Consider the following 57671-nt stretch of genomic DNA (forward strand, 5'->3'; position numbering starts at 1 on the left):
CGGCCGCTCGCCGGCCCTCCCGACACCTGGCTCAACCTGATCCATGTCGCCGACGCGACGGCGATCGTGGCGCTCGTCGCCGACCATCCTGCTCCCGGTCCGTTGTATGTCGTCAGCGACGGCCATCCCGTGCGGCGTGCCGAGTGGTATGCGGAACTGGCCCGCACGATCACCGCCCCGGAACCTGCCTGGGAGCCGACGGCTCGCCGCGTCCGCGGCGGCGACAAGCGCGTCGATCCGACCCGAGTGCTCCGTGAAATCGCCCCACCGCTTCGCTATCCAGACCCGTTTGCAGGGTTGCGGGACTGCCTCGCGGATCCCTGATCTCCCGGCTCCCGCGGCTCACTGCAGGGCCGGCGCCGGCACGGGATCCTGCTTGCCGAGATCGAGTTGGGCGAGGCTCGCGATTCCGCCGGCGAGGGCCTGCAGGTAATCGACGGTGACCGCCATCGCTTCGTCGAAATAGAAGTCCTTCTTGACGACCGGACGCCCCGCACCGGGCGCCTCTTCGGCGGCCTTTTCCTCGACCTCTGCGGCCTTCCCCTCGTTCCACTGCCGCTCGAACTCGGTCTCGACCAGCGAGATCGTCTTCTCGCTCTTCCGCTTCGAGTACCGGGCGATGTCGTCGGCGACCTTGCGGAAGTCGGCGCTGGCCGCGACGCGGGCCGACGAGCGCTCGCGCAGCGTCCGCACGATGTCTTCCGTCACCCGGCCGCTGTCGGCGAACTCGGCTGGTTTGACCTTGTCGACGGTGATCGCGTAGTCGAGATCGGATTCACCGACCGGCAGATGATTGCTGATGCTGGGCAATTCGATGTCGCTCTTCACGCCCTCGAGCTGGGTGCTCACCCCACCCGGCCGGTAGAACTGCTGCTGGGTGATCTTGATCGCCCCCAGGGACGGGGCGTTGGGCATCCGCTGGAACAATTCGCGACCGATGTCGAGAAGCCCCTGGACGGTCCCCTTGCCATGGGTCGACTCGTCACCGATGACGAGCCCCCGGTGGTAGTCCTGGATGGCACCGGCGACGATCTCGCTGGCGCTGGCGCTGAACTTGCTGGCGAGCACCACGAGCGGCCCGTCCCAGACGACGCCGGGATCGGGATCATCGAACTGCTGGACGACCTTGTTGGCATCCTTGATCTGGACGACGGTGCCGGTGTTGATGAACAGTCCGGTGAGGGAGATCGCCTCGGGGAGCGAACCACCCCCGTTGTTGCGCAGGTCGAGGACGATGCAATCCACCCCCTGGCGCCGGAAGTCCTCGATCAGCCGCTTGCAATCGCGCGTACTGCTCTTGTACTCGGGTTGCCCCTGCCGGGCACCAGCCATGTCCATGTAGAAACTCGGCAGGTTGATGAACCCGATCCGGAACGGCATTCCGTCGGGCTTCCGGCCGGCCTCGATCAATTCGCCGCGGGCTTCGCTGTCGGTGAGCTCGATCTTCGACCGCGTGATGTCGTAGATCTTCGGTGCCGTCTGTCCGACGGGGATCACCTTCAGCCGCACGATCGTCCCGCGCTTGCCGCGGATCAGCTTGACGACCTCGTTGATGTTGAGATCGACGACGTCGACGATCTCACCGTCCGGCCCCTGCCCCACGCCGACCACCCGGTCCTTCTTCTGCAGCCGGCCGTCTCGGTCTGCCGCGCCGCCCGAGACCAGTTCGGCCACCGTCGTGAATCCGTCCTCGTTCCGCAGCTGGGCACCGATGCCGTCGAGCTGGAGCCGCATCTGGATCTCGAAGTTCTCGAGTGTCGACGGCGACATGTACGTGGTGTGCGGGTCGAGGCTGCTGGTCAACGCCGTCAGGTAGGTCTCGAGCAGCTCGTCAGACGTCATCTGGTGCATCCGCTTCGAGAAGCTCCGGTAGCGCCTGTGGAGCTTTTCCTTGGCCTCCTCGGGCGGGGTCTTCTCCATCTTCTGCACCAGCAGGTCGTACTTGATCCGCTTGCGCCATTGGCTCTCGGCCTCGGTCTCGTTCCTCGCCCACGACGTCGCATCGCGGTCGATCGTCATCGTCTCGGCGACGGTGAAGTCGTGCGGCTCGTCGATCAGGCGCTCGATCAACGGCAGCCGCGCATCGACACGTTCGAGGAACCGCTTGAAGACCTCGTAGGCAAACGAGACGTCACCCTTCTTGACGAGGTCGTCGAGGCTCTCGCGCTTCTGCGAGAGGGCGTCGATGTCGCTCTGGATGAAGTAGATCTTCATCGGGTCGAGCGCTTCGAGGAACGTCGTGAACCAGCGCCGGGCGATCTCGTCGTCGATCACCCGGCGGGTGAAATGCTGGCGCTCGAGCAGATTGCGGACGGCGAGCGTGATCTGCCGGTCGTTCGGCCCCGGCTTCTGGGCGGTGACGGGGCGGGCGGCCTCCTGCGCTGCTGCCGAGGCGGCGACGACCAGCACCATGACCAAGCCGGCGGTCGTACCGCGGCCCCGTCCACTCACGTGCCTGCCCGTCGCGACGAACGTCTTCACGCGTGACCTCCTCCTCGGAACCGCTCCCGGCGGCGTCGCACGGGATACGGAACGACATTGTGCCAAGTCATGGCAGCCGTGACGAGGCGACCCTCGGCGACTGCGAAAAGCCTTCACCGTCGTGACGGGGCCCACCGTTCCGCGGGGGAAAACGACACCGCGTTGCCATCGCGAACCCCACGCGACCGACGTGTACTTCCCGGCTTGCCATTTCTCCAGACTATGCGGGGCATGCCGGCATGTCGTCGATCCGGTGCGGCCACACGGCGGCGATCCGATCGGCGAGGGCTGCGGCGATCGCCGCGTCGGCACCGAGCCGCGCGGCGAGCAACCATTCGATCGCCGGATGCGCCGCTCGGGCCGCGGCCACGGCGGCGGCGACGTCCCGCTCGACCGCCCCGCTGAACAACAGATGCGGCCGGACGACGACCCGCCGCGGACCTGTGGCCCCGGCATCGGCGAGAGCCTCGGCGACCGTCGGTCGTGCTGCCGCGACGAACCCGGTGAGCGTCCGCCACGCACGCGGTCCGCCCGACTGCCGATCGACCGCCGCGACCAATTCGGCGAGGCGTGCTTCGGCGCCGCCATCGCTCGCCCCCCGCCCCACCACCACGTCCACGGTATCGGCGACAGCGACGGCAGCGCGGCCGGCCACGGCCTCGGCGCGGCGCCGTGCCGCGAGGGCGACGATCGCCGGATGGATGCCGAGCACGTCCGCCTGGACGAGGCACGTCGCCGTCGCTGCCGCGGCCGCCGCAAGGGCGTCGGGGACGTCGCGGCGAGCGTGGCCGGCGGCGAACAGGAGGAGCGGGGCGACGACGACGGTCCTGCAGCCGCGGTCACGGAGCCGCTCGAGGCCGGTCATGATCGACGGCTCGAGGAGCTCGAGAAACGCCCCCTCGACGGCGATCCCGTCGCACTGCACGGACAGCAGATGCGTGACGGCGGCAGTCTCCTCCGCGCCGATCGGGTCGCGGGTGCCGTGACCGACGACGAGGATGCCGCAGCCAGCCGCCGACTCGGCCGACCTTGGAAAAAAACCGGTGTCGCCGTCCATGCCCCCCCCCGTTGTCGACCGCGGTCTCCCGTCCCCGCCACGGTGATCGTACGCCACCCGCACCGGCGAGCGGATTCCGCGGAAGGCGGAGCTATAGTTGGTCGGAGGGTCGAGTTCTGCGTCGTCAAGCGCCCTTCAAGCACCCTCCGGGGGCTCGGCCGTGTCGCCGACTTCGTTCGCCGCAGCCGCGACCGGCACCGACGCGGTTCTCGACCTGTTCGTCGGCGACCGGCCGGGACCATCGTATCCGTTGTCCACCGACCGGCCGACCACGATCGGTCGCTCGAGCGACGCCGACATCACGATCGCCGATCGGTTGGTGAGCCGGCTCCACGCCACCATCCGGCCCGATCCCTCGGGATGGACGATCGCCGACCTCGGGAGCCGCAACGGCACACGGCTCGACGGGGTGACGATCACCGAAGCGACGCTCCAGCCGGGGGCCGTGATCGGCATCGGCACCCATTCGCTGCTGTTCCGCTCCCCACGCGGGCGCGCGGTGCTGGCGGCGCCGAACGGCTGGCGCGTGCGTTTCATCACGCCGCTGGCGGAGCTCGTGGGCAGCGCACTCGGCGCGCAAACCGGACCGGCCGAACAGATGACCCGGTTTCTCGCCGCCACCCGGCTGTTGGGCTGCCACGGTTCGGGCGACGTCGCCACGACCGTGGTGGAGCTCGTCGTCGCCAACTGTGCCGTGGCCGGCGCGGCCTGGTTGCCTGCCGCGGCCACCACGGAGTCGGTCGCCGCCGAGCCGGCGGGCGAGGTCCTCACCGGGCTGATCGAGGGAGCCCTGCGTCAGGCGATCGTCTCCTGCGGAAGCGTCGTCTGCCTCTCCCCCGAGCGCCCGACCGCTTCCGATGGCGGAGTCGGGGATCTGGTCTGCGTGCCGGTCGGACCGGGTCCCGACGGGCTGCTCGCCATCCGGGCGACCGAGTCGCCGCTCCGCAGTTCCGATCTCGACTTCCTCGCCGTGGTCGCCTCACTCGCCGCAGCGCGGCACGATACCGGTCCCACCGGGGCCGGGCCGGCCGACAAAGCGGCGTTCGTAGCCGCGTGCCCCGACCTGGAGATCACGGCCTGGGAACGGGTCCTGATCGGTGAAGCCATCCGCCGCCACGGCGGCAATGTCGGTGCCGCCGCCCGTGCGCTCGGACTGAGCCGCGCGACGCTGTACAGACGGCTGGGAAGCGGGCCGCAGGGCTGACCGACGGCCCCGGAGTCATCCCCCGGAAGTGGCCGCACGGTCGGGCATCGTCTGCAGCCGCACGACGAGCAGCGCCACGCCCGTGAGCACGGCGACCGCGGCGGCGTACGGGAGGACGTGCGACGGGTGCAGGCCGAACAGGACCGATCCGAGGAACGGACCGATGATCCTGCCCAACGACGCGAACGACTGGTTCACACCGAGCACCTCCCCCTGCCGCGTCGCGTCTGCCTGCCGTGAGATCAGCGCCGATACGGAGGGGTTCACGCAGGCGAACCCCGCCACCGCGATCGCGGCAGCGACGTAGAACAGCGTCATCAGCCACCGGTTCCCGGCCGCGTTGCCGTCGCGGTACACCCACCAGGCGATGAATCCGAGGAGGCCGAGCCCGACCACCAGCAGGCCGACACCGGCTGCGAGCATCCGCTGCTCGGGAAATCTCTTCGCAAGCGGCCGATAGGCGCCCCCCGCGAGGAGGAGCATCAGGCCGATGAAGGCGAACACGAGGAAATTGCCGTTGTCGTCCATTCCGAAGGCCGCCTTCGTCAGTCGCGCCAGCGTCGCTTCGAAGTTGGCGAAGGCCACGATCGAGAGGAAGTAGACGAGCACGAGGCTGCCGACGGCGGGCATCGCCAGCACCGCCGTCATCCGCGACAGCCCGGTCCGCTGCCGCTCCCCCGCGCCCCCTTCAGGGCGCGTCTCACGGAACACGAGCGCCGCAATCAGCAACGCCACGGCCGACAGCGCCGAGGCGATCGCTCCCACTCCCCACGGCCGCTGCTGGAACAGCGCCAAACCGAAGTACGCGATCAGCGGCCCGAGCGTGAAGCCTCCCCCGAAAGCGATCCCGATCAGGGCCATGCCGCGGGCGCGATTGGCGGGCGTGGTGCAGTCGGCGATCACGGCAGCGGCGGTTCCGACGCTCGCCCCCGCGATCCCGGCTCCGACCCGCGACAGGAGCATCAGGCCGATCGCGAGGGCTGCCTGCTGCCGCGACGGCACCGGGTCGGAGGGGACCGTCACCGCGAGGGCGTACAGGGCATAGAAAACGACCGATCCGGCCAGACTGAGGAGGAGCAGCGGACGGCGCCCGACCCGGTCCGACAACCGCCCCCACAGCGGGCTGAACAGGAACTGCATCAGGGAAAAGGTCGAGAACAGGATGCCGATCACCGCCCCGATGGCCGGATCGGTCAGTCCGAGCGCCCGCAGGTAGGGCTCGGCCTGCCGCGGCATCACCGGGAGCACGATCCCGAACCCGAGCAGGTCGATGAACACGGTGAGGAACACCACCAACAGGGCGGCGCGGCTGGCGGCCGGCGCGGCTCGGTCGGTGCTGCTAGACTGCCCGGGCATGAAGGGGATTCCGCTGACTTTCGGCCGTGATCCACCGGCGGCCATGAGCGTGTCGGAGCTGAACGCCCGCGTCAAGAACCGCCTCGAACCGGGCTTTACCGACATCTGGGTCGGTGGCGAGGTCTCCAACCTCGTCCGCGCCGTGTCGGGGCACCTCTACCTTTCGCTGAAGGACGACGATTCGGTGGTCCGCGCCGTCATCTGGCGGGCCACGCTTCCCGGGCTCGCCCTCGAGCCGGTCGACGGGCTGGCGGTGGTCTGCCATGGCCGCCTCGAGGTCTACGCTCCGCGCGGGACGTACCAGCTCTCGATCGATCGCCTCCATGCCGTCGGCACGGGGGCCCTCGAGGCGCGGCTCCGGCAGCTCGAGGCCAGGCTCGCCGCCGAGGGGCTGTTGGCCGAGGACCGGAAACGTCCGCTGCCGACGGCGCCGGGGCGGATCGCGCTGGTCACCAGCCCCGCCGGTGCGGCGATCGCCGACTTCCTCGAAACGCTCGCGGCACGCTGGCCCGCCTGTGCAGTGGTCGTGGTACCGGCGCGGGTCCAGGGCGCCGGAGCCGCCGACGAGGTGGCGGCCGCCATCGCCCGCGCCGGTCGCCTGCAGCCCCCCGTCGAAGCCGTCGCCGTGGTCCGCGGCGGCGGTAGTCTCGAGGACCTGTGGTCGTTCAACGAGGAGGCGGTGGCCCGGGCCGTCGCCGCCTGTCCGGTACCGGTGGTGTCGGGAGTCGGCCACGAAACCGACGTCACGCTCTGCGACTTGGTCGCCGACGTCCGCGCCCTGACGCCGACCGATGCGGCAGTCCGGCTGAGCCCCGACCGCCGTCCGCTGCTCGCCAACCTCGCGGCACTCGAGCCGCGTCTGGCCGCGCTGATCTCCCGACGGATCGAAACGGAGCGCGTCAGGCTCGATCGACTCGCCTGCTCCCGGGCGCTGTCGGTCCCGCGGCGGCTCGTCGCCGATCGCCGGGCGGCCGTGGTCGCCGGGCAGGAGCGCGTCGCCCGTGCCGCCGCCGTGGCACTGGCCCGGGCGGGGGAGCGGCTCGCCGCCGCGACCGCGCGCGTCGAGGGAGTCAGCCCGCTGCGGATCCTCGCGCGCGGGTATTCGGTGACCACCGTCGCACGCGGCGTGGACCAGACGCTGGTGCTCCGCGACGTCGCTGGCCTGGTTACCGGCGACAGGCTGTCGACGCGTTTGGCACAGGGGCGCGTCGAGAGCGTGGTGGAGCGGATCATCCCCGACGACCGAACAGACGGGGCCCGGTGCGGTGACACCGGGGCCCGGTGAACCCGCCACCGCCGCCGGTGCGGCAGGCTTTTCGAGGGACTTTTCATGCGACGCCGCGACGAGCCTGAACCCGGCCCCCCTCCGGCGGCCGAACAACCTCCCTCGTCCACGCCGATCGCCGGACAGGAAAAGACGGCGCAGTCGACTTCGTTCGAGGCCGGTCTGGAGCGACTCGCCCGGATCGTCGACCAACTCGAGGCTGGCGAACTGGGGCTGGTGGAGTCGATCGACGCCTACGAGCGGGGGATCGTCCTCATCAGGCAGCTCCACCACCAACTGTCGGCCTGCGAACAGCGCGTCGAAATGCTTGCCGCTGCTGATCCCCCGGCACGTGGCGAGAGCGGTCTGCCAGCCGGTCCCGATCCATCGGCGGCTGCCGGACGACCGGCAAAGCCCGACCGCTCCGCCACGGGGACCACCGGACGTGCGGGGCGGACTCGGCGGCTTCCCGGGATGGACGATTCGCCGCCCGGCGTCTAAACTTTCTCGAAGTTTCTCGCGTTTTTGATCATGATTCCCCGGGCCCGGTCAGTACCAGTGACCGGTCGACCCGATCGCAGGTGGTCCCGGCCGGGATGGGGAGCCGGGGGGCGGGGTCAGTGACCCACCGCCCACGACCACGTGGCCGTCCGCCCGCCCCGGTGTCCCTCTCGAGCCACGTCATGCCAGCGGTCGGATCGTCCTCGGTGGTGGCCGCGGCCGACCCGGCTGCTGAATTGGCGGCCGTCCGCGCGTTCGTCGATCCGCGACTCGACGGTGCACTGGCGACTTCCGGCGACTCGTCGCCCCGGCTTGCAGAGGCGATGCGCTATGCTCTGCTCGCGCCGGGCAAGCGGCTCCGTCCGGCACTCGTGCTGTGGGCCGCCGAGGCGGTCGCGCCCGACCGATTGTCGCGTGCTGCGGCCTGGGAGGCGGCGGCCCCGGCGGCGGTGGCAGTCGAGATGATCCACGCCTACTCGCTGGTCCACGACGATCTCCCGGCGATGGACGACGACGACCTGCGACGGGGCCGCCCGACGTGCCACCGGGCGTTCGACGAGGCGACAGCGATCCTCTGCGGCGATGCCCTCCAAGCGCGGGCATTCGCCGTCCTGGCGGGCGGCATGCCGGCGACGACCGCCGCCCGCGCGCTGGGAGTGCTGGCCACCGCAGCCGGTCCCGACGCGCTCGTCGGAGGGCAGGCCGACGACCTCGCCTTCGAGCGCGGCTGGCAGCCGGATCTGTCGACCGCAACGGCAGCGGACCAACTGGCGTGGCTGGAGCGGGTCCATCGCCGCAAGACCGGGGCGCTGTTCCGGGCCGCGGTGATCCTCGGCGGACTGGCGCTGGAAGCCGACGAGCCCAGCCTCGCGCTGCTCGACGAGTACGCACGCCACTTCGGCCTCGCCTTCCAGATCGCCGACGATCTCCTCGATGCCGAGGGGGACGAGGCAACCGTCGGCAAACGGGTCGGCAAGGACGCGGGACGGGGCAAGCTCACCTTTCCCACCGTCGCCGGACTGGAACCGAGCCGCCGTCGGGCCGCCGACCTCGCCGCTTCGGCAAAAACCGTGACCGCCACCCTCGGCACCCGTGCCACGGCACTCGGTCGGCTGGCGGAGTGGATCGTCGCCCGGGATCATTGACCCCCGTCCTCCGGCCGCCCGCTGCCGACCAGCCCCGTTCCACACCCGCTCCGACCGTTCCCCGCAGCCACAAGGACGTACCGGCGATGACGCGGCTCCTTCCGTCGATCATGTCTCCGAGGGATCTGGCCGATCTGTCGATCGAGCAGCTCGAGCAGCTCGCCGCGGAGATGCGGCGGAGCCTGTGCGAGGTGGCGACGACCCGGACGGCCCACTTCGCGTCGAACCTCGGCGTGGTGGAGCTGTGCCTGGCCCTCCACAAGGTGTTCGATTTCAGCCGCGACCGCCTCATCTGGGACACCGGTCACCAGATCTATCCCCACAAGCTGATCACCGGCCGGTTCGCACGGTTCGCGACGATCCGCACGCGCGGCGGGCTGATGGGGTATCCCAACCCCGACGAGAGCCCCTACGACTTGTTCATGACCGGTCATGCCGGCTCGAGCGTGTCGACGGCGCTGGGGTTGGCCAGCGGCGACGACCTCTGTGGGCGCGACGACCGGCGGAGCGTGGCGGTGATCGGCGACGGCGCCCTTCCCTCGGGGATCGTCTTCGAGGCGCTCAACAACGCCGGCTTCCTCAAGAAGCGGCTCCTGGTGATCCTCAACGACAACAAGATGTCGATCTGCCCGCGCGTCGGTGCACTGGCGGAGTATCTCGACGTGATTCGTACCAATCCCTGGTACCGCGGGATCAAGCAGCAGGCCGGCGAGATCATCAAAGGCGTGCCGATGGTCGGCGAGTCGATGGAGCGGATGCTGCTCAACGTCAAGGACTCGCTCAAGGCCACGCTCCACGGCGGCATGCTCTTCCAGGCCCTCGGGGTGCGCTATTTCGGCCCCGTCGACGGTCACTCGCTGCCCGGCTTGATCCGCTACCTCCAGCTCGTCAAGGACGAGGAGGGGCCGGTCCTCCTCCACGTCCTCACCGAGAAGGGGCACGGCTTCAAGCCGGCCGCCGACGATCCGGTGTTCTTCCACACGCCGGCGCCGTTCGAATGCGACGACGACGACTGCGTGATCGCGATCAAGAAGTCGACGGCACGGACCTACACCGACGTCGCCAGCGAGTCGATCGCCAAGGCGATGCGCCGCGATCAGACCGTGACGGTGATCACCGCGGCGATGTGCCAGGGGAACAAACTCGAGCCGGTCCGTGCCGAGTTTCCCACGCGGTTCTTCGACGTCGGGATCTGCGAGTCGCACGCCGTCGCCTTCGCGGCCGGGCAGGCCAAGGTCGGCTGCCGGCCGATCGTCGACATCTACAGCACCTTCCTCCAGCGTTCCTACGACCAGATCTTCCAGGAGGTCTGCCTGCAGAACCTGCCCGTCGTGTTCATGCTCGACCGCGCCGGTCTCACCGGTCCCGACGGACCGACCCACCACGGGTCCTACGACCTCGGCTACCTGAGGCTGTTCCCCAACATCACCGTCCTCGCGCCGGGCGACGAACACGACATGACGGCGATGCTCGATTGGGCGCTGACCCAGCCGGGGCCGGTGGCGATCCGCTACCCGAAGGCGGTCGTCGATCACCACCGTGGCGAGCGCGCCCCGATCGCCTCCGCGACCGCCGAGTTCATACGCGGCGGCGGCGACGGGCTGATCGTCGCCTGCGGGACCCTCGTCGGCGCGAGCCTCCAGGCGGCGGCCCTCCTCTCCGAGGAGGGGCTCGACGTCGGCGTCGTCAACGCGCGGTTCGTCAAACCCCTCGATCCGCGCCTCGTCGAGCGGATCGAAGCCGCTCCATGGGTCGTGACGGTCGAGGAAAACGCCCTGCCGACCGGCTTCGGGAGCGCCGTGCTCGAGGCCTGCGCCGATGCCCAGGCCGCCGCACCGCGCGGGGCGTTCGTCCTTCCGCCGGTGGTCCGCCTCGGTCTGCCCGATCGGTTCGTCGAACATGGCGAGCGCGGTGAATTGTTCGCCGAGCTCGGACTCGACGCGGCCGGGATCGCGGCCCGCTGCCGCGCGCTCGCCGGCCGGCAGGCGGCGAGCCTCGCGACGCCGGTCGCGGGCCGTTGAGCCGCGCGTGGAATCCGCATGCCAGCCCCCCGTCGCCTCGAGCCCGAACGCCCCCACGCCGGCGACCTCGCCATCGCCTTGGTGGCCTCCTCGGCCTCGGCCACGATCGCGACCGAGGCCGAGCGGCTGGCGGCATACCTTGTCGGACGGGGCCATCGCGCCTGGACCGCGACCGTGCCGCGGCGCGATCCGCGATCCGGGGCGCCCGAACGCGACGACGCGCCGGTGCTGCGCGATGCCGACCTGGTGATCGTGCTCGGCGGTGACGGCACGATCCTCCACACGGCCCGCTGGATGGCCTACCACCAGGTGCCGGTCCTCGGCGTCAACCTCGGAACGCTGGGATTCCTCGCCGACCACCCTCACGGGGACGTCGAGAGCGCGATCACCGCGATCGAGGCAGGGCGGTTCCGGCTCGTCGATCACATGCTGTTCGAATGCCACGTGCGCCGGGCCGGTGTCACCATCCACCGTGAACTGGGGATGAACGACGTCTCGGTCCTCGCCGGTCCGCCGTTCTCGATGATCGAGATCGTGCTCAACGTCGACGGCGAGTACGCCACGACCTACCGCTGCGACGGGTTGATCGTCAGCACCCCCGTCGGCTCGACGGCCTACAACCTGTCGGCCGGCGGGCCGATCGTGCGGAAGGATCTCGATGCGTTCATCTTCAATCCGCTCAATTCCCACGCCCTGAGCAACAGGCCCGTCGTCGATTCGGCCGAGCGGATCTACGACCTGTTCGTCCCCCACCCGAACGCCGGCTCGGCCTGCGTCGTCGACGGCCAGGTGGTCACGGGGCTGGAGGAGGGCGACTACGTCGCCGTGCAGCGGGCGGCACCGCGGTTCACGCTCGTCGAGACCAGCGATCGCGGCTACTATCGCACGCTGCGCGACAAACTTCATTGGGGTGGAGGGTTCCAGGCGACCGGCCCGCGGTTCACGCGCGCCGGCCCACCGGGATGAGACGGGCCCGGTGAATGGACTCCCGGAGCGTCCGACGCCGCAGTGGCCCGGACCCGTCCTGCTGGCAAGGAGACGAGGCATGGTCGCACGCGGGGCTGCCTGGGGACGGGACGGGAAAGCGCGTCATGGTGGCCGTCGGTGCGGCGCGGTCGCATTCCTCCTGGCCGGCATCACGCTCGCCGCCGGTGGTCGGGGACACGCCGACGAACCGGGCCCGGTGCGCCTCGAATACCGGTTCCGGTCCGGCGAGGTGCTGCCGATGTCGGTCGCCCACCGGGCGCTCACCGAGACGACGGTCGCGGGCACGCGGCAGGCCGTCGAGACCGCCACCGATTCGACGAAGCGGTGGCGGGTGACCGACGTCGACGACATGGGCCGGACGACGATCGAACACTCGGTCGACGACGTTTCGATGACGTCGCGCACCAGTGACCGCGGCGAGACGCGGTGGCGCAGCACCGACTCCAGCCCACCCCCCCCGGGCTACGAGACGTTCGCCGACAGCCTGGGGATCCCGCTCACGCGGCTGGTCATCGATCGTGCCGGGCGCGTCCTCGAGCGCCGCGAACTCCGCCCCCAGCCTCCGCCCGCGACCGGTGACCTGATGGTGGTGCCGTTGCCCGACGGGCCGGTCGCGGTCGGCGCCGAATGGACGGTGCCCCAGGAGGTCGTCGTCGAAGTTCCGGGGGGGCCCCGTCGCGCCGTCCGGACGCGGCTCCGCTACCGTCTCGACGAGCTCCGCGACGGCGTCGCCGTGATCCACGTCGACACCACCGTGCTCACCCCGATCGACGACCCACGGGTGGAGGCCCGGCTCCTGGAACGGATCTGGGACGGCACGATCCGCTTCGACATCGAACGGGGTCGGGTCGCGAGCCGGTCGACGACGATCGACCGGCGGGTCGTCGGGTTCAGCGGTGCCGAGTCGAGCCTGCGCTACAAGGCGAGCCTCGAGGAACGTCTTGCCGGCCCCTGAGTGGCGGTGATCGCCGGCCCGCGCTCGACCGTGCTTGCCCGCCGCGATCGACTGAAGTATGGTTGCTTATCGGCCGATGATCCTGCGGCTTTTGTGCTGCTGCCCACCCGCGGGCGGAGGTGAATCATGCACGCGATCGCTTTGATTGCCGTCGTCGACCGCCTGCCGCTGGCCGGCTGAACCGCTCGATCGGACGTTCCCCGTCCGATCCGCCATCACGGGCCCGCTCCCCTGGTGATCCGGTTCCGAGCCCACCCGCTCGCTCCTCCGGGAAATCTCCGGTTTTCGCCGGTTTCCCGCAGTTTCCGGTGGCAGGTCTGACATCGCCTTTCGTGTTGCCCCTCCGGCGACCGTCGGCGACATCGCGCGCCCCCCGCGGCCCACGAGGCAGCTCCGGAAACCTGTCGTTTTCGGCTGCCGCATCCTTCCACTGCCACGTCCGACAACTCTCCCGGGAAAACCCCATGGCCAGCCGCCGTTCGCTCCGTCGTCGTTCGTCCCGTTTCCCGTCGCCCGAAGGCGACGACCAGCCGTCGTTCCCCCGTTCCTCCGCCGTCAATCGAAAGGACCTCCAGCTCTGCCGTCAGGTCGCCGAAGCCCTTCATCTCCTTCTCGGCGACTGCGGCGACGACATCCTCCGCGACCTCCACGTCGTCCAAGTGCTTCCCGCCCCCGACGCCACGCAGCTGCTCGTGATCGTCGGCGCGGCACCGGGAGACACGCCTCCCGATCCCGGCAGCGTTCTCGAGCGCCTCCAGGCGCGCTCGGGGATGCTGCGCGCCGGCGTGGCCGCGGCGATCACGCGCAAGCGTGCGCCGGCACTGCTGTTCGAGTACGCCGTGCCCCGGGTCGCGGAGGATCACCGATGACGCATTCCCCATCGCCGGTGACACCGCGGACGTGGCTGGTCGCGCCGCTCGCCGCAGACGTTCGCCGTTCGATCGACCGGCTGGCCGGATCGGCCGACGTCCGGCAGGTGGCGGTGATGCCCGACGTCCACCGGTCAGGTGACGTCTGCGTCGGAGTCGCCGTCGCCACGTCCGGCCTCGTCTACCCGGCGGCCGTCGGTGGCGACATCGGCTGCGGGATGGCGGCCCTGCGCTTCGACGCGGCGGCCGACATCCTCGCCGCCGAGGCCACCGCGCTCGAGATCCTCCGCGGGTTCCGCGGGGTGGTGCCGGCGCTCAAACGGCGGCGTGCGGACGCCGTGGGTGGGCCCGACCCGGAGCGCCTCTCGGCCGCGGCCCTCGCGCGCGCCGCGCGGCGGGACGGCGCGTGGCAGCTCGGCACACTCGGCCGCGGCAATCACTTCCTCGAACTGCAGGCCGACCAGGAGGGGTGGTTGTGGCTGATGGTCCACAGCGGCTCGCGCGGCATCGGCCGGGCGATCGACGCCTGGCACCGCCGCACCGCGGTGCCGGTGGACGATGGCGGGCTGGCCGCGCTTGATTCCACCACCGCGGTGGGCCGGGCGTACCTCGACGACGTCGCCTGGGCGCGGGAGTGGTCGCGTGCCAACCGGGCGTGCATCGCGCGGGCGGCTGCCGAAATCCTCCGGACCGTGTGCGGCGCCACGGCGGAATGGGGGACGCTGGTCGACTGCGACCACAACCATGTCCGCGCCGAGTCGCACGACGGGGTCGACCTGCTCGTGCACCGCAAGGGGGCCCTGTCGGCGCGCGCGGGCGAGCGTGGGCTGGTACCAGGGTCGATGGGGACGGCGAGCTTCCACACCGTCGGACGGGGCTTCGCGGCGGCGCTCGAGTCGAGCTCCCACGGCGCCGGCCGGGCGCTTCCCCGCGGCACGGCGGCGGAGCGGATCGACGCCGGCCGGCTCGTGCGGGAGATGCACGGCGTATGGTTCGACGCGCGCCGCGCCGGCCAGCTGCGCGACGAGGCACCGTCGGCCTACAAGGACATCCGCGCCGTGATGCGCGCCCAGCGCGAGTTGACCGCCGTCGAACGCGAACTGCGGCCGGTCCTCAGCTACAAGGCGACCTGACGCCTGCGAAGCCCGTCAGCCGACGAGCAGCAGATCCTCGACGCGGCGGATCACGTCGGCGACTCGCCACGTCGCGTCGGCGAGCATCAGCGGGCGGTCGGTCGCGAGCCAAGCCGCGACAGTCTTGTGGGCCGACAACACCGTCGAGTGGCTGCGCCTGCCGAAGTAGCCGCCGATCTCGGCAAGCGCGGCTGCCGTGTGCCGCCGCGCCAGGAACATCGCCAGCATCCTCGGGTGGTTCACCGCGCGCCCCCTCGAGCGCGCTTGGAGCGAGCCCGGGGCCAGCCCCAGCGCCGTGCACACCGCCCGGTCGACGTCGGCGATCCGGACACCGCGGTGGCACGAGCGGATCAGGTCGGCGAGGGCTTCCTCGGCCAGCCCGACGTCGATCGGCATTCCGAGCATCTTGCTGGCCGCCTCGAGGCGGTTTACGGCGCCGACCAACTCCCGCGAATGGCGGACCAGCCTGGTGGCCACGAAGGCCACGACGTCGTCGGGCAGTTCGAGCCCCCGTCGGGCGGCCAACGAGACGACGATCCCGCGGCGCGACGCCTCGTCGGCCGGCTGGATCCGCGCGCTGATGCCGCCGCGGAGACGGGCCTGGAGGTCGGCTCCCAATTCCGTGATCGTGTCGGGGTCGCGATCGGCCACGAGCACCACCTGGCGACCACGGCGCAGCAGGGCGTCGATGGTGTGGCACAGCTCCGTGACCGTGGCCCGGGCATTGCGGCCGGCGAAGAACTGCAGGTCGTCGATGGCGAACAGTTCCGCCGCCCGGCAGGTGCGCCGGAATGCGGCTGCCTGCCCTCCGTGCAGCGCCTGGAGAAACGCGGTCGTGAACTGCTCCGCCGTCTGCGCGACGACCGCACCGACCGCGGCACGGTGCCGGACGCGCTCGCACAGCCCGTCCACGAGGTGCGTCTTCCCGCACCCTCCCGGGCCGACGATCACCAGCGGTGACACCTGTCCCGGTCGGGCCAGCGCCATCTCGACGGCGGTCCACGCCATTCGGTTGCCGGCGCCGACGACGAACTCCGCCAGCCGGGCACCCGGAACACCGCGCCCCGGTTCGGACGGACGGCCGACGCCGATGGCGGCATCGCACGGGATCGGCGCGACGGACCGCTTTTCGTCAACCGGCGGCGCCAGCGGCATCAGCGCCCCGCGGCCGGCCGTCGCGGTGATCTCCCCGGCCTCGGGAACGGCGGCCGCATCACCGCCGGCCGGCAAGCCTTCCGGGGCGCACGCCGGCACGGCCGTGACCCACTCGACGGTGGCCGCCCCGTCGATCACCTCCCGGGCGGCGGCGACGAGGTCGGGGTGGAAGCTGCGCTCGAGCCACTGCCGGGCGAACGCCCCACCGACGACCACGCGCACCGTCCGGCTGCCGGACGGGGCTTCGAGAACTTCGATCGCGGTGCCCTCTGTGAACCAGACGGAGAACCGCTCGGGTCCGATGCGCCGGCGCACCGCCGCGCGAAACTGCTCCGTCGCCTCGACGGCGACACACCCAGCGGCCCGATCATCGACGACCCGGAGCCCTCCCCCGGACGCGGTCGGCGACCGATCCCCGCCGGCCTGAGGACGGCTCGACTCCTCGTGCAGCGACGACGCGCGAAGCGATCTGGCCGTCCGTGCCATGGGGTCGTTCCAGATAGGCGACCTGCATCCATCGGCAGGCGCCGCCACCGCGGGAATCGCTTCCCAGACGTGACGAACGAGGCGGAGTATAGGGGGGCATCGCGTGCTGTCAATTCATGACAGCATTGCGGCGTCGCACGGGAAAAAAGAGCGCAGCTCGCGCGCTGGTGCAGCCGTCAGTCGTTGACATCCGCGCGACGTGTCGAAAACGTGCAGCCGGTGGGGGGAGACACGCACCGGCGGATCAATGCCCGTCGGCTGTCAGGAGGCGAGCCGCGCCGAGGTCGCCGTCGCGGTGGCACGCTCACCGGCTGCCGAGGCGAGCTCCGTGCGGGCCAGCTCGTCGGCGAGTGGCACGCCTGCCGGGCCGGGCAGCGCCGCCGCCCAGTCGGCGACCCGCGATGGCTCGCGGCGCACGCGCGATGCCCCCGGGCGGTCGGCGCCCGACGTCGCCCACGCCTCGGCGTCGTCGGAGAGCCGGACCAACAGCCGCTCGATCCCGGCGCGGTGCCACTCCAGACCGTCACGGTCGAGTCCCTCGGGCACGTGGATCGCCCGGCTGACCACCGCCCGGGCCCGCGACCAGGGGCGCGGCACCGCGAACCGGTCCCAGGTCCGGAGGCGCCACGGCCGGTCGAACCCCAACCCCATCGCCACCAGCGGGATGCGGAACGTGCCGGCGAGGTAGACGCAGCCGGTCGCCAGCCGGCGCCGTGGACCGCGCGGACCGTCGGGGGTGATCGTCAGGTTGCCGGTGCGGGCCCGTTCGGCGAGCTGGCGGAGGACCACCGAACCGCCGTGGAACGTGCTGCCGCGGACCACGCCGAACCCCATCATCCGCGCCACCTTGTCGAGAACGTTGGCATCCCAATGCCGTGACAGCAGCATCGCGATGTTGGCATGCCCGCGGAGGTGGAGGGGGAGGAGGATCGCCTCGTGCCAGAACACGAAGATCTTCGCGCCACGGAAGTCGGGATGCACCGGATCGACCGTGGGATCGCCGAAGTCGGCGCGGTAGTCGAGCGTCGCCATCCAGTGGCGGATGGCGGCCGTCGCCACCAGGGAGGTGGCGCCGATGGCGAGGGGCGACGTGATCTTCATCGCGACAGGTCCTCCAGGTTCGCTTCGGGGCACGGGGGCCACCGCCCCGCGCGCGGGTCAGCCGCCGTACCACTCGCCGACGAACACCTCCTCGGCGGGCCCGGTCATCGCCACGCCCCCCCCTTCGGCCCAGTCCAGTGCCAATTCACCGCCGGGGAGCTCGGCGACCACCGCGCGGCCTGCCCGGCCACAGAGGACCGCCGCCACGCAGACCGCCGCCGCACCGGTCCCGCAGGCCTGCGTGATCCCGCTGCCGCGCTCCCAGGTCCGCATCCGCACCCGGTCGCACCCCAGCACGGTGACGAAGTGGACGTTGGTGCGTTGGGGAAACGCGGCGTGGCGCTCGACGCGCGGTCCGATCGCCTCCAACGGTACGCGGGCCACGTCGCGGCAGAAGTAGATGGCATGGGGGTTGCCCATCGACACCGCCGTCAATCGTGGGTCGAGGCCCGCCGCGTCCCACCAGGGCTCGGCAGGACCGAGCGTCGCGGTCGGCTCGTCGACAATCGGAGTTCCATGGCGAGGTGCGCCGGTGACCGCGGCGGCATGGTCGACGGGCACCACGTCGGGCACGAGGATCGGGACCCCCATGTCGACGCGGACGACCGACTTCCGCGGGCCCTGCGGGGTGACGACGACGGTGAGCACGCCACGGCCGGTCTCGATCGTCACCGGCCCCGGGGGGGCGTGGCCGCGCGACACGACCAGATGGGCGACGCAGCGGATCCCGTTGCCGCACATCTCCGCTTCGCTGCCGTCGGCGTTGAACATCCGCATCCGCGCCTGGGCGACGGAGGACGGCTGCACGAGGATCAAGCCGTCCCCGCCCACGCCACGGTGCCGGTCGGCGATCAGCGGTGCGATCGCCGCCGGATCGGCCGGCGTCGGCTCGCGGAAGCAATCGACGTACACGTAGTCGTTGCCCGCTCCGTGCATCTTCACGAACCGCAGGGTGTCGGTCGGCATGGTCGGGGATCTCCGCAGGGGCGACGGACGTGGCCTACCGTACCAGCGCCGGCCCGACGGCGGCGGTCCTCGTCGCCTGCTGGGACTGGAGCTGCTGCAGGGCCGCCGTCAGCGTCGGGAAGGCCTCGGTGCTGATCTCCGGCTGGGTGAGCGTGCCGTCGACGTGGACGAGCATGAACTGGCCGCTGGCGCCCCCGAGCACGCGCTTCATTACCGGCAACTGCGCCTCGGCGTCCCCCATGATCGGCCGGAGGGTGAGGCTGACGCGCGAGTCGAAGTCGATCTCGCCGTTACCGACGAGGCTGATGACGTCGCCAGCCAGTTCGATGGTGTCGAGGTAGACGTGCGGACCCTCGACGCGGAAGTCGACGACGCTCGAGCTGAAGGCCCGCCGGTCGGGGACCTTGACCTGCAGCACCTTGAGCAGCGCGACCATCACCGGCAGTTCGTAGATGTCGGCGTCGCGGAGCCGGACCTGCCCGCGGCCCGCCAACGAGTACTCGCCCGACCGCGACCCGGTGAGCTCGGCGACGGCGTGGACGCGCCCGCGGTAGGGCGTCGCCGCCGGCCCGCCGCCGTCGGCGGTGAGCTGCTCGAGGTCGGCCTGGCCGAGGGCGAGGGCGACGGTGAAGCCGCCGCCGGCGCCCGGGGCGACCGTGCCGTCGAGCGTTAGCACGCCGCCGGCCATCGTCGCCACCAGCCGGCGCGGCGCGACGGTGACCTGCTGGACGGCGGCGGTGCCGAAGCGGACGCCGTCGGGACCGGCGCTGAACGGGCCGTTGACGTCGGTGAGCTGGTGGCCGCGCCACCACGCGCTGTCGATCGCCACGTCGCCGGAGGCGTGCCAGGTGCGGCCGTCGGCGGCCCCGGTGAGGCGGACGCCGCCGTGGACGTGGTCGAGCGCGACCCCGACGTCGAGCCCCCCCTGCTCCATGTCGAAGCGCATGTCCCAGGTGGCGGCGGCGGGACCGGGGCGGCCGTCCGCGGCGAGCGCCGTGGAATAGATGTCAAGCGTGCCGTCGATCGACAGCAGCCCGCGCGGCCGGACGGCCTGGACGCTGGCGCGGAGCCCCGCCGGCAGCGCCTGGAGGAGATCCTGGTCGGCGCGGAAGCGGTCGGCGGAGAGCCGCTGGAATGCCACGTGCCAGCCACCATCCGGGGTGAAGCGGCAGGTTCCCGCGGCGGCGACGGTGGTCCGGTCGTGGGCGGCGCGGACGTCGTCGAAACGCAGCCAGCCGTTTTCCCAGGTGAGCCTCCCCTGGAGGCGTTCGAGACGGTACGGAAACCAGCTCGGCTCGATCGACACCGTGTCGCCGGTCGGCCGGGCCTCGAGGGCCACGCTCGTCGAGCGCGCCTTGACGCGGTGCCGCACCGTGGCGGTGAACTCGGCGTTGCCGCGGGGATCGAGGTCGTCCCAGACGTCGCGCACGCCCCGCGGCAGGGCGTCGCGCAGCTCGCGCTCGAGCACGACGCCGGTCCCGGCGAGCTGGAGCACGAGCTCACCGTCGCCGTCGGCCGCGGGGACGAGCTGGCCGGAGCAGCGCACCGTGCCGGTGTCGTTGCACCCGCTGACGTCGTGGATCGTCCACTGGCCGTCGTGCATGCGCACGTCACCGGTGACGCGTGACAGCGGATAGGGGAACCCGGCGTAGCGCATGCTGCAGTCGACGAGATGGATCGCCAACCGATTCGACTGGCCGGTGGGGAACGCCGGGGAGCGCTCGTGCTGGAACACGAAATCGAACGTCCCCTCGGCCTCGAGGGCCCGGACGATGCCGGCGCTGCGCGCCGGCAGGGCGGCGAGCAGGGCATCGTCGACCCGCATCGAATCGCCGCGGACCTCGAGCAACCCGACGGTGCCGGTCGGCCCGCTGCGAAACGCTCCCTGGACGTGGACCGGATGGCCACCCGCCTGGCCGGTGAGGTGGATCGACAGCGCCCCGCCGTCGAGGGTGACGGTGCCGACCGTGCGGTCGATCCGGTAGGGGAAGCGGTAGTGTGTCAGCGACGCGTCGCGGCAGTGGATCGTGACCTTGGGTTCGAACGCCCCGCCGCGCCGGGCGAGGCGGGCGCGGAGGTCGATCTCGCCGCTGGGCATCAGCTTGCTCCACTGCGCCGCCCACGACTCGGGCAGGCAGCCCTCCCACTGGCGCCCGACGACGAGCCGGTCGGCCTCGACGACGGCTTCGAAATCGGCCGTCGGCGACCACCCCTCGAGGCGGCCGCCCCCACGCACCAGCGTCGATCCGGAGTGGGCGGTGAGCTCGCGGACGGTGAGCCCGCTCCGGTCGGCGGTGAACGTCGCGACTGCCGCCGACAGCGGGAACGGAAAGGACGGGTGCTCGAACTGCCCCCCCTCGAGCCGCCCCGCGACGGCGACCGTCGCCAGCGCGGGTGTCGACAGCATGCCGTCGACGCGCCACTCGAGGCCGATGCGCCCGCGGACGGCGTTCGTCAAGCCGGCGACGGACCGCGCCGTCGGCGCCGGCAGCAGCGCCACCATCCGCGGACCGACGTCGAGCCCGTCGAGCCGTCCGTCGACATGGAACGTGTCGGCGGCCGTGGCGACCACCCCGGTGAACGAACAGCGTTCGAAGACGTCGCCGGCGAAACTGCCGCGGAACCGGGCGGTACCGTCGGCGCCCGGGGTCAGTTCTGCCGCGACCTGCCGCAGCGTGACCCGTGCCGCGGTGCCGACCCCGTCGACGACGACCGTCGCATCCTCGACGGTGACCGGCGGCAACGCCATGCCACCGGGCCGCGCCCCGAGCAGCCGGGCGACGCTCCAGCGGCCGTCGCGCTGGACGGCGTGCACCACTCCCCGACGGACGTGGGCGGCGGTGATCCGCGGGGTGCCCCCCGCGAGCTCGGCGAGGCTCGTGCCGCAGGCGAGGCGCAGTTCCTCGACCCACACCAACTGCCGCCACTGGTGCGGCAGCGACGGATCGGCGATCGTCACGCCACGGACGACGATCCCCTGCCCCTCGACGACGGCAGCGTTGACCCGCACCTCGAGTCCCGGCCACGTGGCGGCGAGGCGCTCCTCGACGCGGCGCCGCACCTCGGCATCGAGCCGCGCCGGCCCGAGCGCACCGGCGGCGACGACCGCGGCGACGGCCAGCGGCACCGACCAGCGCACCAGCGTCCAGAGGGTGTCGTTGACCGTGGTCACGGGGATGCCGGCGCGACGGGGCGGCGCGCGGGGCGGCGCGCTGCCGCCCGCGTCAGGGGGCGGGAAGGTAGGGAGCGGTCGCGGATGGGGTCAAGCGGTGCATCCCCACCCCCCCTGCTCGCCCCGTTTCCCACGTTCCGCGCCCTTGCTATAGTGCCCGCTCTCGCGGGGCGTTCACGAGCCCCCTTCCCCTTCTGGCCGCTGGAGGCGCCCCGGCATGGACACCGCATCCTCGAACTGGCACGGCGACTCCGGTTCCCCGTCGGGAGTCAACGCCCAGCGGCTGTTGTGGGCCGGGTTCATGGCGATCCTCGCCGCCGGCGTCGGCTTCGCGATCCGCGGCGGCATCCTCGACAACTGGGGGAAGGAGTACGGGCTCACCGCCGGGGAGCTCGGCAACATCACCGGGCAGGGCTTCACCGGGTTTTGCTTCGGGATCATCATCGGCGGAGTGATCGCTGACCGGATCGGCTACGGGAAGCTCGTGTTCGCCGCCTTCCTGCTCCATGTCCTGTCGGCCGCGATGACGTTCCTGGTCACGAAGGACAACGCCTCCAGCATGCTGACGTGGAGCTCATTCATCTTCGCACTGGCCAACGGCACGCTCGAGGCCGTCGCCAATCCGCTGGTCGCGACGCTGTTTCCCAAGAACCGCGCCCATTATCTCAACATCCTTCACGCATCGTGGCCCGCCGGTCTGGTCCTCGGCAGCGCCGCCGGCTGGATCCTCGACGACAAGATGAAGGTCGATTGGAAGCTGCAGATGGCGCTGTATCTCGTGCCGACGCTGATCTACGGGCTGATGTTCCTCGGACAGCGCATGCCGCGCTCCGAGGCTTCGGAAAAGGGTGTCAGCACCGCCGACATGTTCAAGGACGTAGGGATCCTCGGCGGCCTGGTCGTCTGCTATCTCCTCTCCCTGTTCTTCGCCGGACCGCTCGGACTGCAACCGATCGTTTCGTACGGTATCGCCGGAGCACTGCTCCTCGCGATCGGGTTCATCACCAAGTTCTCGATCGGCAGCGTGCTGATGTTCATCCTGTTCATCACCCACGCGCTGGTCGGCGCGGTCGAACTGGGCACTGATGGCTGGATCCAGAACATCACCGGCAACCTGTTCAGTTCCGAGCAGGGCAAGTGGCTGTTCATCTGGACCAGCGCGATCATGTTCGGCCTGCGATTCTGCGCCGACTTCATCGAGAACAAGATGGGGCTGTCGCCGATCGGCTTGCTGCTGGCCTGTTCAGTCCTGGCCTGCGTCGGCCTGCTGCTCTCGGCCAACATCAACAGCCTGCCCCTGGCCTTCGTGGCCCTGGGGATCTATGCGGTCGGCAAGACGTTCTTCTGGCCGACGATGCTCGCCGTCGCATCCGACCAGTTTCCACGCACCGGGGCGGTGGCGATCTCGATCATGGGAGGCATCGGGATGCTGTCGGCCGGGCTGATCGGCGGCCCCGGCCTCGGCTACTGCAAGGATCGGTTCGCCGGAGAAGCACTGCGCGCGGCGTCCCCGGCCGTGTACGCCGAGTACAAGGCTGCCAAGCCGAGCACCTTTCTCGGCATTCCGGCGACCGAGGCCACCGGGCTCGACGGGGCGAAGTTCGGCGCGATCAGCGAGAAGTTGGCCGAGGCGCGGGAAGGCATCGCCAAGCAGGGGGGCGTCGTCGCCGAGGCGGTGAACACGCTCACCGCGGACGAACGGACGGTCCACGCCGCAAGCATCGAGGGAGACCGCAACACCCTTCGCTTCGACGCGATCATCCCCGGGATCATGGCGGCGATCTACCTGGTGTTACTCCTGTTCTTCGCCAGCCGCGGTGGCTACCGCCGCCAGACGATCGACTGACACGACCCGATCGAGACCGATCCCCACGGCAGCTCCCCGCGGGACGACGGAATCACTCGTCCGTGCACCGTTCCGGGGGACCCACCGCGACGTGCCATCGGCCGTCGACGTTCATCGCCATGGCCCTCACGCCCCCCGGAAGGTCGATCCGGCCGCGGACGCTGCGGCGGACCAACGCCGCCAGGCTCCGGTAGTGCCCGTCGGTCATGTGCCTCCGCGGCCATCCCTCGCGGCGCCACAGCACGGCGAACATCTCGGCGACCAGGTGGGGGTCGCACCCGGCCAGCGCGCCGGAGTCGATCACGACCGCGCCGTCGGCGCGCTTCGTCGCATGGGCGTCGAGCAGCCCGCGGGCGACATCCTCGAGCACCGCCGCGGCAGCCGCCGCCTGTCTCCCGAGGCGGACGAGGCTCGCCTGCACCGACGGATAGGATCCGGCCGCGAGGCGCGGGAGGATCTCGTGGCGGAGGAAGTTGCGGGCGTAGCGCCGGTCGGCGTTGGTTTCGTCCTCGCACCAGGTCACGCCCTGCCCGGCGAGGAACGCGCGCGGCGCCGTCGCCGGGACCTCGAGGAGCGGTCGGATCAGCTCGACGCCGTCGCCGAGCCGACGGCGCGCCGGCATTCCCGCCAACCCCACGAGCCCCGTCCCGCGCGCGATGCGGTGGAGGATCGTCTCTGCCTGGTCGGCCGCGGTATGGGCGACGGCGACGCTGCCCGCGCCGGCATCGCGCGCCACGTCGAGGAGGAACCGGTAGCGGAGGCGCCGGGCGAGCCCCTCGACCCCTTCGCCGCCATGCGCCGTCGCGCGCACCGCGATCGCCCCCGTCCGGCAGGGCAGCCCGAGACGCCCCGCCAGCGCGGCGACCACGGCGGCGTCGTGCTCGGCCGTCGGCCGCAGGTCGTGGACCGCATGGGCGACGGTGAGCGGCGGCGTGGATCCGCGCCGCGCCGCCAGTTTCGCGATGCCGATGAGCAGGGCGACGCTGTCGGCCCCCCCCGAGACGGCCACGACCGCCGGCCCTGCCCAAAACCCCAAGCTGTCGAGCCCCGCCGCCAATGCGGTCAGGAACGATTCCTCCCCGGTGCTCGGCGATTCAGCAGCCATCCCCCGATTGTGCCGCGGCGGCGCAGCGGCGGCGAACCCGACGCCAAGCGGCATTGAGCCCCCCGGGGCCGATCGGTACCCTCCCCGCCTCACCCCGGCTCCCGGAGACCACGCGCATGCATGCCCGCCCCATGCCCCAGGCACGCCTGCTGCTCGCGGCAGCGCTGCTCCCCGCACTCGCCGGCTGCTCGGCGCTCGGGACGCTGACCTACATCGTCATGCCCAAAGACGTGCCCGCGGAGTTCGCGGGGCTCAAAGGCAAGCACGTCGCCGTGGTCTGCAAGCCGATCGTCGAACTGCAGTTCAGCGACGCCGGCACGTCGCGCGAACTGGCGACCACCGTCGGCAATCTCGTCGAGCGCAACGTCCGCCAGGCGCGGGTCATCCCGCAGGACGAGGTGGCGCGCTGGGTCGACGAGAACACCTGGGTCGACTACCGGGCGATCGGCAAGTCGCTCGACGCCGATCTGGTCGTCGGGATCGACCTCGAAGAGTTCCGCCTCCACGAGGGATCGACGTTGCTCCGCGGTCGGGCCACCGCCAACGTGCGCGTCTACGACATCGCCGCCGACAAGATGGTCTTCGAGAAGCGGTTCGACGACTTCAGCTTCCCGCGTGACGGGGCGATCCCCGTGACCGACCGGCCGGAGGCCCAGTTCCGCGGGATGTTCATCCACCTCCTCGGCCAGCGCATCTCCCGCTGCTTCCACGCGTACGACAGCCGCGAGCAGTTCGCCGACGACAACCTGTCGTTCTGAGACGGGTCCGGTCAGAGGCGCTTCAAATCCCGCTTCGGCTTCGGCGGAGCGAGCATCCGTTTCTTGTCGTCGCTGGGGGCCGTGGGCACGGGGTTGCCGTTGCCGTCCTGCATCTTCGGGTCTTTGACGCCGGTGTGCGACTCCGTCCACCGGTATCCGAGTGGGACGCGGAGCTCCTCGGTCGCCACCAGCGCCCAGGGCGTGCCGTCGTGCTCGGCGACGACGCGCTCGAGCAGCTCACGGGCCTGCTTGGCAAGCTTCTCCGTCTGCGAGCCGACGCTGACCTCGTCACTCGGCTCGAGCGTCCAGGTGTCGCTCCGCGCGTCCTTGAACTTCATCCCCAGCTTCGCCTGGGCGAGCATCTGGTTGTAGGCATCGGTGCGGACCTTGGCGGCGAGGACGCGGCCGAGCGCGAGATCGAAGGCCGCCTGCCAGCGCCGCTCCGTCACGGCGGGGCGATCGGGGAGGCCGGCCGACAGCTTGGAATGGAGGTCGTCGACCCGCGGCGCGGTGCGGGCGGCGGTCCGCTGGGCCTCCGTGAGGAGCTGGGCCAGCGCACCCTCGTCCTGGCGCGGAAAGACCATTCGGGGCGAATCCATCGGGTCGATCTGGGAGGACCGGGCCGCCTCGACCAATGCCGACTTCGCCTTGTTCCTGCGGATGTCCTGCTCCTGCACGGCGGGGGCCCGGTAGTCGGGTTGGTAAGCGATCATTCCCTGCGGGTCGAAGAAGTAGCGGAGCTGCGACTGCATCGGCTGGATCATCTGGTTGGTCACCCGGCCGCGCTGGTCGCTGCTGCCGTGGACGCGGAAATAGATCCCTCCGGTGTCCGCGCAGAGTTTGGAGAGGCGGAACGGGCCGAACCCCGAATCGATCGCCTCGTCGGCGAGACGGTCGGAGCGGATGTGGACGACCTCGGGAAACCCGGTCTCCGGTCCCTGCTCGATGACCGCCCACTGCTCCCCCTGGTCGTACTTCGGATCGAACTCGACGTACTTCATCCGCACCTCGCGGATCCCGAACGGTGCCGGGACGCCGACGACGTACACGGGGATCCCGAGCGTCAGGCAGAGCTTGGTGGCGGCGTCGGCCGTATCGACGTCGTTGCCCACCTCGTCGGTGAACACGACGATCATCACGTTGCGCTTCGGCGCCGAGGTCCGGAAGATCCGGGCGGCCTCGGCGGCGGCGCGGACCGCGTGGAACGTCATCTCGACGCCAGACTCGTCGACCGGGACGGCGTTGATCGCCTCGATCACCTCGGCGACCTCGGCGGTCGGCTTCGGAGTGAGCAGCTGCACGTCCTTGCCGAACGCGACGACGAGGTTCGACAGCGACGGTCGGTTGCGGAGGCTGCGGTTGGCGCCCAGTTCGTCGAACACCCGCGTCAACCGCCCGGCGATCTCCTGGCGCTGGGCCGACAGGCTGACCGAGCGGTCGAAGACCCAGCAGACCACCGTCGGACGCTGGTCGAGCGACGCGGCGATTTCGGCCGTGAGACGGTCGACGGCGCCGGCGGCACCCGTCGAGGCGACCCCGGTGGCACCGCGGACCACGATCCTCTCGTCGAACGCCTGGGCGGTGGGCAGGGTGTCGAGCGGCTCGAGTTGCACAGTGCCGGCGACATCGGTCTCGGTCACGGGGGTCACCGACACGTCGGCGACGACCGGCGCCAGGGCCTGGGCGACCCCCGCGGACTGATCGAGGCCGGCACCGGCCTCGACGAGGGGTTCGTCGGCGACCACCATTTCCTCGGGATCGAGCGGCAGCTCATCCTCGACGACGGCCGCCGACTCGATGACCGTGACGGATGGAGCGGGCGCCCCGGGGTCGACGACGACCAGCCCCAGCGCCAAAAGCACGATCACATGCACCAGCAGGCTGGTGAGCAGCGCCGGCAGGTCGCCCGAGCGGATCGCCCACGGCGAGGCCGCCCCGCCGTCCGCCGCAGCGGATCCGGCAGCCATCGTCAGCCGGCTGGTGTGGGTGGCCACTGGTCGTCCCCTTGCTTCGCCCCGATTCTAATGGAAATCGCCCACTGAAACCGGCTTTCCGCAGTTTTCCCCGCCGGCTGGCCCGGCGCCGCGGACGAGTGGCCACGCCCCTGAGTCGCGACCCTTGACGCTGGCGACGCTTGCGGGACATTGAAAAAAGGGGAGCGAGCGATCTCCTCGCTGCAGGGCGGCGTCACTCGGCACCCCCGCCCCGGCGGAGAGATTCCGTTCCTCGGCCGCGCTCCGGGGCGACCGCCGGGCTCCGCCTTCGTCGCTCCACCGCTCCCGGCCGCGATTCTCTCCCCCGTTCACGAGTGCTCCATGGCCGATCTCGGCTCCCCTCCGACCGTCGTTTCCTGGAAGTTCCCCCGCGGATGCCGCGTCGCCTTTCGCCATGCCGCCCACTGGCTGGTGGCCTGGAACGTCATCGCCGGCATCGCCGCATCGCAGTCGCCCCCCGCGGCGCCGACACGCCCGGCCACGCCCGCCGTGCCACCCGCGCCGGAGGCGCTCGACCTCGAGACCACCGACGGCGTGAAACTCGCCGTCTGGCTGTACCGTGCTCCGGACGCCACCGCCTCCGCCACCCCGCGCCCGCGGGGCGCGCCGAAGCCGACGGTGATCCTCGTCCACGACCTCGGCGGCACCCATGCCTCGGTCGAACCGTTGGCGCTGGCGCTGCAGCGGGCGGGCTGCCATGTCGTGGCCCCCGACCTCCGCGGTCACGGTGACAGCACCGTGCGCAGCGGTCCGGGAGGCAAGGAGGTCGAAGTGGAGGCGAAGAGCCTGAAGCGCGGTGACCTCGAGGCGATCGCCGCCTCCACCGGGGGAACGGTGCGCGACCAGGCCAACGCGCGGGGCGACATCGAGACCGTGCGCGACTTCCTCCGCATGCAATCGGGCTGGGATGCCCCCGGCCTCGACCGGCTCGTCGTCATCGGCATCGGCACGGGAGCGACGCTCGCCACCCAATGGACCGCCGCTGACGCCTCGTGGCCACCCCTGGCGTCGGGCCCCCAGGGACGCCAGGTCAAGGCCCTGGTGCTGGTCAGCCCGGCCTGGACACCGCGCGGGTTGCCGATCCTGCCGGCGCTCGGTCAGGAGACTGTGAAACGCGACGTGCCGATCCTGGTTCTCGCCGGGAGAGCCGACAAGGACGCCCTCCGCGTGTTCGACCAACTCAAGCGCGGCCGCCCCCAGGAGTGGTACGAGCAGCGGACGGGTGCGGGCCCTGCCCAAGCCCCGAAGCTCGAAAAGCCGGCCGATGCCACGGCCGTGCTGCTCCAGATCGATGCCGACGACTCGGGCGAGAAACTCCTCGCCTCGCGCCGCCCCGACCCGGCGGAGCTGATCAAGGGGTTTCTCGGAGCGGTCCTGCCACAGCCACGCCCCTGACACGATCGCCGAGCCGGTCGGCCGTCCCGGCGCTCAGGGCAGTCGCAGTTCCGTCCCCGCCGTGAGCAGCGCGGGGGAGCGGACACGGTCGCGATTGGCCTCGAACAGCATCCGCGCGTTGGCCGTGTTGCCGTAGAAGCGCTGGGCCAGCGATTCGAACGTCTCTCCCGCCGCGACGATCACTCGCGCCGGCCGGCGGGGCGGTGCGATCACCGGGAGCGCGGAGGCTGTGTCACCCGCCGGACTCCAGGCCGGCGGCAGCCGCAGCGGGATACCGACGGGCAACAGCGCCGGATCGGTGATCCGGTCGCGGTTCGCGGCGAGGATCGCACCCGCGGCACCAGGATGGCCGTAGACACGGACCGCGATCGTCGTCAGGTCGTCGCCATCGCGCACGAAGTCGCTGGCCACGGCCGCGGGACGCTGGAGCGCGGCCGCGGCGGGCACCGCGGCCGTGGGGGCCTGCCCCGCCGGGGGCGCGACATCGAGCAGGGGTGGCGGCGGAAGGGCGAGCGTCGAGCGGTACGCCATGCCGAGCGTGGGTGCCCCGGATGGCGGTGACACCGCAGGAAGCGGCACGGGGGGCGGCAACGCCGGCGCTGGCGGAGCCGCGACGGGAACGGCCGCGGGAGACGGAGCTGGCGGCGGTGCCGCGTCGGGAATCACGTGCCCCGGCGGCGGGTTGGCCACGTGCCCATCGGCGCTGACCGTCGCCAGGAGCGGAGCATCCAGCGCGACGAGGCCCTGGATCCGGGGTGCCGCCACGGCGGTTCCCAGCGCCACGAGGGCCACCCCCCCAGCCACGCGAACTCCCCGCAACACGCCCACGTTGGCATCCTCCGCCGCGGGCGCCGGGAACCAGGTCCACGGCGCCACCCCGCAAGGATACCCCACGGTTGGCGACCGGCTGGCCGATGCGTCGTGTCTCGTCAGGTCGCCCGGGCGGCCGACCGCATCGCTGCCGGCTTCTCGGCGCCGGCGAACCGCTCCTGCAGCCAGAGCACGATCGGCGATGCGATGTACACCGTGCTGTAGGTGCCGGTGATCACCCCGACGAGCATCGTGAACGCGAACGCGTGGATTCCCTGGCCACCGAACAGGTACAGGACCAGCGTCGCCACGAGGACCGTGCCGGACGTGAGGATCGTACGGCCAAGGGTCTGGTTGACGGCCTTGTCGACCATCGCGGCGGTGACGAACGGCTGCTTTCCGCGCAATTCGCGGAGACGGTCGAAGATCACGATGGTGTCGTTGATCGAGAAGCCGACGATCGTCAGCAACGCGGCCACGACGTCGAGGCTGATCTTGAAGTCGTCGACGAGCGCCCAGCCGAGGAACGGCGACACGAACCGGCTCAGCGCCAGGCAAGCGATCGCCACGAGCACGTCGTGGATCAGGGCGACGACGGCGGCCACGCCGAAGGCGACGTTCTGGAACCGCAGCCAGACGTAGAGCACGATCATGACCAGGCTGGCGAGCATCGCGTAGACGGCCATCACCTTGGCGTTGCCGGCGACCTTGCCACCGATCGAATTGGCCGACAGGTACACCGGGGTGTCGGCGAGCTGGCTGGCGACGGTGTCGAGGGCCTTGCGGGTCGTCTCGGCGTCGAGCGACGTCTCGAGGCTCCACGACTCGGCCGGGCGGTTGGCACCGCTCGCCCCGGGGGAATCGATGCGGAATGCCGCCCCCGCCGACCCGACGGCGGTCAGCGCCTGCTCGATCGTCGCCTCGAGCGTGGGGCGGTTGATCCGCTCGGGGAACGAGAGCGAGACGGCCGTCGGGAGGGCCGCGGCGGCCTCGCCGTCGGTGGACCGCGTCTTGATTTCCCCGTACTGCATCGAATAGGTGAGCAGCCTGCCCGGAAAGGCGTCGCGGAGGGTCTTCTCGACCTCGCCTTCAACGCCGCCGCTCCTGCGCAGCGACGTGTCGACCTTGTACCGGCTCCCGGGGGCGGCGTCGGCCGTGGTGACGGCGCTGACGGCGACGTCAGGCAACCCCGACACCGCCTGCCGCACCGCGGCCACGTCGAGCTCCTGCCCCGGCTTGAACGCCAACTGGACGCTCGTCCCCCCGGTGAAGTCGATGTCGAACAGCCCCTGGCCGCGCTGCCAGGCCGCGGCGAGCCCGAGGAGGATGAACGCCGTCGAGCCGATGATCGCCGGCTTCATCCAGGCGACGAACGGGAACGCCGTCTCCCCGAAGATCCGTCCCATGTTGAGCCGCTTGATCCACCGGCAGCGCTCCGCGAGGTCGAACACCACCCGTGCGCAGAACACCGCGGTGAACAGGTTGAGTGCGAGGCCCAGGATCAGCGTCACGGCGAATCCCTTGAGCTGGTCGGTGCCGATCGAGAACAGCACGACACCGGTGATCAACGTCGTCAGATTCGAGTCGACGATCGTCGAAAAGGCGCGTTGGAAGCCGTTGCGGATCGCCGTCCGCAGCGAAGCCCCGCGCTGCTGCTCCTCGCGCATCCGCTCGTAGATCAGCACGTTGGCATCGACGGCCATGCCGACCGAAAGCACCAATCCGGCCAACCCGGCGAGGGTGAACGCCGCCTTGATCGAGATCATCACGGCGACGACCAGGAGGATGTTGAGGAGCACGGCGATGTCGGCGACGAAACCGGAGAACCGGTAGTACGCGAGCATGAACGCCAGCACCAGCGCCGTGGCCATGATCATCGCCAGCGCGCCGGACCGGATCGTGTCGGCACCGAGCTGCGGGCTGATCGTCTGCTCGCTGATCGGCTCGCTCTGCAAGGCTGCCGGCAGGCTGCCCGCGTTGAGGACGCCGACGAGGAAATCGATGTCCGACTTGCTGAAATCCCCGGTGATCTGCCCATTGGAGCTGATCGCCTCGCGGATCCGCGGCGCCGAGAGCAGGACGTCGTCGAGCACGATGCCCAGGCGGCTCTCGAGACCGTTGGCCGGGTTGGGGAGGTTGCTGCCCGTCAGCTGGTTGAACAGCGTCGCCCCGGCGGTGTTGAAGGCGAAGTTGACGCACGGCCGCAGGCTCTGGTCGAGGCTCGACAAGGCGCGGACCAAGTAGCCGCCGTTGACGTTGAACGGATCGATCACGACGAGGACTTCGGTGGTGCCGTCGGGCCCGGGACGCGTCACCAGCCCCTCGGCCTCGAGTTTGTCGGTGTCGAGACGGATCCACCGCCCCCGGGGCTTGCCACCGTCGAGGACCGTCGTGCCGGGCGTACGCGACAGCTCGATGACGCGACCGTGTCCCGGATCGAGCGGGTTGGCCGTGATCCGGAACTCGAGCACGCCGGCGCTCGACACGATCCGCTTGACGAGCTCGACCTCCTTTGGATCCACCTCGGGCACGATGACCTCGATCTGATCGAGGCCGAAGCGCCGCACCGTGACCTCTTTTTGTCCGCCCGGGTTGACGCGGCGGCTGACCGCGGCGACGAGCTTGTCCATGTCGATCGAGTCGATCTGGCCGCCGATGTCGAACAGGACGGCATCGCCTGAACCCCGAGCCGCCGAGGGAGCCAGCTTCATGTCGCCGAAATCGATCGCGGCGACCTCGTCGAGCAGCGCTTGCCGAGCTGCCGGATCGGCGCTGCCGAGGCGGACGGCGATCCGGCCATCGGCGGTCCGCTCCACGCCCCCTCCCTCGCGCCGGGAGACGAGCGGCTGGATCCGCGCGATGCACTCGTCGACACGCCCCGCGATCTGCTTGGAACGGTCGATCTCGTAGACGAGGATCAGGCCTCCCTTGAGATCGATTCCCAGCCGCGGCGGCCAGCCGAGGGCCACGATCACGGCACCGGCGGCGGTCGCCACCAGCACCGCGGCGATCCTCGCCCACATGTCACTGACGCGGAGTTGTTTGGCGAGCAGCCAGGCGACGAACGTCGGCACGACGATCACGCCGAGGGTCAGCAGCCAACTCATCCAGCCGTCCTGCCACCATTCTGACGCGGGAAGCGCGGCCGACGCGGCCTGGGCGAGGACGGGAAGAGACGCCGAAAGCATGTGCATGGAATGGGTTCCGCTGGACGGCCGCGGCCGGGATCAATCCCCGGCGGCGACCCCGGCCTCGGAGGCGTCGAGCACCCGGGCGATGCTCGACAGGGTCACCGTGATCTTCACCGACCCGGAATCATCGACCTTGAGCGTGACCCGTTGCCCGTCGCGATCGACGTTGGCCACGGTGCCGTAGATCCCCGCGCTGGTGAGCACGCGGTCGTTCTTCTTGAGCCCCCCGAGGAGCCGATCCTGCTTCTTCTGCCGTTCCTGCTCGGGGCGCAGCACCATGAACCAGCCGAGCAGCAGGATCAGGGGGAGCGTGACCCACGGGAAGACCTGCTCGGCAACCCCACCCGGTGGTGCGGCCCCGGCAGGGGCATCGGCCGGGGCGGCCACCTGGCAGACGAGGCCGGCGACGCCGCCGACGGGCAGGGGGGTCAACGGCAGGACGACGGATGGCGGCATGACAGGGTGCCGACCGGCATCACGCCGGCGATTCGGAACGATTTCGAGAGGAAAACCGCTCAATGTAGTGGTCGAGACGCACGTCGGACAAGCCCGCCGCGGTGCCGACGGGAAAGGGGCGTGTGGCGGATCGGGCGGGGCGATCGCCATCGGCAGTCCGACGGCCTTCACCCCGCCGTGTTGGGCTCACCGGCCCCACCGGGCTCGAGGAGGGAGAGCAGCCGGTCGTGCTCCGCCTCGAACCGGTCGGCGACGATCGCCCCCCGTAACCGGGCGACGAGCCGCTGGTAGAAGGTCAGGTTGTGGATCGACAGGAGGATCGGGCCGAGCATCTCGCCGGCTTGGAACAGGTGCCGCAGGTAGCCGCGCCCGTGGCGGCAAGCGGCGCACGGGCAGTCTTCCTCGATCGGCTGCTCGTCGCGTGTGTGGCGGGCGTTGCGCAGCCTGATCTCGCCGTGGGACGTGAACGCCAGGGCATTGCGGCCGCAGCGCGTCGGCAGTACGCAATCGAACATGTCGATCCCGGCGGCGACGGCGGCCACGATGTCGGCCGGTTTGCCGACCCCCATCAGATAGCGCGGGCGGTCCGCGGGAAGGTGGGGCACCGTCGCCGCGAGCGTCGTGCGCATCGCCTCCGGGCCCTCCCCGACCGACAGGCCGCCGACGGCGTATCCGGGGAGGTCGAGGTCACGGAGGCGGGCGGCGCTCTCGGCACGGAGGTCGGCCTCCAGGCCCCCCTGGACGATCCCGAACAGCGCTTGATCGGCGCGGCGTTTGGCGGCGCGGCAGCGCTCGGCCCAGTGCAGTGAACGGCGCATCGCGTCGGCCACCACCCCGTGGTCGGCAGGCAGCGCGATCACGTGGTCGAGCTGCATGATGATGTCGGCGCCGAGCGCCTCCTGGATGCGGACGGCCTCTTCGGGAGTCAGGTCGATCGCCCGTCCGTCGACGTGTGAGCGGAACACGGCACCGGCATCGGTCACCCGCACCTGGCGCGCCAGGCTGAACACCTGGAAACCGCCGCTGTCGGTCAGTGTCGGGCCACGCCAGCCCATGAACCGCGCCAGGCCGCCGGCAGCGGCGACGATCTCTTCGCCCGGGCGGAGGTGGAGGTGGTAGGTGTTGGCCAGGACCATGCCGGCGCCGGTCTCGGTGACGCGGCCGATGTCGACCCCCTTCACCGTGGCGGCGGTGCCCACCGGCATGAACAGCGGCGTCGGGACGACGCCGTGCGGCGTCGAGAGCACACCCGCCCGGGCGCGAGCGGACGTGGCTTCGATCCGGAGGTGAACAGGGCCCATCGGCGGGCCTCAGCCAGAGGCCGGACCGGTCACCGGCTGCTTCCCGATCGCCTCGTAGGCGAAGCCGCGGGCGCGCATGTCGGCGGGGGAGTAGAGGTTGCGACCGTCGATGATCACACGGTGCTTCATCCGCCGTGCCATGTCGTCGAAATCAGGCCGGCGGAAATCACCCCACTCGGTGACGATCACGAGGCACTCCGCCCCGTCGAGGGCCTCGAGGGGGCCCGGCGCGTAGCGGAGACGATCGCCGTAGATCGCCTTCACGTTGGCCATCGCCACGGAATCGAAGACCGTCAGCCGCGCGCCGCCGGCAAGGAGCCGTTCGATGAGATCGATCGCCGGGGCATCGCGGATGTCGTCGGTGCGCGGCTTGAACGCCAACCCCCAGATGGCGATCGCCCGGTCGCTGAGCCTGTTGCCGAAGTGCCTGACGACCTTCTCGCCGAGGACCTGCTTCTGGGCGAGGTTGGTCTCGTGGACCGCCGCGAGGATCCGCGGCTCGATGCCCTTGTCGCGGGCCATCGCCGCGAGGGCTTGGACATCCTTGGGGAAGCAACTGCCGCCATAACCGGCGCCAGGGAACAGAAAGGCGAAGCCGATCCGGCTGTCGTGGCCGATCCCGCGCCGGACGTCGTCGATGTCGGCCTCCATGCGCTCGCAGAGATTGGCGACTTCGTTGATGAAACTGATCTTCGTCGCCAACAGCGCGTTGGCGACGTACTTCGTCATCTCGGAACTCTCGGGCGACATCGCGAGAAACGGGTTGTCTGTCCGGAGGAACGGGGCGTAGAGGGCACGGAGCGTTTCGCCGACCTCGGCCGAGCGGACGCCGACGACCACACGGTCGGGCTTCTGAAAGTCGTCGATCGCCGCCCCCTCCTTGAGGAACTCGGGGTTGCTGGCCACGCGGCAGTCGCGTCCCGTCCGCTGCCGCAAGCGCCGTTCGATGCCGGCACACGTCCCGACCGGCACGGTGCTCTTGGTGACGACGATCGCCTCCGGCCGGAGGTGGGGCGCGATCGAATCGACGACGCTCCAGAGGGCGGTCAGATCGGCCGATCCGTCGGCCGCGGGGGGTGTGCCGACGGCGAGGAACACGATCTCCGCGGCGGCGACGGCGGAGGCGGTGTCGGTGGTGAAGGTGAGTCGCCCTGCCCGGGAGTTGCGTTCGACGAGATCCGCCAACCCGGGCTCGTAGATCGGGATCTCGCCGCGGCGGAGCAACGCCACCTTGTCGGCGTTGATGTCGATGCAGGTGACGTTGTTGCCGCTGCTGGCGAAACAGGTTCCCGTGACGAGCCCGACATATCCCGTGCCGACGACCGCGATCCTCATGGCTTACTTCCCGTTCAAAAAAAACAGTCGGGGTACGACGCCACCCGGGCCCGCCACCTGTCCTGCCGTCAGGGTGGTCACCCCGCGGACCAACCTCGTTATTTCAATTCCCGACGTTGGCCGGCGTCAGGCCTCCGGTGAGGGAGCGACCGACCCGTCACCGCCGTCTTCCATCGACTCGTCCTGCTCACCGGGCGGCACCGGCACGACAGCCGCGAGGCTGTCACCCTCGTCGAGGCGCATGATCCGCACCCCCTGCGTGTTCCGTCCGATCGACTTGATCTCCCGGACGTTGACCCGCTGGATCTTCCCCCGGGCGGTCATCATCAGCACCTGGTCGTCGTCGCCGACCGACACGATCGACACCACCTCGCCGTTGCGGCTGGTAGCCTTGATGTCGCGGACACCTTTGCCGCCGCGGTGCTGCGTGCGGTACCGCATGCCGCTCGATCCACCGTCGCCGTCCCCCCCCTCCGCTTCGGCCTCCTCGGCCTCCGTTTCCGGCGGCTCGACGTCGGCCCCGCCGTCTTCGGCGGGGCCGGGCCCGGCCAGCGGCGTGCCGGCACCGAACGGAGTGCGTTTGCCGTAGCCGTTGCCGCAGACCGTCAACAGCGTGGCATTGGGATCGGCGACCACCATCCCGACCACGCGGTCGCCGGAGCCGAGCTTGATGCCCCGGACCCCGCTGGTGTCGCGCCCCATCGGCCGGGCGTCACCCTCGGGGAAGCGGATCGCCATCCCTTTGGCGGTGGCGAGGATCAATTCGTCTCCCGGTCGCGTGACGACGGCGTCGACGAGCTCGTCCCCCTCGCGCAGCTTGACGGCGATCAGTCCTTTCGTGCGGCGGCGGCGGTACTGCTCGAGCGCCGTCTTCTTGACCATCCCGGCACGGGTCGCCAGCAGCAGGTATTGCTCGCGGTCCTCGAAGTCGGCGACGGCACGGCAATCGGCCACGCGCTCCCCCGACTCGAATTCGAGGAGGTTCACCAGCGCCCGTCCCTTGGCATCGCGGGCCAGTTCCGGCAGTTCGAAGACGCGCATCGAGAACACCTTCCCGAGCGTCGTGAAGACCAGCAGCCAGTCGTGGGTGCTGGCCACGAACAGGTGCTCGATCGGGTCCTCCTCGTCGGTGCGGGCGCCGGTCAGCCCCTTGCCGCCGCGCCGCTGCGCCCGGTAGGTGTCGGCGGCGGTCCGCTTCACGTACCCGGCGCGGCTGATGGTGACGACCATCGTCGCCTCGGTGATCAGCTCCGCCATGTCGCGGATGTCGCCCGCCTCGCCGCTGATCTCGGTACGCCGCTCGTCGGCGTGCTTGGCGGCGAGGTCGAGCAACTCCTGACGGATCACCGCGCGGATCCCCGCGTCGCCGGCGAGCAGCCGACGGAACTCACCGATCCGAGAGAGCAGCTCACGGTGTTCGCCGGCGAGTTTCTCCTGCTCCAGATTGACCAGCTGCCCGAGCGTGAGGCGGAGGATCGCGTCGGCCTGGACCGGCGTCAGGCCGTAGCTCTCGCTCTGGCCGCGCTCCTCCTGGAGCAGCGCGAAGCCCTCGTCACCCAACGCCTGGCGGAGCAGCGCCGCCGGTGCCTCGAGCCCACAGAGCCGCTCCTTGGCCTCGGCCTGCGACCGCGAACTGCGGATGATGCGGATCACCTCGTCGATGTTCGCCAGGGCGACGAGCAGCCCCTCGAGAACGTGCTTGCGCGACCGCGCCTTCTGGAGGAGATGCTGGGTCCGCCGGCGGATGACCGTGATCCGGTGGCGGAGGAACTCCTCCAGCATGTTCTTGAAGGACAGGATCCGTGGCTTGCCGTCGACCAGCGCCAGGAAGATCAACGAGAACGACGTCTGCAGCGGCGAGAACTGGTACAGCTGGTTGAGGACGACGTCGGGATCGGCATCGCGCTTCAGCTCGAGGATCAGCCGGACCGGCTCCTTGAGATCGCTCTCGTTGCGGATCGCCGAGATTCCCTTGATACGGTCGTCGTTGACCAGCTCGGCGATCTTCTCCTCGATGGCGTCGCGCGTCTGCTGGTAGGGGATCTCCGCGACGACGATCCGGTGGCGGTTCTTGCCGAACTCCTCGACCCGGGCCCGGGCACGGAGCGTGATCGTGCTCCGGCCGGTGAGGTAGCCGCGGACAAGGGCCTCGCGCCCCATCACGATCCCACCGGTGGGAAAATCGGGCCCGGGGACGATCTCCAGCAGCTCGGCCATCGACACGCCGGGACTGTCGATCAGCGCCACCAAGGCCCGGCAGATTTCGCCGAGGTTGTGCGGGGGAATGCTCGTCGCCATCCCGACGGCGATTCCCCCCGCTCCGTTGACGAGGAGGTTGGGAAACGACGAAGGGAGGACCACCGGTTCGGTGTTGCGCTCGTCGTACGACGGGACGAAATCGACCGTGTCGAGATCGAGGTCGTCGAGCATCAGCGCCGCGATCGGCGACAGCCGGGCCTCGGTGTACCGCATCGCCGCCGCCGGCAGCCCGGCGATCGAGCCGAAGTTGCCCTGCTTGTCGATGAGCACGTGACGCATGTTCCATTCCTGGGCCATGCGCACGAGCGTCGGGTAGATGACGCTCTCGCCGTGCGGGTGGTAGTTGCCGCTGGTATCGCCGCTGATCTTCGCGCACTTCACCCGGGACGCCCCCGGGGAGAGGTTGAGGTCGTTCATCGCGACGAGAATCCGCCGCTGCGACGGCTTGAGCCCGTCGCGGACGTCGGGCAACGCCCGGGCGACGATGACGCTCATCGCGTAGGTCAGGTAGCTGTCCTTCAGCTCCTGCTCGATCGGCAGGTCGATGAGGCGGCCACCGGCGGAGTCGCGGGAGACCCCTGCCCCATCGGCCCCGGCGCCGGATTCCGGCAGGGGGGGCGATCCGGCGTCACCGTCTTCGGCGGGCGGATCGGGAGGGGTGTCGGAATCGGCCAACGGATCGCTCTCCATCCGGTCCGCGGTGGGGCCGAGAAAGGTTGGGGAAGTCTTGAACATACCCGTCGGGAAAGGGCGGTCAACCCGCGGAAAACCCAGGCTTCCAGGGGCGCGTCCGCCTTGACCCGTGCCCCCCGGACACCTACCCTCCCCGCCCCTCGGCGCCGGCGGAGGCGCAGGGGTTCCTCCCGGCTCAGGCAATACCCATGCCCCCCGAACGCTTCCACGGTCCGATCGTCGCCGCCATCGCCGCCGTGGTGTTGCTCGTCAACATCGGGGGCGTCGCGCTCCACGACGAGGACGAGCCACGCAACGCCGCCTGCTCGCGGGCCATGGCCGCGCGCGGCGATTGGGTGGTGCCGTCGTTCAACGGCCAGATGCGCCTCGACAAGCCGGCGCTGGTCAACTGGCTGCACCTGGCCGGCTACGCTGTCGCCGGGCCGAACGAGACCGGCGCCCGCCTCGGCGGGGCGATCCTCTCGGTGGGGACCTGCCTGTTGACCTGGGCGATCGGCCGCCGTCTCCACGGCGCCGCCGTCGGGTTCCTCGCCGGATGCGCGATGGCCAGTGCCGCCTGGACCGGGATCGCGGGCCGGGCCGCCACGCCCGATGCACCGCTGACGTTCTTCACGACCCTGGCGCTGGCGCTGTTCGTCGGCGGCATCGGCGGCGCCGGTCGGCCGACGATCTCACGACGCCGGGCCATGGGGATCGGCGCGGCGTGCGGCGGCGCGCTGCTGACGAAGGGCCCGATCGGGCTGCTGTTCCCCCTCGCGGCGCTGGTCGGCTGCGGTCTGCTGCTGGGCGCCGGCACGTCCGGTCGGCCAGGTGTGCGTGATCGTGTCGCCGGCGTCGTCGCGATCCGTCCGGGGTGGATCGTCGCCGCCGCACTGGTGGTGGCGGCACCGTGGTACGTCTGGGTCAGCCTCCGCACCGACGGCGCGTGGCTCAAGGGCTTCCTGCTGATCCACAACCTGCGCCGGTTCACACAGCCGATGGAGGGGCACTCGGGCTCCTGGCTCTACTACCCCGCCGTCGTCGCCGTGACTTTTTTCCCCTGGTCGATCGTGCTGGCCGCGACGCTGTCGCGCGCCTGCGTGCTCTCCTGGCGGCCGGCCGATCACCGCCATGCCGCGACCGTGATCTCCACGGTCTGGGTGGCGACCTGGGTGCTCGCCCTGTCGGCGGCCGCGACCAAGCTGCCGGGCTACGTGTGGCCGGCGTTTCCCGCCCTGGCAGTGCTCACCGCCGCCTTCCTCCACGACTGGTTCCAGGACGACCTGCCCGGCTTCGGCCGCCGGGCCGAAGGGGCGCTGCTTCCAGACCGGACGATGGCGGTGGCCTGGACGATCCTCCTCGTCGCCGGCCTGGGCATCGCGGTCGCCCCGTGGCTGGCGGGGGACCGCCTCCCCGACACGGCGCGCTGGCTGGCGGTCCCGGCACTGGCCTGCACCGCGGGGGCGGTGGCGGCGTGGTGGTGGCAGCGCCGCGGGCGACGCGATCGATCGCTGGCGACACTCGCGCTGACGGCCGCGGCGTTCACCGGCATCATCGCCGCCGCCGGGCCGACCGCCGTCCAGTCCGGCGCGGCCGGACCTCGTCATCTCGCGACGCTGCTCGCCCCCCCGGCGACCGACGATGCCTGGGTCTCGGTCGGGACCGTGCCGGCGAGCGTCGTGTTCTACACCGGGGCGACGATCCGCGAGGTCGAGTCGATCGCGGCCGCCGCCGATCACCTCCGGCGGCATCCGGCCGGAATGGTGTTCGCCGCCCGGGACAACGCCCGGGATCTCGCGCCGCTCCTCGGGCCGGACCACGTCGTCGTCCATCGGGTACCCCTGCCGTTCGCCGACGAACTCGTCGTCGTCGCACGGCGCGCCAGCGCGGAGACCATCGCGGCATGCGAGCCACCCAGCCAGCCCTGAAACCGACCGCTGCCGACGCCTGGCTGAGTCCCCACGTGGCGTCGGCGATCGTCGTCGTCGCGGCCTGCGCCAGCCTGGCCGCCGGCTTCGCGCCGATGCCGTTGTGGGACGAGGACGAGCCGCGGTTCGCGGCGATCGCCCGGGGCATGCTCGACTCCGGTGACTGGGTCGTACCCCGGTTCAACGACACGCTCGCCGTCGACAAGCCCGTCCTCATGCACTGGTGCATGGCGGCGGCGGCGGCGCTGCTGGGCCCCGACGAGCGCGTCGCCCGTCTGCCGGCCGCGCTGGCCACTCTGTTGGCAGCGCTGGCGCTCCACCGCGCCGGGAGCCGGTGGTTCTCACCGGCCGTTGGCGTGACCGCCGCACTGGCCTTCGTCGGATGCCTGCTGGTGGGGATCGAGGCCCATGCCGCGACCCCCGACGCGATCCTCACCGCCGCCACCGCCTGGGCGACGGTGCTCGCGGCCGAACCACTCGTCGGTGGAGCGACGAGGATCGGCGTGGCGCGGGCACTGCTCGTCGGTGCGCTGTGCGGTCTGGCCGTGCTCTGCAAGGGGCCGATCGGCTTCGTCGGGCCGGCCGCGGTGGTCGGGACGTGGGCCTGGGCGGCGCGGACGGCGTGCCATGTGCCCGACGGCGGGCGTCCGGGCCTCGGGGCGCTCGTCGCTGGCGCCGGCGACGCGCTGCGGTCCCTCAGCCCACTGGCGATCGTGGTCGGCACGCTGGCGGTCGCCGCTCCGTGGTACGTCGCCGTCGCGATCCGCACCGGCGGGGAATGGCCGGCGGGCTTCTTCCTCGTCCACAACATCGGCCGGTTCGCCGCGCCGATGGAGAACCACCAGGGGGGACTGCTGTTCCACGTCGTCGGTCTGTTGATCGGATTCTTCCCGTGGTCGTCGTTCCTGCCGCTGGCCGTCGTCCTCGCCGGTTGGCGCGTCGTCCGCGGCGGCGACTCGCCCGGCCGGCGCCGGGCGCTCGGCCTGGCCCTCGTCTGGCTGGCGGTGTGGATGATCGGCTTCTCGCTGGCGGCGACGAAACTCCCCAACTACGTCCTCCCCGCCTACCCGGCGGCGGCGCTGATCGTGGCGGCGATCGCCGTCGACGCCTGCGCGCGTGTCGGTTGGCCCCACCCGCGGTGGCTGCTCGCCGGCACCGCCAGTCTCGCGTTCGGGGGTCTGGCGACGGCCGTCACCGTGCTCGTCGCCGCGCGCTACGGACTGGCAGGGAGCGAGGCGGTGGCGGTCGTGGGGCTGATCCCGGTCGTCGGGGCGGCGCTGTGCCTCGGCCTGGCGCGCCGGTCGCCAGGGCAGGCACTGGCGGCGCTCACGCTCACCGGACTGATCTACACGCCCCTGGCCGTCGGCCCCGCCGCGGCGCGGATCGCAGCCGCCAACGAACTTCCCGGTCTCGTGGCCGCCGCCCACCGGCATGCCGGCGGCCGGGCGCGGCTCGGGACCTATCCGCAGAACACGCCGGCGATCGTGTATTACGCCGGCGACACCGTCAGGGAATGGCCGTCCAACGCCGCGGCGCGGGCAGCAGGCTTCCTCGGCAGCGGCCCCGACGCGGTCCTCGTCGTGCCCGCCGGGCGGCTGGCGGCCCTCGAGCGCTGGCTGCCGCCGGGCACGGCGGTGGTGGCGCGGGCCCGGCCGCTGTTCAAGGACGAGGATTTCGTCGCCGTCGGTACGGTGCGAGCGGGTGCGACCGCCGTGGGAAGCACGTCCCGGAGGCTCGAACGATGACGATCACACCGTTCTGCGGCGACTCCCCACCGCCCCGGCGGCCCGTGCCACGGCTGTCGGTCGTGATCCCCTGCCACAACGAGGCGGCGGTCGTCGCGACCACGCATCGCCGTCTCGTCGCGGTCCTCGAGGGGGCGGGGCTCGAGTTCGAGGTGGTGTATGTCGACGACGGCAGTCGCGACGAGACGCTCGAGCGACTCGAATGGATCGCGGCCGCCGATCCCCGCGCCCGGGTGATCGAACTGTCGCGCAATTTCGGCCAGCAGGCGGCGATGTCGGCGGGACTGGCGGAGACCACCGGCGACGCCGTCGTGCTCATCGATGCCGACCTCCAGGACCCCCCGGAGGTGATTCCCGAGATGGTGGCCATGTGGCGCGACGGTGCCGACGTCGCCTACGGGCGGCGCCGCTCGCGCGACGGTGAGACGCGTTTCAAGCTGCTCACCGCGGCCCTGTTCCACCGCCTCCTGTCGCGGGCGGTACCCCATCCGATCCCGGTCGACACCGGCGACTTCAAGCTGCTCGACCGGGCGGTCGTCGACACGATCGTCGCCCTGCCCGAGCGGCGGCGCTACCTGCGGACGATGGTCGCCTGGACGGGCTTCCGGCACGAGGCGGTGTGGTACGACCGCCACGCCCGGGCCGCCGGCACCACCAATTACTCGCCTCTCAAACTCGCCCGGCTCGCCGGCGACGCTTTGGTGCTGTCGTCAGACCTGCCGATGCGGATGACCTGGGTCCTCGTCGGCGGACTGGTCACGGTCGCGACGGTGGCGGCCGTCACCGCCGCCACGGCACCGCCCGGACCTCCCGGCGTGGCAGCGCTGCTGGCCGTCGCCGCCGGCGTGGCCGCCGCGCCGACCGCCGCGGTGGCTCTCGTCGGGGAGTACGTCGTCCGCACCTACCGCGAGGCACAGCACCGTCCGGCTTGGATCGTGCGCCGGAGGCTCGGCCGCGGTCTGGGCGCGGCCCGCGGCGGCCCACCCCGCTCCGCCGCCGCCTGACGATCGGCGGCGGAGGGGGAAGGCACCGTCAGAGGCTGTCCGCGCGGCCGCCTCACTTGCCCTTGGACAGTTCGGCCTCGATCGCACCGGTGAGCTTGGCGTCGTCCGGGGCGACCGCCGACTTGAACCGGCCGACGACGTTGCCATCGCGTCCGATGAGGAACTTCTCGAAGTTCCACGAAACCTCGCCGGGGGGATTGGCCGACTCGGTGAGCGTCTTGTAGAGCGCCGCTTTGCCCGGCCCCTTGACGACGATCTTCGAGAACATGTCGAAGGTGACGTTGTATTTCGACGAGCAGAACTCGGCGATCTGGGCGTCGCTGCCCGGCTCCTGGCCACCGAACTCGTTGGCGGGAAAGCCGAGGACCACCAGCCCCTTGTCCTTGTAGGCGTCGTACAGCTTTTGCAGCCCGGCGTACTGACCGGTGTAGCCGCAGCGGCTGGCGACGTTGACGACGAGGACCACCTTGCCCTTGTAGGCGCCGAGGTCGACCGCCGAGCCGTCGATTTTCTTCATCTGTCCGCTGAGCGGCGAATCGGCGCGGGCCGTCACCGCCGCCGGACCACCGAACGCGAGGAGCACGGCGAGGGCACCGACCCCACCGAACACGAGTGAACGCGACGCCATGACGAGCAGTCCTCCACGGGAGAAAGGTCCAACGACGGGCAAAAGCCGCCGCCAGGAGGAAGTATAGCCGGCGGCATCGCGCCGGCTGCGGCTCACGCGGGCCCGGCGGCGGGCACGTCGGGCCTGGCCGCAGCGGCAAGGCTCGCGAAGTTGTCGCGGAACCGCCCGGCGAGGCCCCGGGCCGCCCGCTCCCAGGCATCGGCGTCGGCCCAGGCGCGCCGCGGGTCGAGGAGCCGCGCGCCGCTCACCCCGGGAACCTCCGTCACCGCCTCGAGCCCGAACACCGGATCGCGCGCCGTCGGCGCGCGGTCGAGGGCCCCGGCATGGATCGCGTCGACGATCGCGCGGGTCGCGCCGAGGTCGATCCGTCGGCCGACGCCATGGGCGCCCCCCGTCCAGCCGGTGTTCACCAACCATGCCCGGGCGGCGTGGCGGCGGAGGCGCTCGGCCAGCAGGCGGGCGTAGGCGGACGGGTCGCGGACGAGGAACGCGGCGGAGAAACAGGCGGAGAACGCGACCTGCGGTTCGACGACTCCCATCTCGGTCCCCGCGACGCGCGCCGTGTAGCCGGAGAGGAAGTGGTACATCGCCTGGGCGTGCGACAGCCGGCTCACCGGCGGGAGCACGCCGGAGGCATCGCAGGTCAGGAACACGACGTTGCGCGGATGACCGGCGACGCAGGGGATCGCGGCGTTGTCGATGAACTCGATCGGATAGGCCGCGCGGGTGTTCTCGGTGATCGAGGCCGAATCGTAGTCGACGTGGCGCGTCGCCGGGTCGACGACGACGTTCTCCAGCACCGTACCGAAGCGGATCGCACGGAAGATCTCCGGCTCGCGTTCGGCGGACAGGCGGATGCACTTGGCGTAGCACCCACCCTCGATGTTGAACACGCCGTCGTCCCCCCAGCCGTGCTCGTCGTCGCCGATGAGCCGGCGCCGCGGGTCGGCCGAGAGCGTCGTCTTGCCGGTTCCGGAGAGGCCGAAGAACAGCGCCACGTCGTCGCCCCGGAGGCCGGTGTTGGCCGCACAGTGCATCGACAGGATGCCGTGCTTCGGGAGCCGCCAGTGCATCAGCGTGAACACGCCCTTCTTCATCTCCCCGGCGTAGCCGCTGCCGAGGATCACGAGCTCGCCGCGCTCGAGCGACATGTCGATCGCGGTGGTGCTGCCCGTGGGGGAGAGGGCGGGATCGGCGCCGGTGCCACCGGCGTTGAGGATCGTGAAATCGGGCTCGCCGAACCCCGCCAGCTCCTCGGCCGTCGGGCGGATCAGCATCGTGTGCATGAACAGGGCGTGGTACGCATTGGCCGCCACGACCCGGACCTTGACCCGGGTCGCGGGGTGCCAGCCGGCGAAGCCGTCCTGCACGTACACCACGCTGCCGGAATCGAGAAACCGTGCGGCGCGCTGCCGGTGGGCGAGGAACGTCACCTCGTCGATCGGGTGGTTGACCGACCCCCACCACACCTGGTCGGCCGAATGGGGATCGCGGACGACGTGTTTGTCGGCGGGGCTGCGCCCGGTGCGCGCTCCGGACCTCACCGCCAGGGCACCCGAGGCGGTGATCGTCGCGCCATGGTTGGCGATCGCGGCTTCGTACAGCGCCGGCACCGCCGCGTTGCGGATCACGGCCGCATGGGTGATCCCGAGCCGAGACAGATCGACCGCCATGACCCCTCCACAGCCAGACTCATCCCACCGCCAGCCACGCGGCGACGACGAGGACGAGGACGCCGAGGCCGGCGGGCACGACTCCCCAGGGATTGCGGCGGACGCGGAACCGGCGAACCGTGCGCCGCAGGCGGCGGCCGAACTCGGCCCACCCCTCGACACCCGGCCGCCCGCCGACCGCGACCAGCGCCACGCAGCGAACCGCTCCATCCCCTTCCAGGTGAACCTGGAGCCCGCGGCTGGGAAGCGCCGCCGTATCTCCCGCCCAGCGGACCGCAGGATCCAAGCCCGATGCCACCTCCGCCACCAACGGCCGCAGTTGCTCGGGGGTGATGTTGTACACCACCAGCCGCGGCCGAGGCACGAGCACCGCCAGCGCCACCGCCAGCACCAGCGCCAGCAGGAGGATCGGCCAGCTCCACGGCGATCCCCCCGCGGCCGGCAGCACCAAGGCCAGCGGACCGACCAACACCAGCCCCGAAACGGCGCCGGCGAGGAGCAGCGCGTCCCAGGTGCCGGCGACGACGGTCGGGCGGCGGCGCAGATGCGCCGCGGCCACCAGCAGCAGGTAGACCCCAAGCGGCACCAACCCGGTCCACAGCGGCAAGGCGTCGAGGAATCGGTTCATGGCGCGGCCGAGGGAGCGGGACCTGCGATCGCAAGGCTAGCAAACCTTGGCAGAAGTGATCGGCCGGCGATGCGGCCGAATCACCTCCGCCGGCGCCACCGGCGGCGGCTACCGCATCGCCAGCCAGGCCAGCACGCCGAGCCACAGGACCTCGACGGCGGCGGCGATCGCCAGGCGCCACCGGGCACCGGACGGCGGCAGGACCACGATCCCCGGACCGTCACCGTGCGTCGCCTCGGCACCGTCGGACACCATGGTGTCGGTCTCGCAGATGGGCACGGCACCCGACCGCGAGCCGCGGCCCGCGCTGCAACGGCCGGCAGACCGGCGGTCAGTCGTCGTCGTCGTCCGGAGGGATGAACACCGGATCGCGGGAAAACGCCTCGTGGAAATCGTAGACGGCGTGGAAGTCTTCCCGCTTGTCACGGCGGGTCTTGCGCATCTGGCCGATCTCGATCATGTTGAAGACGATCTCGCCGAGATCGTCGGTGCTGCCGATCCCCCAGCTGCCGAGCACGACCCTGGAGAGGAGCCCGTATTGCTGCAGGGCGTAGAGCCTGGCGGCCTCGCACAGCTGCTGGCCGGTGAGGTGTCGCTCGCCGCCGCGCCGCCGCCGCGCCTGTCGGGGCCGGCGCCCGGCAGAGGCCGGCGCCCGTTCCTCTCCCGGCTCCGTGCCGCGGCCACGCTCGACGGGCTGCCGTTCGCCCGCTCCCGGCTCCATGCCCCGCTGGTCCCCGGGCGGCTCGAGCTCCTCGGCGGGTGGTTCCTCGCCGAGGCCGAGCGATTCCTGGGCGAACGACAGGGCCTCGAGCACGAACAGGTAGGCGTCGAGTTTGTAGCGGCGATCCCGTTGGAGGAGTTGTCCGATCGGATGCGACTGATCGATGGGCATGAACTTCCTCCACGACAGCCCGGGGCCGAGAGCCCGCAAGACCCCTGCCGAGCGGCAGTATAGCCGCCCAGCCACGGCCGCCGTCGGAGGGGCGCGGAGGCCGCAGGGGAGCGCGATTCAGCGGGCCGGCGCGGTCGGCTGGCCCGCCGTCTGCGGCGGCGGCGCCGCGGCATCCTCGAGGATGAACGTGTAGCCCAGCGGGGTGACCGGCTTGGAGAAATCCCGGATCAGGTCGAGCCCCTTGTCGACGAGGCTCGTTTTCGGATCGAACTGGTAGACGTCGTGGTCCTGGCCCCCGGGCTTGAAGATCCGGATCGCGAACGGCATCAGATCGCGGGCCTGGAGGATCAACTCGACCTTGGAGAAATTGGCCGCGTCGGCCTGGAAGCGCGGCAGCGCTTCCAGCCAGATCTGGTCGGCGACCCCCGGCGGAGTGACGATCCGCATCTGGTAGCGCTTCTTGAGCGAATCGGCCTTGGCGCCGAACACGAACGGCAGCGGCCCTTCGCTGATCGCCTTGCCGTGCATCTCCGGGGGCAGCCGTGTCTCGCGGAGTTGGCGCTCGGTGTGACGGAACTCATAGATGCTCGTGCCACTGCACACCCAGTGCTCGCCGACGTCGCCGCTGCGAGCCTCGTAGCGCGACGCCTGGGCATTCCACTGCCGCGATTCCTTGACACGGAACAGCCCCTTGTCGGGCATTGCGTACTTGATCTCGCCGGTGCTCTCGGAAAACGCGAGTCGGTCACCTTTGGGACCGACCGGCCCGAAGGCGTTGTACTCCCATTTCCAGAAGCCGCATGACCACGTCCGTACGGCGGCGTTTCGGGCCTCCCAGGCGACGAGCAGCCGGTCGAGGGCCGCGGCGGCTTCCGGCGCCATCGCCGGCGGGCCGGGCGGTGCGGTCCCGGCCGCGCCGGGGCCGGCCTGAGCCGGTGCCGGCGTTGGGGCGGCGGTGGCGGCTTGCGGCCTGACAGGGGCGGCACCCGGCCGCGGCACCGGCCCTTGGGCCAGCGCCGGGGCGCCGGCTCCCGCGACGGTCATGACGATGGCGCACGCCAGCCCCCTGCAGACGGCGGCGGGCCGGTCCTGCGGCCGCCGGATGGGCAGGGACGACCGCGGCGATGCGCTCTGTCCACGGTGGGAAAGCGGAAGGCGTGGCACGGTCATGGCTCCCGAGGGGGCGGGACTGTAGCATCGGTTCGGGCGGGGGGCGAGGTCGGTTCGCCACGTCGGTCCGGTGGGCTTCCGGTGCCGATAACGCCCCTGATCCAGCGCGGCTTGGCGCTCCGGTGGGCCGCAGCCGCTGCCCCCGAGGGCACCCGCGGCCCGCGACGGCCTGCCGGCCCGCCCCACTCCACGAGGAAGCCGCGATGATCGTCGCCTGCTACTCAACCCAACCCCACGACCGCCGCTCGCTGGAGGCCGCCGCCACCGGCTCGCCGATCGAGTGGCGGTGGCTCGACGTCCGGCTCGACGCCCACTCCACTCCCCTCGCCGCCGGGGCCGCGGCGGTGTGCTGCTTCGTCAACGACCGTCTCGACGCCGCCGCGCTCGGGCGACTGGCGGATCTCGGCGTGAAACTGGTGGCGCTGCGGTGCGCCGGATTCAACCAGGTCGACCTCGTGGCCGCCGGGCGGCTCGGCCTGCCGGTCGTGCGCGTGCCGGAATACTCGCCCCACGCCGTCGCCGAGCACACCGTCGGCCTGATGCTCACGCTGGTGCGGCGCCTCCACAAGGCCTACGCGCGGGTCCGGGACGGCAACTTCTCGCTCGAGGGACTGCTCGGGTTCGACCTCCACGGCAAGACCGCTGGAATCGTGGGCACGGGGCGGATCGGTGCCCGCGTCGCCGAGATCCTCCTCGGCTTCGGCTGCCGGGTGATCGCCCACGATCCCGGCGCCGATCCGCGGCTCGCCGCCCGCGGCGTGACCTATCTCCCGCTCGACCACGTGATCGCCGGAGCCGACATCCTCACGCTCCACTGTCCACTGACCCGGTCCACGCACCACCTCGTCGACGCCCGGCGGATCGCCGCGACGAAGCGCGGGGTCCTGCTCGTCAACACCAGCCGCGGCGGGCTGGTCGACACCCGGGCAGTGATCGCCGCCCTCAAGACCGGCCAGATCGGTCTCCTCGGCCTCGACGTCTACGAGGAGGAGGCGGGGCTGTTCTTCCTCGACCACAGCGACGAGATCATCGGTGACGACATCTTCATGCGCCTGCCGACGTTCCCCAACGTCGTCGTCACGGCGCACCAGGCGTTTTTCACGCAGGAAGCGCTGGCGGCGATCGCGGAGCAGACGGTCCGTAACCTCGTCCACCTCGGGCGTGGCGAGGCGCTCGAGGCCCTCGTCGGCGCCTGAGGCCGGGCTGCCGCGATCAGGAGCGCGACGGCTCCTCGAGGTAGGTGTAGCCGCCGAGCCCCTCCTCGTAGAAGCGGAGGAAGCGGCCGGCCTGCTGGTCGCAGATCAAACCGTCCCGGACGGCGTGCTCGATCGCCCCGCGGAGCCGTTGGACCAACAGCCCGGCGTCGAACTCGACGTAGCCGAGCACCTCGCGGACGGTGTCCCCCTTGATGACCGCGTCGACGACGACCTCGCCGCGCGCGTCGGTGCTGATGTGGACCGCGTTGGTGTCGCCGAACAGGTTGTGGAGGTCGCCGAGGATCTCCTGGTACGCACCGATGAGGAACGCCCCGAGGTAGTACGGCTCGTTTTGCCAAACGTGGAGTGGGAGGGTCCGCTTCACGTCGCGCCGGTCGATGAACTGATCGATCTTGCCGTCGGAATCGCAGGTCACGTCGCCGAGGACCGCCTCGCGCGTCGGCTTCTCGTCGAGCCGGTGGATCGGCATCACTGGAAACAGCTGCTTGATCGCCCAGCTGTCGGGGATCGACTGGAACAGCGAGAAATTGCAGAAGTAGGTATCGGAGAGGGTCGACGGCAGCCCCTCGAGCTCCTCGGGCACGAATTCCAGCTGCCGGCAGAGCTTGCTGATCCGCCGGCAGATCAGCCAGTAGAGCCGCTCGACGGTCGCCCGCTGGTCGAGCGGGAGATAGCCGCTGGCGAACAGGCCCATCGCCGTGTCGAGGGCCTGCTGGGCGTCGTGGTAGCTCTCGAGCAGATTGCGGACGTTGAGATTGCGGCACGTCTCGGCGAGATCGTGGAGCGGCTGCTCGGCATCAGCGGGGGGATCGACGACCTCGGCGGGGGTCGCGCCGTCGGTGGACGTCTCCGGAAGCGGCTGCTTGTCCCCCGCCACGCGGTCTCCCGCGAAACCGGGCTCCGACACGCCGAGGACGCCGAAGATCAGCATGCTGTGGTAGGCCACCACGGCGCGGCCGCTCTCGGAGACGATCGTCGGATGGGCCACCCCCGCCTCGTCGCAGGCGTTCTGGACGTGGTACACGACGTCGTTGGCGTACTCCTGGAGGCTGTAGTTGACGCTCGATTCGAAATTGGTCTGCGAGCCGTCGTAGTCGATTCCCAGGCCACCGCCGACGTCGAGGTAGCGGAGGCCGGCGCCGCGTTTCACCAGCTCGGTGTAGACGCGCGAGGCCTCGTTGAGCGCCGCTTTGATGTGACGGATGTTGGTGATCTGGCTCCCCTGGTGGAAGTGGAGCAGTTGGAGGCAGTCCTCCATGCCGTGGGAGGCGAGCAATTCCAGCCCCTTGAGGATCTCCCCCACGGTGAGCCCGAACTTGCTGCGGAATCCCCCCGACGACTGCCACCGGCCGGCGCCGCGGGTGGCGAGCTTGACCCGCATCCCGATCCGCGGCCGCACGCCGAGTTTCTGCGCGTATTCGAGGATCAGGTGGAGCTCCGAAAAACGCTCCACGACGGGGATGATCTGACGCCCGATCTTGTGGGCGAGCATCGCCGTCTCGATGAACTCGGCGTCCTTGAAGCCGTTGCAGATGATCGGCGTGTCGTTGTCGGCCAGGGCGATCACGGCGAGCAACTCCGGCTTGCTGCCCGCCTCGAGCCCGAAGCGGAACGGCTTCCCGAACCGCAGCACCTCCTCGATCACCTGCCGCTGCTGGTTGACCTTCACCGGGTAGACGCAGCAGTAGTCGCCACGGAACCCGCTCTCGCGGATCGCGGCCGCGAACGCCCCGTGGATCTCGCCGAGCCGATGCTCGAGGATCTCGGCGAACCGGAGGAGGATCGGCAGGTCGATGCCCCGGATCTGGAGACGGTCGACGAGCGCCTTGAGATCGACGCTCCGGGTCGGGTCCTTCGCCGGATGGACGAGCAGGTGCCCGTTGGCGCCCACCGAGAAGTAACCGTTGCCCCACCGTGCCACTTCGTAGAGGTCGTTGGCGTCGGCGGTGCTCCAGTGTTCCACGTCGAGATCGACGGCCATTCGGGCGCTCCGGTGAAGGCGCCCGCGGACAAGCTCCGGATGCCGCGGGACGTCTCAGGGAGTGTAGCGTGTCGGGAGCGACCTACCATGCTGCGTGGGCGACGATGACCGGCAGTGTGCTCAGCCGGCATCCGCCGACCGTGGCTGAAGCCGCTCGTAGAGCCAGGTCATCGCCAGGCCGCGGGCGGTGAGATCGGCCGCCATTGCGTACCACGCCCCCACGGCGCCGAGCCCCAGCCCCGGGAGCGTCGCTCCCGGCAGCACGACCGCCGGCCATGCCAGGAACACCGCCAGCGGGAGTCGGATCGCGAGGAGCCCGAGGAAATTGACCGCCAACGGTGGTCGCGTCAGCCCGGCGCCCCGCAGGGCCCCCGAGAAGACCATCAGCAGCGCCAGCGGCGGCTGCACGAAGGCCACGATCCGCACCAGCCGCGCCGTGAGGGTGGCGACGTCCGGCTGCCGATCGGCCCCACCGACGAACCAGGCGGAGAGCGGCTCGGCGGCGGCGAGGAACAGCGCCCCGGCGACCCCCATCAGCGACATCCCCGCCACGGCCGCCAACCACACCGTGCTCCGCGCCCGCCGCGGCTGGCGGGCGCCGAGAAACTGCCCCGACAGCGTCGCCGCCGCGACGCCGAACGCGCCTCCGGGAAGAAAGGCCAGCGATTCGATCGTGACCGCGACGGAGTGGGCGGCGGCGTCGACGTTGCCCAGCCGGTTGACGATCGACAGGAACCACATGTGACAGACCGAGTTACCCACCGCATCGGTGCCCGCCGGCACGCCGACATCGACGATCCGGCGGAGCCGCTGGCGATCGGGCCACCAGTCGGCCGCCGTGGGCCGGAGGCCGCGGGACCGCCGGGCGAGCAGGGCGACGACACACGCGGCACCGACGAGATACCCGGCCAGCGTGCCCCAAGCCAGCCCCGCCCACCCCAGCCGGGGAAGGCCCGCCACGCCGCTGGCGAGGGCGTAGCTGGCGCCCGCGTTGACGAGATTCACCAGCGACATCGCCATCAGCCCGCCGACCATGTCGCCGGCCCCGCGGAGGATGGCGACACCGACGGTGATCAGCATCACCGCGGGGAGGGCGGGGAGCACGATGGCGATGTACTGCCAGGCCAGCGTTGAACTTTCCGCCGGCAGCCCGAGCAGGGCCACGAGCCGCCGTCCCGCCACCGCCATCACCACGACGAGCACCAGCGCCATCCCGGCGCCGACCAGCAGTGCCTGCGCGGTGGCGCGCCGGGCGCCGACGGCATCCCCCTCGCCGACACACCGGGCGACCAGCGCCGTCGCCGACACCGCCGGGACCGCGAACAGTCCCGGCAGGAAGCTCAGGCAGTAGGCGACCAGCCCGACGGCGGCGAGGTATTCCGGCCCGTCGAGCAGGTTGCCGGCCAACCATTTGTCGGTGAAGCCGACGGCAAGGGCGAGGACCTGCTCGAGAAGCACAGGCGCGACGAGCCGGACCACCGGCGCGTTCGAGCCGGCGGTGCGGTGGATCCCCACAGGACCGGCACCGTCGGCCGGGGGCCGCGTGGTCACGGCTTCTCCACTGGACCGCGCGTCCACGGCGGCAGCCCCGGGCGGCAAGTTGGCCCGTGCTGGGGCGGGCCGACGGCCGTCGGCGCCACGGTCGGGTCCTTCGCTCAGACGAACAAGTCCTTGATCACCTTGCCGGAGTTGGCGATCTTCATCGGCCGGCCGTTCTTCGCGGTGAAGGTCGTCTCGAGCGACACTCCCAACGCCTTGAGCACGCTGGCCATCAGGTCCTGGGACGTGTACGGCTCCGACACGACCTCCTTGCCGTCGGCGCTGGTCTCGCCGACGACGGTGCCGCGTTTGAATCCACCACCCCCGACGACCACGCTCCAGCTTCGTGCCCAGTGGTCACGGCCGGCGTTGGCGTTGATCGACGGCGTCCGGCTGAACTCACCCATCCAGATCACGGCGGTGTCCTCGAGCAGGCCGCGATCGGCCAGATCGGCCACCAGGGCACTCATCGCCTGGTCGAGTTCCGGGAGCTTCCGATCCTGCAGCGTCGGGAAGATGTCGGCGTGGTTGTCCCACCCGCCGAGGTCCACCTCGACGAACGGAACCCCGAGTTCGACGAGGCGACGGGCCATCAAGCACCCGCGTCCGAAGCCTGTGGCACCGTAGCGGTCCTGGACTTCCTTCGGCTCCTGCATGACCTTGAAGGCATCCATCTGCCGGCTTTTGAGGATCTTGACGGTCTTGTCGAGCACCTTGGCATGGTCCTCGGCGGCCGTCCCGCGTTTCTCGCCGATGAACCCCTTCTCGATGGTCGCGAGCATCTCGAGCCGCTGAGACATCCGTGCCGGATCGATGCCCATGTCGAGGTTCCGGACATTGCCGTTGGTGTCGACGACGAACGGTGCCCAGGTCATCCCGAGGAATCCCGGCCCGACGCTCCCGCTCCCCACCGACACGAACGGCGGGACTTCGAGCTCCGGGACCTGGGCCGCCAGTTCGTGCGCGATCACCGCGCCGTAGCTGGGATGCTCGATGTTGGGATTGGGCACGTAGGCGGTGTGCATGTAGTACCGACCGCGCATGTGGTCGGCCTCGCGCGTGCTCATCGAGCGGACGATCGACATGTGGTGCATCTGCTTGGCCATCAGCGGCATGTGCTCGCTGATCTGCACCCCGTCGGCACTCGTCGAGATCGGTCGAAACGGCCCCCCGGTCGCGGCACCGGGCTTGAGATCCCAGATGTCCATCGTGCTCGGGCCGCCGCCCATCCAGAGGAGGATCGCGGCCTTGTGCCGTTTCTGCAGGTCGGAGGCGTTGGCGAGCAGTGAATTGGTGAATGCCGTCGCCGGCGCGGCGAGGGCGGCGGCCCCGGCGACGTGGCTGGCGAAGTGTCGCCGGCTCATCCCCGCGGGGAGCACGTGACGGGCGAACGGGAACGGCATGGCTGGGTCCTTTCGCGACGGACGAAACGGAAGAGCGGCGGCCACTCAGTGGTTGATGATGAACTCGTTGGAATTGAGCACCGCCCACCAGATGTCCTGGAGGGCGGCGGCGGCGTCGCCCTTGCGGGCGCCCATGATCTGATTGGCGACTTTGAGCTCTCGCGCCGTGGGGCGACGGGCGAGGGCGGCACGGTAGAGGAGGTCGATCTTCGCCGCGTTCTTCAGCTCGTTGGACCGGGCGATCCGGTCGAGGAACCCGCCCTGGCCGACGGCGGTCGCCGACTTGACGAGGTCGCCGTTGAACATCATCAGCACCTGGGGGATCGAGCCGTTGAAGGTCGTCGCCTCGTCGCCTTCGTCGGTGCCGAAGGCGATGATGAATTGCGACAGCCACTCGTCCTTCCGTCGGGCCGCCGCCTCACCGCGGGTGGACTCCCCTTCCCCCTCGCCGCCGACGCGGTCAGCCTCGGTGGCCGTGAGCAGCGACTGGTAGAGCTCCTCGGGGCGCATCTGCCGGAGGTAGAAGCGCGAAAACCTCGGCTGTTCGCCGACGAACGGATCGTCCTTGGAGTTGCCTTTCGTGGTCCGGCTCGACAGCGAGTAGGGGCGTGAAAGCACGATCCAGCGCATCAACTCCTTGACGTCGAAGCTCCCCTCGCGGAATCGCTCCGCGAGACCGTCGAGGAGCTCCGGATGCGACGGGGCGTTGTGCTCGCCGAGATCGTCGACGGGACGGGTGAACCCGAACCCGAAGAAATGCCCCCAGATCCGGTTGACGATCGCCTTGGGAAACAACGGACTGGTGACGATCAACTTGGCCAGCTCGCCGCGCCGGTTGACGCCGTACTCGGTTCCATCCTCCATCTTCCCGGGAAGGTAACCCGACTTGGAGATCGCCGTCCCGTCGACGAACACCGGGAAAGCCACTTTCACCTGCCCGTTGCGAAGCTCGAAAAACAGTTCCGCGGCCTCCGGGTCGGGGTTCGCGCCTTCGCCGGCGAAGTCTTCGTCCACAAGCGCCATCGCCTGGATGTCGCGGGTCCCCGCGAACTGCCGCAACGCCTTCGTCTGCCGGAAAAAGGCGTTCAACTCCCAGAACTGGTTCTGTTTCCCCTTGTTGAACGGATGGTTGTGGCACTGCGTGCATTGGACCTGCAGGCCGAGGAAGATCTGCGCCGTCTTGGCGGTGGCCTGGATGCCGTTTTCGTCGAGCTTTCCCGAGAGGAAATTGGTGGCGCCGTTGAACCCCTTCTGCCCCGATTTGTTGACGCCGGTCGCGGTCACCAACTCGGTCACGAACCGGTCGTAGGGCATGTTCTTGGCGAGCACGCGGCGCAGCCATTGCCGCATGCCGCTGCGGTTGACGCGCTCGTTTTCGGTGTCACGCCCGATCAGGATCGTGGTCCAGATGTCGGTCCAGTGCCGGGCGTATTCATCGACCGATTCCTCGCCGAGCAGACGATTGACCAGGTCGACGCGCCGCGATTCCGACGAGCCGGCCAGGAAGGCATCGAGCTCCGACACCGAAGGAATCCGGCCGACGAGGTCGAGGTACACCCGCCGGCACCACTCTTCGTCGGTCGCCGGGGCGGCGGGTTGGAGCCCGGCATCGGCCCACCCGGCCGCGATCGACTCGTCGATGAACTTGACCTGGGGAATGCCGTGGTGCGGCTCGCGCGCCAGCGCGGCCCCGGACAGCAGCGTCAGGGCGATCCAGGCCACTGCGACGCGGAGGGCCATGCACCACCAGCCGGCGCGGGGAAAGCCATCAGCGTCGCAGACCGCCGGACAGGCTGCAGCGACACCGTGGACCGCTCGGACAAACCCGGGGAAAAGCGCCGTCGAAGACCGCATGGAGCGTCCTCGGGAAATGGGGTGCGGTGCCCCGTCGCACACTTCCCTCAACCTCCCCAGGGTATCCAATCGGCAGGTGGCGGGCAATCGCGGGAGGAGAAAACGGTCGTTCTCTCCCCGGCCGATACCCCGCCGTACGCTGTCTCGCGGGCGTGCGGCCAGGAGTGGTCAGCTTCCCGCTTTCCGTCCCTTGACCCGCGGAGCGGGCTGGGCCGCCGGCGCGGCGCCGACGAGCTCCAGGATCGCCCTCGGGCCGGCGTCACCGAGGCGCGGCGTCGCCAGCTTGAGGATCCGGGTGTAGCCACCGGGCCGATCGACGTACCGCGGCGCCACCTTCTCGAACACGATCCGCGCCGCCTGCTTGTCGCCGAGCAGCTGCACGACACGGCGGCGGGCGGTGACTATCGGGGCCGATGCCTGCGCCCATTGCCGCCAGCGGTCACTGCCACGCCACTGCTTCCATTCGGCCGAGTCACGCGAGGCGGTCGAGGCCAACTCCCCGGCCCGGCGGGAGTGCACCAAGCCCCGCTTGGCGATCGTGATGCAGCGTTCGACGAGCGGCCGCACCTCCTTCGCCTTGGCGACGGTGGTCACGATCCGCCCGGCGACCTTCGGCGCGCCCGTCTCGTCGGGCTCACAGGCCCGCTCGGTGAGGAACAGGGCGGACGCGAGATTCCTCAGGAGCGCCCGCTGGTGAGCGGGGCTGCGGCCGAGCACCCGGCCTTTGCGACGATGACGCATGGAGACACTCCGGACAATCAGAATCTGAACGACATCGATCTCAACCGCGAGCGGGAGCCACCCCGCGCGGGAGGCCGGACACGGCCGCTGTTCACACCTCGGCCGCCATCCCCAACCGCAACCCCACCTCGGCGAGTTTCTCCTCGATCTCCTGGAGGGTGGTCTCACCGAAGTTCCGCACCTCGAGCAGATCCTCGCGCGTCTTCGAGACGAGGTCCCGGAGGGTCGTGATCCCCTCCGTCTCGAGGCAATTACTCGCCCGCAGCGACAGCTTGAGGTCCGCGACGAGCATC

General features: G+C 70.8%; 42 protein-coding genes (1 of these 42 running past the window's edge). 16 read left to right on the top strand and 26 right to left on the bottom strand.

Annotated elements, in window-relative coordinates; translation table 11 throughout:
- Positions 1-342 precede the first annotated feature (342 nt).
- Both FJ309_07315 and FJ309_07320 read right to left on the bottom strand, forming a co-directional pair.
- A complete protein-coding gene (locus FJ309_07315) occupies positions 343-2481 on the bottom strand; it encodes a tail-specific protease (GenBank protein MBM3954407.1) in 2139 nt (712 codons plus the stop codon).
- Between the two features lie 220 nt (positions 2482-2701).
- A complete protein-coding gene (locus FJ309_07320; GenBank protein ID MBM3954408.1) occupies positions 2702-3538 on the bottom strand; it encodes a hypothetical protein in 837 nt (278 codons plus the stop codon).
- 97 nt (positions 3539-3635) lie between these two features.
- Here FJ309_07320 and FJ309_07325 point away from each other — a divergent pair, with 97 nt between their 5' ends.
- The gene (locus tag FJ309_07325; protein ID MBM3954409.1) at positions 3636-4742 is read left to right on the top strand and encodes an FHA domain-containing protein; all 1107 of its coding nucleotides are present in this window, start codon (positions 3636-3638) and stop codon (positions 4740-4742) included.
- 15 nt (positions 4743-4757) lie between these two features.
- Here FJ309_07325 and FJ309_07330 read toward each other — a convergent pair whose 3' ends face one another.
- A complete protein-coding gene (locus tag FJ309_07330; GenBank protein MBM3954410.1) occupies positions 4758-6203 on the bottom strand; it encodes a TCR/Tet family MFS transporter in 1446 nt (481 codons plus the stop codon).
- Between FJ309_07330 and xseA the strand changes: the two genes are divergently transcribed.
- The 8 genes from xseA (at position 6013) to FJ309_07370 (ending at position 14973) form a co-directional block, all read left to right on the top strand.
- Positions 6013-7383 carry an exodeoxyribonuclease VII large subunit gene (xseA, locus tag FJ309_07335; protein ID MBM3954411.1) on the top strand — a complete coding sequence of 457 codons (1371 nt, stop codon included), beginning with the start codon at positions 6013-6015 and terminating at the stop codon, positions 7381-7383. The two genes, FJ309_07330 and xseA, sit on opposite strands and share 191 nt — an antisense overlap.
- Before the next feature lie 45 nt (positions 7384-7428).
- Positions 7429-7863, top strand: coding sequence for an exodeoxyribonuclease VII small subunit (xseB, locus tag FJ309_07340; protein MBM3954412.1), 435 nt, complete (start codon positions 7429-7431; stop codon positions 7861-7863).
- A gap of 182 nt (positions 7864-8045) precedes the next feature.
- A complete protein-coding gene (locus FJ309_07345) occupies positions 8046-9008 on the top strand; it encodes a polyprenyl synthetase family protein (GenBank protein ID MBM3954413.1) in 963 nt (320 codons plus the stop codon).
- 86 nt (positions 9009-9094) lie between these two features.
- Positions 9095-11029 carry a 1-deoxy-D-xylulose-5-phosphate synthase gene (gene dxs / locus FJ309_07350; GenBank protein ID MBM3954414.1) on the top strand — a complete coding sequence of 645 codons (1935 nt, stop codon included), beginning with the start codon at positions 9095-9097 and terminating at the stop codon, positions 11027-11029.
- A gap of 18 nt (positions 11030-11047) precedes the next feature.
- Entirely contained in the window at positions 11048-11995 is a 948-nt protein-coding gene (locus tag FJ309_07355) for an NAD(+)/NADH kinase (protein ID MBM3954415.1), read from the top strand.
- A gap of 79 nt (positions 11996-12074) precedes the next feature.
- A complete protein-coding gene (locus FJ309_07360; protein MBM3954416.1) occupies positions 12075-12971 on the top strand; it encodes a hypothetical protein in 897 nt (298 codons plus the stop codon).
- Positions 12972-13435: 464 nt separating this feature from the next.
- Positions 13436-13840 (top strand): ribosome-binding factor A, encoded by a 405-nt coding sequence (locus FJ309_07365; GenBank protein MBM3954417.1) that lies wholly within the window; start codon positions 13436-13438, stop codon positions 13838-13840.
- The gene (locus FJ309_07370) at positions 13837-14973 is read left to right on the top strand and encodes an RtcB family protein (GenBank protein MBM3954418.1); all 1137 of its coding nucleotides are present in this window, start codon (positions 13837-13839) and stop codon (positions 14971-14973) included. Before FJ309_07365 ends, FJ309_07370 begins: the two co-directional genes overlap by 4 nt.
- A 15-nt stretch (positions 14974-14988) precedes the next feature.
- Here FJ309_07370 and FJ309_07375 read toward each other — a convergent pair whose 3' ends face one another.
- The 4 genes from FJ309_07375 to FJ309_07390 all read right to left on the bottom strand — a co-directional run bounded on the left by FJ309_07375 (position 14989) and on the right by FJ309_07390 (position 21853).
- The gene (locus FJ309_07375) at positions 14989-16614 is read right to left on the bottom strand and encodes an AAA family ATPase (protein ID MBM3954419.1); all 1626 of its coding nucleotides are present in this window, start codon (positions 16612-16614) and stop codon (positions 14989-14991) included.
- A 261-nt stretch (positions 16615-16875) separates the two neighbouring features.
- On the bottom strand, positions 16876-17715 hold the full coding sequence (locus FJ309_07380) for a DUF374 domain-containing protein (GenBank protein MBM3954420.1): 840 nt from the start codon (positions 17713-17715) through the stop codon (positions 16876-16878).
- A gap of 57 nt (positions 17716-17772) precedes the next feature.
- On the bottom strand, positions 17773-18666 hold the full coding sequence (locus tag FJ309_07385; GenBank protein ID MBM3954421.1) for a diaminopimelate epimerase: 894 nt from the start codon (positions 18664-18666) through the stop codon (positions 17773-17775).
- A gap of 49 nt (positions 18667-18715) precedes the next feature.
- On the bottom strand, positions 18716-21853 hold the full coding sequence (locus FJ309_07390; protein MBM3954422.1) for a hypothetical protein: 3138 nt from the start codon (positions 21851-21853) through the stop codon (positions 18716-18718).
- 301 nt (positions 21854-22154) lie between these two features.
- Between FJ309_07390 and FJ309_07395 the strand changes: the two genes are divergently transcribed.
- A complete protein-coding gene (locus FJ309_07395; GenBank protein MBM3954423.1) occupies positions 22155-23699 on the top strand; it encodes an MFS transporter in 1545 nt (514 codons plus the stop codon).
- A gap of 52 nt (positions 23700-23751) precedes the next feature.
- Here the strand turns inward: FJ309_07395 and tilS are convergent, their stop codons facing one another.
- Positions 23752-24858 carry a tRNA lysidine(34) synthetase TilS gene (tilS, locus tag FJ309_07400; GenBank protein MBM3954424.1) on the bottom strand — a complete coding sequence of 369 codons (1107 nt, stop codon included), beginning with the start codon at positions 24856-24858 and terminating at the stop codon, positions 23752-23754.
- Between the two features lie 62 nt (positions 24859-24920).
- Between tilS and FJ309_07405 the strand changes: the two genes are divergently transcribed.
- On the top strand, positions 24921-25562 hold the full coding sequence (locus FJ309_07405; protein ID MBM3954425.1) for a hypothetical protein: 642 nt from the start codon (positions 24921-24923) through the stop codon (positions 25560-25562).
- 11 nt (positions 25563-25573) lie between these two features.
- On the opposite strand, the gene FJ309_07410 is transcribed toward FJ309_07405, so the two are convergent.
- The gene (locus FJ309_07410) at positions 25574-27556 is read right to left on the bottom strand and encodes a VWA domain-containing protein (GenBank protein ID MBM3954426.1); all 1983 of its coding nucleotides are present in this window, start codon (positions 27554-27556) and stop codon (positions 25574-25576) included.
- Between the two features lie 321 nt (positions 27557-27877).
- Between FJ309_07410 and FJ309_07415 the strand changes: the two genes are divergently transcribed.
- The gene (locus FJ309_07415) at positions 27878-28951 is read left to right on the top strand and encodes an alpha/beta hydrolase (GenBank protein MBM3954427.1); all 1074 of its coding nucleotides are present in this window, start codon (positions 27878-27880) and stop codon (positions 28949-28951) included.
- A 33-nt stretch (positions 28952-28984) separates the two neighbouring features.
- On the opposite strand, the gene FJ309_07420 is transcribed toward FJ309_07415, so the two are convergent.
- The 6 genes from FJ309_07420 to gyrA form a co-directional block, all read right to left on the bottom strand.
- Positions 28985-29755 (bottom strand): hypothetical protein, encoded by a 771-nt coding sequence (locus tag FJ309_07420; GenBank protein MBM3954428.1) that lies wholly within the window; start codon positions 29753-29755, stop codon positions 28985-28987.
- Positions 29756-29880: 125 nt separating this feature from the next.
- The gene (gene secD, locus FJ309_07425; protein MBM3954429.1) at positions 29881-32955 is read right to left on the bottom strand and encodes a protein translocase subunit SecD; all 3075 of its coding nucleotides are present in this window, start codon (positions 32953-32955) and stop codon (positions 29881-29883) included.
- 33 nt (positions 32956-32988) lie between these two features.
- Positions 32989-33558 carry a preprotein translocase subunit YajC gene (gene yajC / locus FJ309_07430; GenBank protein MBM3954430.1) on the bottom strand — a complete coding sequence of 190 codons (570 nt, stop codon included), beginning with the start codon at positions 33556-33558 and terminating at the stop codon, positions 32989-32991.
- A 17-nt stretch (positions 33559-33575) separates the two neighbouring features.
- Entirely contained in the window at positions 33576-34709 is a 1134-nt protein-coding gene (gene tgt, locus FJ309_07435; protein MBM3954431.1) for a tRNA guanosine(34) transglycosylase Tgt, read from the bottom strand.
- Positions 34710-34718: 9 nt separating this feature from the next.
- Complete coding sequence (locus FJ309_07440; GenBank protein ID MBM3954432.1) at positions 34719-36044, bottom strand: UDP-glucose/GDP-mannose dehydrogenase family protein; 1326 nt, start codon at positions 36042-36044, stop codon at positions 34719-34721.
- Positions 36045-36170: 126 nt separating this feature from the next.
- Positions 36171-39038, bottom strand: a complete 2868-nt coding sequence (gene gyrA, locus FJ309_07445; GenBank protein ID MBM3954433.1) for a DNA gyrase subunit A — start codon at positions 39036-39038, stop codon at positions 36171-36173.
- Between the two features lie 146 nt (positions 39039-39184).
- On the opposite strand from gyrA, the gene FJ309_07450 reads away from it, so the two are divergent.
- The 3 genes from FJ309_07450 to FJ309_07460 are packed head-to-tail and all read left to right on the top strand — an operon-like array spanning position 39185 to position 43652.
- A complete protein-coding gene (locus FJ309_07450) occupies positions 39185-40903 on the top strand; it encodes a glycosyltransferase family 39 protein (GenBank protein MBM3954434.1) in 1719 nt (572 codons plus the stop codon).
- Positions 40879-42648, top strand: a complete 1770-nt coding sequence (locus FJ309_07455; protein ID MBM3954435.1) for a phospholipid carrier-dependent glycosyltransferase — start codon at positions 40879-40881, stop codon at positions 42646-42648. The genes FJ309_07450 and FJ309_07455 overlap by 25 nt, the downstream gene beginning before the upstream one ends.
- Positions 42645-43652: a glycosyltransferase family 2 protein gene (locus tag FJ309_07460; protein MBM3954436.1), complete on the top strand. Its 1008-nt coding sequence runs from the start codon at positions 42645-42647 to the stop codon at positions 43650-43652. The genes FJ309_07455 and FJ309_07460 overlap by 4 nt, the downstream gene beginning before the upstream one ends.
- A gap of 52 nt (positions 43653-43704) precedes the next feature.
- On the opposite strand, the gene FJ309_07465 is transcribed toward FJ309_07460, so the two are convergent.
- The 5 genes from FJ309_07465 to FJ309_07485 form a co-directional block, all read right to left on the bottom strand.
- Entirely contained in the window at positions 43705-44280 is a 576-nt protein-coding gene (locus FJ309_07465; protein ID MBM3954437.1) for a glutathione peroxidase, read from the bottom strand.
- Positions 44281-44372: 92 nt separating this feature from the next.
- Positions 44373-45953 carry a phosphoenolpyruvate carboxykinase (ATP) gene (pckA, locus tag FJ309_07470; protein ID MBM3954438.1) on the bottom strand — a complete coding sequence of 527 codons (1581 nt, stop codon included), beginning with the start codon at positions 45951-45953 and terminating at the stop codon, positions 44373-44375.
- A gap of 19 nt (positions 45954-45972) precedes the next feature.
- On the bottom strand, positions 45973-46581 hold the full coding sequence (locus FJ309_07475) for a hypothetical protein (GenBank protein ID MBM3954439.1): 609 nt from the start codon (positions 46579-46581) through the stop codon (positions 45973-45975).
- Positions 46582-46912: 331 nt separating this feature from the next.
- Positions 46913-47302 carry a hypothetical protein gene (locus tag FJ309_07480; protein ID MBM3954440.1) on the bottom strand — a complete coding sequence of 130 codons (390 nt, stop codon included), beginning with the start codon at positions 47300-47302 and terminating at the stop codon, positions 46913-46915.
- A gap of 288 nt (positions 47303-47590) precedes the next feature.
- A complete protein-coding gene (locus FJ309_07485; GenBank protein MBM3954441.1) occupies positions 47591-48643 on the bottom strand; it encodes a TIGR03009 domain-containing protein in 1053 nt (350 codons plus the stop codon).
- A 203-nt stretch (positions 48644-48846) separates the two neighbouring features.
- Here FJ309_07485 and FJ309_07490 point away from each other — a divergent pair, with 203 nt between their 5' ends.
- Positions 48847-49839 (top strand): 2-hydroxyacid dehydrogenase, encoded by a 993-nt coding sequence (locus FJ309_07490; protein ID MBM3954442.1) that lies wholly within the window; start codon positions 48847-48849, stop codon positions 49837-49839.
- A gap of 16 nt (positions 49840-49855) precedes the next feature.
- Here the strand turns inward: FJ309_07490 and speA are convergent, their stop codons facing one another.
- The 6 genes from speA to FJ309_07520 all read right to left on the bottom strand — a co-directional run.
- On the bottom strand, positions 49856-51841 hold the full coding sequence (speA, locus tag FJ309_07495; GenBank protein MBM3954443.1) for a biosynthetic arginine decarboxylase: 1986 nt from the start codon (positions 51839-51841) through the stop codon (positions 49856-49858).
- Positions 51842-51961: 120 nt separating this feature from the next.
- Complete coding sequence (locus FJ309_07500; GenBank protein MBM3954444.1) at positions 51962-53500, bottom strand: MATE family efflux transporter; 1539 nt, start codon at positions 53498-53500, stop codon at positions 51962-51964.
- The gene (locus FJ309_07505; GenBank protein MBM3954445.1) at positions 53497-54744 is read right to left on the bottom strand and encodes a DUF1501 domain-containing protein; all 1248 of its coding nucleotides are present in this window, start codon (positions 54742-54744) and stop codon (positions 53497-53499) included. Before FJ309_07505 ends, FJ309_07500 begins: the two co-directional genes overlap by 4 nt.
- An 84-nt stretch (positions 54745-54828) precedes the next feature.
- Complete coding sequence (locus FJ309_07510; GenBank protein ID MBM3954446.1) at positions 54829-56523, bottom strand: DUF1549 domain-containing protein; 1695 nt, start codon at positions 56521-56523, stop codon at positions 54829-54831.
- A gap of 282 nt (positions 56524-56805) precedes the next feature.
- The gene (locus FJ309_07515; GenBank protein ID MBM3954447.1) at positions 56806-57378 is read right to left on the bottom strand and encodes a 50S ribosomal protein L17; all 573 of its coding nucleotides are present in this window, start codon (positions 57376-57378) and stop codon (positions 56806-56808) included.
- 91 nt (positions 57379-57469) lie between these two features.
- Positions 57470-57671: the 3' portion of a DNA-directed RNA polymerase subunit alpha gene (locus tag FJ309_07520; GenBank protein ID MBM3954448.1), read on the bottom strand. Its footprint extends 776 nt past the window's final position; the window shows 202 of its 978 coding nt (coding positions 777-978); its start codon lies beyond the right edge, outside the window — the gene reads right to left on this strand; its stop codon occupies positions 57470-57472.

The organism is Planctomycetota bacterium, from assembly GCA_016872555.1.
GTDB lineage: Bacteria > Planctomycetota > Planctomycetia > Pirellulales > UBA1268 > F1-20-MAGs016.

Excerpts from the sequence above, each read along its gene's own strand:
- FJ309_07370 (MBM3954418.1), top strand. The coding sequence starts at position 13,837 with ATGACGCATTCCCCATCGCCGGTGACACCGCGGACGTGGCTGGTCGCG.
- FJ309_07415 (MBM3954427.1), top strand. The coding sequence starts at position 27,878 with ATGGCCGATCTCGGCTCCCCTCCGACCGTCGTTTCCTGGAAGTTCCCC.
- dxs (MBM3954414.1), top strand. The coding sequence starts at position 9,095 with ATGACGCGGCTCCTTCCGTCGATCATGTCTCCGAGGGATCTGGCCGAT.
- gyrA (MBM3954433.1), bottom strand. The coding sequence starts at position 39,038 with ATGTTCAAGACTTCCCCAACCTTTCTCGGCCCCACCGCGGACCGGATG.
- tgt (MBM3954431.1), bottom strand. The coding sequence starts at position 34,709 with ATGGGCCCTGTTCACCTCCGGATCGAAGCCACGTCCGCTCGCGCCCGG.
- FJ309_07450 (MBM3954434.1), top strand. The coding sequence starts at position 39,185 with ATGCCCCCCGAACGCTTCCACGGTCCGATCGTCGCCGCCATCGCCGCC.
- FJ309_07320 (MBM3954408.1), bottom strand. The coding sequence starts at position 3,538 with ATGGACGGCGACACCGGTTTTTTTCCAAGGTCGGCCGAGTCGGCGGCT.
- pckA (MBM3954438.1), bottom strand. The coding sequence starts at position 45,953 with ATGGCGGTCGATCTGTCTCGGCTCGGGATCACCCATGCGGCCGTGATC.
- FJ309_07475 (MBM3954439.1), bottom strand. The coding sequence starts at position 46,581 with ATGAACCGATTCCTCGACGCCTTGCCGCTGTGGACCGGGTTGGTGCCG.
- tilS (MBM3954424.1), bottom strand. The coding sequence starts at position 24,858 with ATGCCGCTTGGCGTCGGGTTCGCCGCCGCTGCGCCGCCGCGGCACAAT.
- FJ309_07465 (MBM3954437.1), bottom strand. The coding sequence starts at position 44,280 with ATGGCGTCGCGTTCACTCGTGTTCGGTGGGGTCGGTGCCCTCGCCGTG.
- secD (MBM3954429.1), bottom strand. The coding sequence starts at position 32,955 with ATGCACATGCTTTCGGCGTCTCTTCCCGTCCTCGCCCAGGCCGCGTCG.
- FJ309_07375 (MBM3954419.1), bottom strand. The coding sequence starts at position 16,614 with ATGGCACGGACGGCCAGATCGCTTCGCGCGTCGTCGCTGCACGAGGAG.
- yajC (MBM3954430.1), bottom strand. The coding sequence starts at position 33,558 with ATGGCGATCGCCCCGCCCGATCCGCCACACGCCCCTTTCCCGTCGGCA.
- FJ309_07455 (MBM3954435.1), top strand. The coding sequence starts at position 40,879 with ATGCGAGCCACCCAGCCAGCCCTGAAACCGACCGCTGCCGACGCCTGG.
- FJ309_07460 (MBM3954436.1), top strand. The coding sequence starts at position 42,645 with ATGACGATCACACCGTTCTGCGGCGACTCCCCACCGCCCCGGCGGCCC.
- xseA (MBM3954411.1), top strand. The coding sequence starts at position 6,013 with ATGAACACGGTGAGGAACACCACCAACAGGGCGGCGCGGCTGGCGGCC.
- FJ309_07485 (MBM3954441.1), bottom strand. The coding sequence starts at position 48,643 with ATGACCGTGCCACGCCTTCCGCTTTCCCACCGTGGACAGAGCGCATCG.
- FJ309_07395 (MBM3954423.1), top strand. The coding sequence starts at position 22,155 with ATGGCGATCCTCGCCGCCGGCGTCGGCTTCGCGATCCGCGGCGGCATC.
- FJ309_07440 (MBM3954432.1), bottom strand. The coding sequence starts at position 36,044 with ATGAGGATCGCGGTCGTCGGCACGGGATATGTCGGGCTCGTCACGGGA.
- FJ309_07405 (MBM3954425.1), top strand. The coding sequence starts at position 24,921 with ATGCATGCCCGCCCCATGCCCCAGGCACGCCTGCTGCTCGCGGCAGCG.
- speA (MBM3954443.1), bottom strand. The coding sequence starts at position 51,841 with ATGGCCGTCGATCTCGACGTGGAACACTGGAGCACCGCCGACGCCAAC.
- FJ309_07505 (MBM3954445.1), bottom strand. The coding sequence starts at position 54,744 with ATGAGCCGGCGACACTTCGCCAGCCACGTCGCCGGGGCCGCCGCCCTC.
- FJ309_07380 (MBM3954420.1), bottom strand. The coding sequence starts at position 17,715 with ATGAAGATCACGTCGCCCCTCGCCATCGGCGCCACCTCCCTGGTGGCG.
- xseB (MBM3954412.1), top strand. The coding sequence starts at position 7,429 with ATGCGACGCCGCGACGAGCCTGAACCCGGCCCCCCTCCGGCGGCCGAA.
- FJ309_07355 (MBM3954415.1), top strand. The coding sequence starts at position 11,048 with ATGCCAGCCCCCCGTCGCCTCGAGCCCGAACGCCCCCACGCCGGCGAC.
- FJ309_07480 (MBM3954440.1), bottom strand. The coding sequence starts at position 47,302 with ATGGAGCCGGGAGCGGGCGAACGGCAGCCCGTCGAGCGTGGCCGCGGC.
- FJ309_07345 (MBM3954413.1), top strand. The coding sequence starts at position 8,046 with ATGCCAGCGGTCGGATCGTCCTCGGTGGTGGCCGCGGCCGACCCGGCT.
- FJ309_07360 (MBM3954416.1), top strand. The coding sequence starts at position 12,075 with ATGGTCGCACGCGGGGCTGCCTGGGGACGGGACGGGAAAGCGCGTCAT.
- FJ309_07515 (MBM3954447.1), bottom strand. The coding sequence starts at position 57,378 with ATGCGTCATCGTCGCAAAGGCCGGGTGCTCGGCCGCAGCCCCGCTCAC.
- FJ309_07490 (MBM3954442.1), top strand. The coding sequence starts at position 48,847 with ATGATCGTCGCCTGCTACTCAACCCAACCCCACGACCGCCGCTCGCTG.
- FJ309_07330 (MBM3954410.1), bottom strand. The coding sequence starts at position 6,203 with ATGTCGGTAAAGCCCGGTTCGAGGCGGTTCTTGACGCGGGCGTTCAGC.
- FJ309_07510 (MBM3954446.1), bottom strand. The coding sequence starts at position 56,523 with ATGGCCCTCCGCGTCGCAGTGGCCTGGATCGCCCTGACGCTGCTGTCC.
- FJ309_07365 (MBM3954417.1), top strand. The coding sequence starts at position 13,436 with ATGGCCAGCCGCCGTTCGCTCCGTCGTCGTTCGTCCCGTTTCCCGTCG.